Origin of the sequence: Aliidiomarina quisquiliarum, from assembly GCF_023922585.1 — a bacterium.
Lineage (GTDB): Bacteria > Pseudomonadota > Gammaproteobacteria > Enterobacterales > Alteromonadaceae > Aliidiomarina > Aliidiomarina quisquiliarum.
This window is the reverse complement of record NZ_JAMFTN010000024.1, coordinates 1-55,947: the sequence shown is the minus strand read 5'-3', so window position 1 is coordinate 55,947 and position 55,947 is coordinate 1. Positions and strand designations below refer to the sequence as shown.

The 55,947-nt window shown below is 45.8% G+C and carries 64 protein-coding genes and 1 tRNA gene (1 of these 65 only partly in view); 53 read left to right on the top strand and 12 right to left on the bottom strand.

Annotation, left to right across the window (positions count from 1 at the left end; all coding sequences use genetic code 11):
• On the bottom strand, positions 1-2,303 hold the 5' portion of the coding sequence (putA, locus tag M1L23_RS10525; protein WP_252627326.1) for a bifunctional proline dehydrogenase/L-glutamate gamma-semialdehyde dehydrogenase PutA. 862 nt of this gene lie to the left of the window's left edge; only the first 2,303 of its 3,165 coding nucleotides appear in the window; the start codon lies at positions 2,301-2,303; the stop codon falls past the left edge of the window.
• Between the two features lie 227 nt (positions 2,304-2,530).
• On the opposite strand from putA, the gene M1L23_RS10520 reads away from it, so the two are divergent.
• Positions 2,531-3,184, top strand: coding sequence for a CYTH domain-containing protein (locus tag M1L23_RS10520; protein WP_252627325.1), 654 nt, complete (start codon positions 2,531-2,533; stop codon positions 3,182-3,184).
• Positions 3,147-6,065, top strand: a complete 2,919-nt coding sequence (glnE, locus tag M1L23_RS10515; protein WP_252627324.1) for a bifunctional [glutamate--ammonia ligase]-adenylyl-L-tyrosine phosphorylase/[glutamate--ammonia-ligase] adenylyltransferase — start codon at positions 3,147-3,149, stop codon at positions 6,063-6,065. Before M1L23_RS10520 ends, glnE begins: the two co-directional genes overlap by 38 nt.
• Here glnE and M1L23_RS15005 read toward each other — a convergent pair.
• From M1L23_RS15005 to tolC, 3 genes are all read right to left on the bottom strand, one after another.
• Positions 6,058-6,732 carry a TcpQ domain-containing protein gene (locus M1L23_RS15005; RefSeq protein ID WP_252627323.1) on the bottom strand — a complete coding sequence of 225 codons (675 nt, stop codon included), beginning with the start codon at positions 6,730-6,732 and terminating at the stop codon, positions 6,058-6,060. The two genes, glnE and M1L23_RS15005, sit on opposite strands and share 8 nt — an antisense overlap.
• Positions 6,729-7,691, bottom strand: a complete 963-nt coding sequence (gene lpxL, locus M1L23_RS10505) for an LpxL/LpxP family Kdo(2)-lipid IV(A) lauroyl/palmitoleoyl acyltransferase (protein ID WP_252627322.1) — start codon at positions 7,689-7,691, stop codon at positions 6,729-6,731. The genes M1L23_RS15005 and lpxL overlap by 4 nt, the downstream gene beginning before the upstream one ends.
• Positions 7,692-7,837: 146 nt before the next feature.
• Positions 7,838-9,190 carry an outer membrane channel protein TolC gene (gene tolC / locus M1L23_RS10500; RefSeq protein ID WP_252627321.1) on the bottom strand — a complete coding sequence of 451 codons (1,353 nt, stop codon included), beginning with the start codon at positions 9,188-9,190 and terminating at the stop codon, positions 7,838-7,840.
• 237 nt (positions 9,191-9,427) lie between these two features.
• Between tolC and M1L23_RS10495 the strand changes: the two genes are divergently transcribed.
• The 4 genes from M1L23_RS10495 to parC all read left to right on the top strand — a co-directional run bounded on the left by M1L23_RS10495 (position 9,428) and on the right by parC (position 14,866).
• Entirely contained in the window at positions 9,428-10,045 is a 618-nt protein-coding gene (locus tag M1L23_RS10495; protein ID WP_338021843.1) for an NUDIX domain-containing protein, read from the top strand.
• Positions 10,042-10,566: a DUF1249 domain-containing protein gene (locus M1L23_RS10490; RefSeq protein ID WP_252627319.1), complete on the top strand. Its 525-nt coding sequence runs from the start codon at positions 10,042-10,044 to the stop codon at positions 10,564-10,566. Before M1L23_RS10495 ends, M1L23_RS10490 begins: the two co-directional genes overlap by 4 nt.
• A gap of 94 nt (positions 10,567-10,660) precedes the next feature.
• Positions 10,661-12,547: a DNA topoisomerase IV subunit B gene (parE, locus tag M1L23_RS10485; RefSeq protein WP_252627318.1), complete on the top strand. Its 1,887-nt coding sequence runs from the start codon at positions 10,661-10,663 to the stop codon at positions 12,545-12,547.
• Between the two features lie 45 nt (positions 12,548-12,592).
• The gene (gene parC, locus M1L23_RS10480; protein WP_252627317.1) at positions 12,593-14,866 is read left to right on the top strand and encodes a DNA topoisomerase IV subunit A; all 2,274 of its coding nucleotides are present in this window, start codon (positions 12,593-12,595) and stop codon (positions 14,864-14,866) included.
• 1 nt (position 14,867) lies between these two features.
• On the opposite strand, the gene M1L23_RS10475 is transcribed toward parC, so the two are convergent.
• Complete coding sequence (locus tag M1L23_RS10475) at positions 14,868-15,971, bottom strand: HD-GYP domain-containing protein (protein WP_252627316.1); 1,104 nt, start codon at positions 15,969-15,971, stop codon at positions 14,868-14,870.
• Positions 15,972-16,092: 121 nt separating this feature from the next.
• On the opposite strand from M1L23_RS10475, the gene M1L23_RS10470 reads away from it, so the two are divergent.
• On the top strand, positions 16,093-16,824 hold the full coding sequence (locus tag M1L23_RS10470) for a 1-acylglycerol-3-phosphate O-acyltransferase (protein WP_252627315.1): 732 nt from the start codon (positions 16,093-16,095) through the stop codon (positions 16,822-16,824).
• Positions 16,824-17,222, top strand: coding sequence for a ribonuclease E inhibitor RraB (rraB, locus tag M1L23_RS10465; protein WP_252627314.1), 399 nt, complete (start codon positions 16,824-16,826; stop codon positions 17,220-17,222). Before M1L23_RS10470 ends, rraB begins: the two co-directional genes overlap by 1 nt.
• Positions 17,223-17,255: 33 nt before the next feature.
• On the opposite strand, the gene M1L23_RS10460 is transcribed toward rraB, so the two are convergent.
• From M1L23_RS10460 to pepA, 3 genes are read right to left on the bottom strand one after another with little or no spacing between them, the layout of a single operon-like run.
• Positions 17,256-20,108 carry a valine--tRNA ligase gene (locus M1L23_RS10460; protein ID WP_252627313.1) on the bottom strand — a complete coding sequence of 951 codons (2,853 nt, stop codon included), beginning with the start codon at positions 20,106-20,108 and terminating at the stop codon, positions 17,256-17,258.
• On the bottom strand, positions 20,101-20,559 hold the full coding sequence (locus M1L23_RS10455; protein ID WP_252627312.1) for a DNA polymerase III subunit chi: 459 nt from the start codon (positions 20,557-20,559) through the stop codon (positions 20,101-20,103). The genes M1L23_RS10460 and M1L23_RS10455 overlap by 8 nt, the downstream gene beginning before the upstream one ends.
• 3 nt (positions 20,560-20,562) lie before the next feature.
• Complete coding sequence (gene pepA, locus M1L23_RS10450) at positions 20,563-22,065, bottom strand: leucyl aminopeptidase (protein WP_252627311.1); 1,503 nt, start codon at positions 22,063-22,065, stop codon at positions 20,563-20,565.
• Between the two features lie 224 nt (positions 22,066-22,289).
• Here pepA and lptF point away from each other — a divergent pair, with 224 nt between their 5' ends.
• Both lptF and lptG read left to right on the top strand, forming a co-directional pair.
• Positions 22,290-23,414 carry an LPS export ABC transporter permease LptF gene (lptF, locus tag M1L23_RS10445; protein ID WP_252627310.1) on the top strand — a complete coding sequence of 375 codons (1,125 nt, stop codon included), beginning with the start codon at positions 22,290-22,292 and terminating at the stop codon, positions 23,412-23,414.
• Positions 23,411-24,478 (top strand): LPS export ABC transporter permease LptG, encoded by a 1,068-nt coding sequence (gene lptG / locus M1L23_RS10440; protein ID WP_252627309.1) that lies wholly within the window; start codon positions 23,411-23,413, stop codon positions 24,476-24,478. Before lptF ends, lptG begins: the two co-directional genes overlap by 4 nt.
• Positions 24,479-24,481: 3 nt before the next feature.
• Here lptG and M1L23_RS10435 read toward each other — a convergent pair whose 3' ends face one another.
• Complete coding sequence (locus M1L23_RS10435) at positions 24,482-24,991, bottom strand: RDD family protein (RefSeq protein WP_252627308.1); 510 nt, start codon at positions 24,989-24,991, stop codon at positions 24,482-24,484.
• 117 nt (positions 24,992-25,108) lie between these two features.
• On the opposite strand from M1L23_RS10435, the gene M1L23_RS10430 reads away from it, so the two are divergent.
• Positions 25,109-25,195 (top strand) — tRNA-Leu (locus tag M1L23_RS10430).
• Between the two features lie 27 nt (positions 25,196-25,222).
• Here M1L23_RS10430 and M1L23_RS14940 read toward each other — a convergent pair.
• A complete protein-coding gene (locus tag M1L23_RS14940; RefSeq protein ID WP_274707212.1) occupies positions 25,223-27,280 on the bottom strand; it encodes a flagellin N-terminal helical domain-containing protein in 2,058 nt (685 codons plus the stop codon).
• Positions 27,281-27,513: 233 nt separating this feature from the next.
• Between M1L23_RS14940 and rnr the strand changes: the two genes are divergently transcribed.
• From rnr to alr, 8 genes are all read left to right on the top strand, one after another.
• Positions 27,514-29,856 (top strand): ribonuclease R, encoded by a 2,343-nt coding sequence (gene rnr, locus M1L23_RS10415; protein WP_252627307.1) that lies wholly within the window; start codon positions 27,514-27,516, stop codon positions 29,854-29,856.
• Positions 29,853-30,593, top strand: coding sequence for a 23S rRNA (guanosine(2251)-2'-O)-methyltransferase RlmB (rlmB, locus tag M1L23_RS10410; RefSeq protein ID WP_252627306.1), 741 nt, complete (start codon positions 29,853-29,855; stop codon positions 30,591-30,593). The genes rnr and rlmB overlap by 4 nt, the downstream gene beginning before the upstream one ends.
• Before the next feature lie 147 nt (positions 30,594-30,740).
• On the top strand, positions 30,741-31,175 hold the full coding sequence (gene rpsF, locus M1L23_RS10405) for a 30S ribosomal protein S6 (RefSeq protein WP_252627305.1): 435 nt from the start codon (positions 30,741-30,743) through the stop codon (positions 31,173-31,175).
• 5 nt (positions 31,176-31,180) lie between these two features.
• Positions 31,181-31,501 (top strand): primosomal replication protein N, encoded by a 321-nt coding sequence (priB, locus tag M1L23_RS10400; protein ID WP_252627304.1) that lies wholly within the window; start codon positions 31,181-31,183, stop codon positions 31,499-31,501.
• Between the two features lie 12 nt (positions 31,502-31,513).
• Positions 31,514-31,741 carry a 30S ribosomal protein S18 gene (gene rpsR / locus M1L23_RS10395; RefSeq protein ID WP_126757809.1) on the top strand — a complete coding sequence of 76 codons (228 nt, stop codon included), beginning with the start codon at positions 31,514-31,516 and terminating at the stop codon, positions 31,739-31,741.
• A 15-nt stretch (positions 31,742-31,756) separates the two neighbouring features.
• A complete protein-coding gene (gene rplI, locus M1L23_RS10390; protein ID WP_252627303.1) occupies positions 31,757-32,209 on the top strand; it encodes a 50S ribosomal protein L9 in 453 nt (150 codons plus the stop codon).
• 105 nt (positions 32,210-32,314) lie between these two features.
• A complete protein-coding gene (dnaB, locus tag M1L23_RS10385; protein WP_252627302.1) occupies positions 32,315-33,709 on the top strand; it encodes a replicative DNA helicase in 1,395 nt (464 codons plus the stop codon).
• A gap of 2 nt (positions 33,710-33,711) precedes the next feature.
• On the top strand, positions 33,712-34,800 hold the full coding sequence (gene alr, locus M1L23_RS10380; protein ID WP_252627301.1) for an alanine racemase: 1,089 nt from the start codon (positions 33,712-33,714) through the stop codon (positions 34,798-34,800).
• A gap of 54 nt (positions 34,801-34,854) precedes the next feature.
• Here the strand turns inward: alr and M1L23_RS10375 are convergent, their stop codons facing one another.
• Both M1L23_RS10375 and zur read right to left on the bottom strand, forming a co-directional pair.
• Complete coding sequence (locus tag M1L23_RS10375; protein ID WP_252627300.1) at positions 34,855-35,322, bottom strand: chemotaxis protein CheX; 468 nt, start codon at positions 35,320-35,322, stop codon at positions 34,855-34,857.
• 35 nt (positions 35,323-35,357) lie between these two features.
• Positions 35,358-35,807, bottom strand: coding sequence for a zinc uptake transcriptional repressor Zur (zur, locus tag M1L23_RS10370; RefSeq protein WP_252627299.1), 450 nt, complete (start codon positions 35,805-35,807; stop codon positions 35,358-35,360).
• 217 nt (positions 35,808-36,024) lie between these two features.
• Between zur and csx2 the strand changes: the two genes are divergently transcribed.
• The 34 genes from csx2 to M1L23_RS10200 all read left to right on the top strand — a co-directional run bounded on the left by csx2 (position 36,025) and on the right by M1L23_RS10200 (position 55,747).
• On the top strand, positions 36,025-37,089 hold the full coding sequence (gene csx2 / locus M1L23_RS10365; RefSeq protein WP_256473751.1) for a TIGR02221 family CRISPR-associated protein: 1,065 nt from the start codon (positions 36,025-36,027) through the stop codon (positions 37,087-37,089).
• Between the two features lie 161 nt (positions 37,090-37,250).
• Complete coding sequence (gene dusA, locus M1L23_RS10360) at positions 37,251-38,300, top strand: tRNA dihydrouridine(20/20a) synthase DusA (RefSeq protein WP_338021844.1); 1,050 nt, start codon at positions 37,251-37,253, stop codon at positions 38,298-38,300.
• Positions 38,301-38,347: 47 nt separating this feature from the next.
• Entirely contained in the window at positions 38,348-39,544 is a 1,197-nt protein-coding gene (locus tag M1L23_RS10355) for a dipeptidase (protein ID WP_252627297.1), read from the top strand.
• A gap of 86 nt (positions 39,545-39,630) precedes the next feature.
• Positions 39,631-40,245: a DUF6445 family protein gene (locus M1L23_RS10350; RefSeq protein WP_252627296.1), complete on the top strand. Its 615-nt coding sequence runs from the start codon at positions 39,631-39,633 to the stop codon at positions 40,243-40,245.
• A gap of 231 nt (positions 40,246-40,476) precedes the next feature.
• Complete coding sequence (gene rpsJ / locus M1L23_RS10345; protein ID WP_252627295.1) at positions 40,477-40,788, top strand: 30S ribosomal protein S10; 312 nt, start codon at positions 40,477-40,479, stop codon at positions 40,786-40,788.
• Positions 40,789-40,822: 34 nt separating this feature from the next.
• Positions 40,823-41,461: a 50S ribosomal protein L3 gene (gene rplC, locus M1L23_RS10340; protein WP_252627294.1), complete on the top strand. Its 639-nt coding sequence runs from the start codon at positions 40,823-40,825 to the stop codon at positions 41,459-41,461.
• A gap of 18 nt (positions 41,462-41,479) precedes the next feature.
• A complete protein-coding gene (rplD, locus tag M1L23_RS10335) occupies positions 41,480-42,085 on the top strand; it encodes a 50S ribosomal protein L4 (protein ID WP_252627293.1) in 606 nt (201 codons plus the stop codon).
• A complete protein-coding gene (gene rplW, locus M1L23_RS10330) occupies positions 42,082-42,384 on the top strand; it encodes a 50S ribosomal protein L23 (protein WP_252627292.1) in 303 nt (100 codons plus the stop codon). Before rplD ends, rplW begins: the two co-directional genes overlap by 4 nt.
• Before the next feature lie 17 nt (positions 42,385-42,401).
• Positions 42,402-43,226 carry a 50S ribosomal protein L2 gene (gene rplB, locus M1L23_RS10325; RefSeq protein WP_252627291.1) on the top strand — a complete coding sequence of 275 codons (825 nt, stop codon included), beginning with the start codon at positions 42,402-42,404 and terminating at the stop codon, positions 43,224-43,226.
• A gap of 15 nt (positions 43,227-43,241) precedes the next feature.
• A complete protein-coding gene (gene rpsS, locus M1L23_RS10320; RefSeq protein ID WP_252627290.1) occupies positions 43,242-43,520 on the top strand; it encodes a 30S ribosomal protein S19 in 279 nt (92 codons plus the stop codon).
• A gap of 11 nt (positions 43,521-43,531) precedes the next feature.
• Positions 43,532-43,864: a 50S ribosomal protein L22 gene (gene rplV, locus M1L23_RS10315; protein ID WP_252627289.1), complete on the top strand. Its 333-nt coding sequence runs from the start codon at positions 43,532-43,534 to the stop codon at positions 43,862-43,864.
• Positions 43,865-43,874: 10 nt separating this feature from the next.
• A complete protein-coding gene (rpsC, locus tag M1L23_RS10310; RefSeq protein WP_252627288.1) occupies positions 43,875-44,567 on the top strand; it encodes a 30S ribosomal protein S3 in 693 nt (230 codons plus the stop codon).
• An 11-nt stretch (positions 44,568-44,578) separates the two neighbouring features.
• Complete coding sequence (gene rplP, locus M1L23_RS10305; RefSeq protein WP_252627287.1) at positions 44,579-44,992, top strand: 50S ribosomal protein L16; 414 nt, start codon at positions 44,579-44,581, stop codon at positions 44,990-44,992.
• Complete coding sequence (rpmC, locus tag M1L23_RS10300; RefSeq protein ID WP_252627286.1) at positions 44,992-45,183, top strand: 50S ribosomal protein L29; 192 nt, start codon at positions 44,992-44,994, stop codon at positions 45,181-45,183. The genes rplP and rpmC overlap by 1 nt, the downstream gene beginning before the upstream one ends.
• Positions 45,183-45,446 (top strand): 30S ribosomal protein S17, encoded by a 264-nt coding sequence (gene rpsQ / locus M1L23_RS10295; RefSeq protein ID WP_252627285.1) that lies wholly within the window; start codon positions 45,183-45,185, stop codon positions 45,444-45,446. The genes rpmC and rpsQ overlap by 1 nt, the downstream gene beginning before the upstream one ends.
• A 141-nt stretch (positions 45,447-45,587) precedes the next feature.
• Positions 45,588-46,391, top strand: coding sequence for a hypothetical protein (locus tag M1L23_RS10290; protein WP_252627284.1), 804 nt, complete (start codon positions 45,588-45,590; stop codon positions 46,389-46,391).
• A gap of 224 nt (positions 46,392-46,615) precedes the next feature.
• Positions 46,616-46,984, top strand: coding sequence for a 50S ribosomal protein L14 (gene rplN / locus M1L23_RS10285; RefSeq protein WP_252627283.1), 369 nt, complete (start codon positions 46,616-46,618; stop codon positions 46,982-46,984).
• Positions 46,985-46,994: 10 nt separating this feature from the next.
• Positions 46,995-47,309 carry a 50S ribosomal protein L24 gene (gene rplX / locus M1L23_RS10280; protein WP_252627282.1) on the top strand — a complete coding sequence of 105 codons (315 nt, stop codon included), beginning with the start codon at positions 46,995-46,997 and terminating at the stop codon, positions 47,307-47,309.
• 21 nt (positions 47,310-47,330) lie between these two features.
• A complete protein-coding gene (gene rplE, locus M1L23_RS10275; protein WP_252627281.1) occupies positions 47,331-47,870 on the top strand; it encodes a 50S ribosomal protein L5 in 540 nt (179 codons plus the stop codon).
• Positions 47,871-47,880: 10 nt separating this feature from the next.
• The gene (rpsN, locus tag M1L23_RS10270; protein WP_252627280.1) at positions 47,881-48,186 is read left to right on the top strand and encodes a 30S ribosomal protein S14; all 306 of its coding nucleotides are present in this window, start codon (positions 47,881-47,883) and stop codon (positions 48,184-48,186) included.
• A 26-nt stretch (positions 48,187-48,212) separates the two neighbouring features.
• A complete protein-coding gene (gene rpsH / locus M1L23_RS10265) occupies positions 48,213-48,605 on the top strand; it encodes a 30S ribosomal protein S8 (protein WP_252627279.1) in 393 nt (130 codons plus the stop codon).
• A gap of 12 nt (positions 48,606-48,617) precedes the next feature.
• Positions 48,618-49,151, top strand: coding sequence for a 50S ribosomal protein L6 (gene rplF / locus M1L23_RS10260; protein ID WP_252627278.1), 534 nt, complete (start codon positions 48,618-48,620; stop codon positions 49,149-49,151).
• 9 nt (positions 49,152-49,160) lie between these two features.
• On the top strand, positions 49,161-49,514 hold the full coding sequence (rplR, locus tag M1L23_RS10255; RefSeq protein WP_252627277.1) for a 50S ribosomal protein L18: 354 nt from the start codon (positions 49,161-49,163) through the stop codon (positions 49,512-49,514).
• A gap of 9 nt (positions 49,515-49,523) precedes the next feature.
• A complete protein-coding gene (gene rpsE, locus M1L23_RS10250; protein WP_252627276.1) occupies positions 49,524-50,024 on the top strand; it encodes a 30S ribosomal protein S5 in 501 nt (166 codons plus the stop codon).
• Positions 50,025-50,030: 6 nt separating this feature from the next.
• The gene (gene rpmD / locus M1L23_RS10245; protein WP_252627275.1) at positions 50,031-50,213 is read left to right on the top strand and encodes a 50S ribosomal protein L30; all 183 of its coding nucleotides are present in this window, start codon (positions 50,031-50,033) and stop codon (positions 50,211-50,213) included.
• 3 nt (positions 50,214-50,216) lie between these two features.
• Positions 50,217-50,651: a 50S ribosomal protein L15 gene (rplO, locus tag M1L23_RS10240; RefSeq protein WP_252627274.1), complete on the top strand. Its 435-nt coding sequence runs from the start codon at positions 50,217-50,219 to the stop codon at positions 50,649-50,651.
• A 7-nt stretch (positions 50,652-50,658) separates the two neighbouring features.
• A complete protein-coding gene (gene secY / locus M1L23_RS10235) occupies positions 50,659-51,987 on the top strand; it encodes a preprotein translocase subunit SecY (protein WP_252627273.1) in 1,329 nt (442 codons plus the stop codon).
• A gap of 24 nt (positions 51,988-52,011) precedes the next feature.
• Positions 52,012-52,125, top strand: a complete 114-nt coding sequence (gene rpmJ / locus M1L23_RS10230; protein WP_252627272.1) for a 50S ribosomal protein L36 — start codon at positions 52,012-52,014, stop codon at positions 52,123-52,125.
• Positions 52,126-52,246: 121 nt separating this feature from the next.
• Entirely contained in the window at positions 52,247-52,603 is a 357-nt protein-coding gene (rpsM, locus tag M1L23_RS10225) for a 30S ribosomal protein S13 (protein WP_252627271.1), read from the top strand.
• 12 nt (positions 52,604-52,615) lie between these two features.
• A complete protein-coding gene (rpsK, locus tag M1L23_RS10220) occupies positions 52,616-53,005 on the top strand; it encodes a 30S ribosomal protein S11 (protein ID WP_252627270.1) in 390 nt (129 codons plus the stop codon).
• A gap of 30 nt (positions 53,006-53,035) precedes the next feature.
• Positions 53,036-53,656 carry a 30S ribosomal protein S4 gene (gene rpsD / locus M1L23_RS10215; protein WP_252627269.1) on the top strand — a complete coding sequence of 207 codons (621 nt, stop codon included), beginning with the start codon at positions 53,036-53,038 and terminating at the stop codon, positions 53,654-53,656.
• A 25-nt stretch (positions 53,657-53,681) separates the two neighbouring features.
• The gene (locus tag M1L23_RS10210) at positions 53,682-54,671 is read left to right on the top strand and encodes a DNA-directed RNA polymerase subunit alpha (RefSeq protein WP_252627268.1); all 990 of its coding nucleotides are present in this window, start codon (positions 53,682-53,684) and stop codon (positions 54,669-54,671) included.
• A gap of 50 nt (positions 54,672-54,721) precedes the next feature.
• Positions 54,722-55,120 carry a 50S ribosomal protein L17 gene (gene rplQ / locus M1L23_RS10205; protein ID WP_252627267.1) on the top strand — a complete coding sequence of 133 codons (399 nt, stop codon included), beginning with the start codon at positions 54,722-54,724 and terminating at the stop codon, positions 55,118-55,120.
• Between the two features lie 141 nt (positions 55,121-55,261).
• Entirely contained in the window at positions 55,262-55,747 is a 486-nt protein-coding gene (locus M1L23_RS10200; protein WP_252627266.1) for a YajQ family cyclic di-GMP-binding protein, read from the top strand.
• The last annotated feature ends 200 nt before the right edge of the window (positions 55,748-55,947 follow it).

Genomic DNA, 55,947 nt, shown 5'->3' with positions numbered 1-55,947 from the left:
CCAATTTCAGCACCTTTGCCAGGTAAAAACTGTAGTACGTCGCCAGGAATACCTGCTTCTAAAGCGAGCTGAACAGCGCGGTATGCTACCAGCCCTGTTTGTTCAGCTGGCTTTGCTAGTACACAGTTACCAGTGGCTAAGGCGGCGGTAACTTGGCCTAGGAAAATAGCCAGTGGGAAGTTCCACGGGCTAATGCAAACAAAGGTTCCGCGGCCTTGAACGATTAACTCGTTGGTTTCGCCGGTTGGGCCAGGCATGGTTGTTCCGTGCCCCATTAGTTTACGCGCTTGAATGGCGTAATAGCGACAGAAGTCTACTGCTTCACGCACTTCGTCGATACCGTCTTGCAGGGTTTTACCCGCTTCAAGCGAGCATAGCGCTACAAATTCGGCTAAATTCTCTTCTAGTTTGTCGGCTAACTTTTCTAATGCTTCCGCACGTACATTTACATCGGTTCGAGTCCAGCGTTGAAACGCTTTGTTTGCTATTGCTAAAGCTTCGTTAGCTAGTGCTTCATCAGCCCAGCCAATAGTGCCTATTTTACGGCTGGTTTGTTGTGGCGAAGTTACGGCCACACGCTGAACAGATTCTATTAGCTTGCCATTTACAATAGGGCCGCCTTGCCATTGATTGTTCTGGTAACTACGGACTTGCTCAATAAAGGCGTCGCCTTGCGATTGAATATTCATGTTTAACCCCAACGAATTCTTACGAGTGCCGAAAATGTCTACCGGCAAAGGAATTTGATCATTTGCCAGAGTGGCTCTCTGGCGAAGTATTGTAACTGGGTGCTGTGCTAAGTCCGACACCGGTACTTTCGGGTCGAGTAATTTATGCACAAAAGAGCTGTTAGCACCATTTTCAAGTAACCGACGTACCAAATACGGGAGTAAGTCTTTATGTGCTCCAACAGGTGCGTATATACGTACGCTTCGACCTTGGTCTTCTTTTATTACTTGGTCGTATAAGTCTTTACCCATGCCATGTAGGCGCTGAAATTCATACTTTCGGCCGTTACCCATTTGCTGAATAGCACAAATAGTGTGGGCATTATGTGTGGCAAACTGAGGGAAAATATGGCCCTTGGTATGGTCGCTTAATAAGTAACGAGCACAGGCAACAAACGACACGTCGGTACTTGCCTTGCGGGTGAACACTGGGTAACCGGTTAAGCCCATTTGTTGCGAGTGTTTAATTTCCGTGTCCCAATAAGCGCCTTTTACGAGACGTACGGGAATTTCATCGCCACATTCTTTCGCTAAGGCGTTAATCCAACAGAGCGCGGGTAATGCACGTTTTGAGTAAGCCTGAATAACCAAGCCAAAACGTGGCCAATCTTTGCACACGCCACTGCGGTAGACCTTTTCGAACAGCTCAAGCGACAACTCTAAGCGGTCCATTTCTTCAGCGTCAATGGTTACCCCTACGTCGGCATTTTTAGCTAAGGTAATTAGCTCCGTTAAGGTGCCTGCTAATTCGGTTAATACTCGGTCGCGATTAGCTACTTCATAACGCGGGTGCAATGCCGAAAGTTTAATTGAAATAGTAGGCCGAGCTACCTTGGGGTTATTGAAGTTTTCCGCTGCCACACGGTTAATTGAATCTACATAAGCAAGGCGGTACCGCTCTGCGTCTTCGGCGGTTAAAGCTGCTTCCCCTAGCATGTCGTATGAATGGGTATAGCCTTGGTCACGCTTGTCGCGACTGTTCTTCAAGGCTTCTTCAATAGTGCGGCCTAGCACAAACTGTGCGCCCATTAACCGCATAGCTTGGTAAGTTGCTTTACGCACTACAGGTAAACCGAGTCGGCGTAGTAAACGGCGGAAATATGTAATTGGCTCTTTGTCGATTCGACCGGCGGGGTTAATAATTCGGTTGGCAAAGTTAAGGCCAAAAGTACCAGTGTTAACCAAAAGTGATTCGCTTTTACCTTTAAAGTCTTGCCATTCTCCCAAACCAAGGCGATCGCGAATTAGTGCATCTGCTGTCGAGCTGTCAGGAATTCGGAGCAAGGCTTCGGCTAAGCACATTAATACAATGCCTTCTTGCGTGCCTAAACTATATTGTTGGAGAAAAGCATCGACACCGTCGCCGCCTTTGGTTTTGTCGCGCACTTTAGTAATAAGCGCTTCAGTTTTACTATTGAGTTCTTGCATGCGCTGCTCATCGTCTGTGTGCAACTGCAAAAGCTCTTCAAGGTAAGTGTTTTCATCGACACTGTAATTGTCGGTAATTGCTTGCCAAAGCTCACTCAATTTAGCGGAACTATACCGCTCGCCTAACACCTGACTTGCTTTAAACATTGCTTCTCCTATAACCAAATGCCGGTTATCTACTACTGAAGTCACTACTGAGCCATTCGTCATAACTTGTAGGCAAGTATAAGAGGAATTTTTCAGTGGTAAAGTAAAGTCGTACCGTTTTATATGAAAAAATATGGAATTGTCGTAGCGGTTGACCGACGGGGCTTTTGCACTCCACAATGGACACTCTAAAAGGTATTCACCAATTAAGTAAATAAGTGACATTTATGGCTGATTTAGAACACCAACCAGTGGAAATCGAGTTGAAGTATCAGGTCGCCCGAGACCTGCCCAATACTATCGAAAATCTTGTCGAGTGGCTAGAGAGCAATGCTACGAGTGGTGGAGAAGATGAGTTAAAAAACATCTATTTCGATACCCCTTCACGGTTATTGCACCAACACCGCATTGGATTACGAGTACGCCGTTGGCGTGGTGGTGGCGAACAAACGATAAAGTTTGCAGGGCAACAGCAGGGGGCCATGAGTGCACGACCGGAATATAATGTACCAACAGTTATGTTAGTGCCTAACTTGAGTCTTTTTCCAGCACACATTTGGCCAGCTAAGGTGCTTGGAAAACTAACGGTTAATGGGTTAAATAAGCAACTAGAAAAACAGTTTGAAGTAACTTTTACTCGCCGAACTTGGCTTTATGAGCAGGGCTGCTTAAAGGTAGAAATTGCCTTAGACCAAGGGTGTATTTTAGCCTTAAGAAAGCGTGAGGCTATACAAGAGCTAGAGCTAGAGCTAAAAGCAGGTAACGCAGAAAAGTTATTTGCACTTGGTGCCAGCATAGCTAAGCGTTTTAGCTTAACTCCAGGGCAAAAAAGCAAAGCCCAGCGTGGTTACGAACTACATGGGCATGGTGGTCGTGGCTAATTCGAGGTATACCCACAATGCCCTGGCGGATCCTATATTGCGCCCAGCAAAAATAAGCCTAGACTCTTTACCTGCGACGTTACAGGCAGTAGGCCAATTAAATTGGCAAGCCTTAAACGACACTCACCGTGTTGCATTAACTCAGCCGCAGCAAATGTCTTTGCAATGGCTACTGGCTATTAGCCCTTTTATCTTTCGCGTGGTACTAGCTTACGGTAATGAAGCCGTTAAGCACGTGTTCGGTAGAGCTGGCTTTAGTTACCCTTACATGCTTGAGCATGTGGCTACAGCAACAACAGAAGCCGAAGCGTTACAACGCATTCGTTATTTGCGGCAGTTAGAAATGGCACGTATTGCAGCAGCTGACTTGCTAGGCCAAATGTCTTTAGCAGAAAGTTTGGCGGCCAATACTAACTTAGCCGAATGGCTGATTGAAGCGGCTAATACTTGGGCGCAGCAACAAGTAACAAAACGCTTTGGCTACGCATATTGCCATGCAGGAAAACCACAGCAACTTTGGGTTATTGCTATGGGTAAACTTGGTGGTTGTGAACTTAACTTTTCCTCAGATATTGATTTAATTTTCTGTTTTGAAGCAAGTGGCGAAACCTCGGGTGGGCGCGAAGTAGTAGATCACCAAGTTTACTTCACCAAAATCGCGCAGCTTGTAGTAAAGCTATTAGGCCATGTTACTACCGACGGTAAAGCTTTCCGAGTGGACCTTCGCTTACGCCCATTTGGCAACGCGGGTCCTATTGTAACTAGCCTAGCCGCACTTGAAGACTACTACCAAGAGCAGGGACGCAATTGGGAGCGCTATGCCATGGTAAAAAGTAGAGTGCTAGGCAAGGCTGCGGCAAACAACAATGCCCAGCTTAAATTTGCCAAACTGTTACGGCCATTTGTATATCGGCGTTACCTTGATTACAGCGCCATTGATGCGTTACGAAAAATGAAACTGCTGATTAATCAAGAGTCGCGACGGTTAGGCACACAGCTTAATGTGAAGCTGGGGCAGGGTGGTATTCGTGAAATAGAGTTTGTGGCACAAGTATTCCAGTTAATTCGTGGGGGCCGCGAGCCCGAATTTCAAACTCGTTCGTTAATTGAGGCATTAAACGTAGCCCAGAATGTTGGTGTACTCGACAAAACCATTGTGCAGCAACTACTGCACTGTTATGCCTGGTTACGCAAACTAGAGCATGTATTGCAGCAAATTAACGATGAGCAAACACAACAACTTCCTAACGATGGCGACAACCAAGCTCGGGTTTTAGCGGCTTGCGGGTTCTGTGACTGGTCCGATCTTATTGCAAACTTTGACCAAATAACTCAATTGGTTCATCAAGCATTTTTAGACGTGATCGGTGGCGCAGAAGAAATGAAGAGCGCCGACGATAGTGAATTTGCGTTGTTGTGGCAAGACCTTCTTGACGACAGCACCGCCATTACAGTGTTAAGTGAAGCAGGGGCTGAGTTACCGGCCCAGTGTTGGCACCGAATACGCGACTTTCGCGACAGTATTCGCCGTCGCTCGAGTGGTCCACGTGGCCGTGAGTTGTTAGCTATATTAGTACCTTTGCTAATTGAAGAATTAGTCCTGCGAGATAAAACTAACGACGTGCTACAGCGTGTGTTTAATGTAATTGAGCAAGTGGTGTCGCGTACCACCTACCTAGAGCTACTTACTGGCAACAAGGGTGCGCGGCAACAATTGGTTTTATTATGCGAAGCCAGCCCTTGGGTGGCTAGTTTAATTGCTCAGTTGCCGATGTTACTCGACGAACTGATTGATCCCACCCAATTGTATGATTTACCGGAGCTTAGTAGCTATAAAGCAGAAGTTGCCGAACAGCTGAACCGACTTTCCCACGATGATCCAGAAGCACAAATGGAAGCATTACGGCAAGTAAAGCAGGTGTTTCAGTTGCGAGTAGCAGCGGCTGACTTAAGTGACGGTGTGGCGCTTATGCGGGTGAGTGATCATTTAACATTTTTAGCTGAAGCAATGACTGAACAAGTAGTACTTATGGCCTGGCGGCAGCTGGTAGAGCGCTATGGCAGCCCAGCAGGCACAGACGAAGCACACACCGGGTTTGCAGTGATAGCCTACGGCAAGCTTGGTGGGTATGAACTGGGCTATGGCTCAGATTTGGATTTGGTGTTTCTTTGTCAAGACACCGTGCAAGGGCAAACTAACGGCCCCAAACCAATCGAAACGCAGCAATTTTATTTACGCTTAGCCCAGCGAATTTTGCACCTGTTTACGACCCGAGCAAGGCACGGAGTACTGTACGATGTAGATATGCGCTTAAGGCCTTCGGGCCAGTCTGGGCTCATGGTTGTGCGCGAGTCTACTTATAGTAAGTACTTACAAGAAGACGCTTGGACCTGGGAATTGCAGGCGTTAGTAAGAGCTCGGCAAATTTATGGCTCGGTAGCTATGGCGAAACACTTTACTACCACTCGTGCAAAGGTTCTTGCTTTACCGCGCCACACAACTACTTTGCAAAATGAAATTGTTACCATGCGAGAAAAAATGCGGCAGCAGCAAGGTAATAATGAAAGGAAAGTGGTTGATGCGAAAAACATGATAGGGGGTATGACAGATATTGAATTTATTACTCAGTTTATAGTACTGAACTACGCCCACCAATATCCGCGTTTGCTAGAATTTACCGATAACATACGTATTCTAGAAGTGGCCGGGGCGGCAGGCGTTTTAAGTATGCCAGCAGTAAACTCTTTAATTAGTGCTTATAAAGCTTTGCGTACTGCATCACATCGTTTGTCATTAGCGGAAAAAGGCAGTTTAGGTGAACAGTCTTTTACCGCCGAAAGAAAACAGGTACAAAAAATATGGCAGCGCCTGCTTACCTAGTTGGTGAGCGTAAATTTGAAGCAGGAGTACAGTAGTGGCTTACGCTTTCTGCACTCTCGCTTGTTGCAATTAATATAGCTCGTTGGCGTGGGCATAAAAAAGCTTGTGGGCTACCAGGGTGGTGGCTATTTAGTGAGCGGGCTAAGCGGTCTAAACTCTGCAATAGGTCGGCATTCACTTGGAAGGGGGCGCGTACTACGTAGTCTTTGTCGAGCCACCAAATAAGCTCCATATTTTCTTCAGCTGCAAGCCGTTCAGAGTTAGACTTTAAAGTGTCGTCGGCCATAAACCAACGTACTTTCACAGGACCACGCCAGTTTAGAGTAATAGGGTCGTCTTGCAGGCGTGCTTTTTCGTCAAGAATTTCAATGAGCGGGCGCTGACCGAGGTTGTTAGCGAGAATGGACTTGCCTTTTCTTGCACCTGGCCATGAAGAGCGTTTAATGCCAGAAAAAAAGCGAGATATTTCACCCTGCAAGTTACCGTAATTGTGGGAATCAGTGCCTGCTATGGTTTCTTGATCATGGTCAGTGCTGCCTAAATACGAGTTGTCGGACATAAAAAGAGTGAGGAATATTGCCACAACAGCAAAAAGCACCAGCAGAATAACCGCCCTTAGCTGTGTTTTGTTACGTTGGCTTGGTTTTGTTTCCGACTGTTTACTCACGGCTTAGGCCTTTTATTTAAGTGTGCGTAGTAGCTTTCCATTTCAGCTGATGGCCTGGTTTTGAAACGGCGATGCATCCACATATACATTTCTCTGTCGGCTGTTATGGCCCGTTCCAACTCTTGGTTTATTCGTATAGCATCTTCTGTATCGTCACCGCTTGGAATTTGCTGAAGTGGCTTCTTAAATTCCAGCACATAACCTTGTGCACCGGGTAAGCGTTTAAAGGTGCAAATAAGCGTGACCGCATTGGGGTGGTTAGCAAATATACTGGTACCAGTAGTGGTGGCGGCGTCGGGTACGGCAAATAAGGGCACAAAAACAGAACGGTTGCGGCCGTAGTCTTGGTCGGGCAAATAGCCTGCTAGTTCGCCTTCAGCTAAAGCATTAAGCATACCGCGTATATCTTTTTTAGGTAGTAAATACTTATTACTGCGGCTTCTACCTTTCGTTTGCAAGTATTCCATTAAAGGGTTGTTATGGGGCCGATACAAGCCTACTGCTGGGTAGAACAAACCTGCGCAGCGAGCATGCATTTCTAAAGCGAGAAAGTGAAATAAAATAGCAAAAACGCCTTGTCCGTTGGCCATGGTTTCTTTAAGCAAATCATAGCCTTTAATACTTACTTTGCGTTTTACGCGCCAGTCGGGCCACCACCAGGCCATGCCGGTTTCAAATAAGGCAATACCCGAGTTTTTAAATACTTCCCGAGTAATACGAGTACGCTCTTGCAAAGACATATCGGGGTAGGCTAGTTCTAGGTTACGCATACAAATATTAGCGCGTTTTTTCATAATACGGAGTAGCAGCAGGCCTACACCACGGCCTAATACCAGCTGCAGCCGATAAGGTAGCCAAGAAATAACATAAAGAATACCGATCATCAGCCAGGTAGGCCAAAACCGTGGCAATAAAAAACGAGCTTCAAAAGAAGGTGGCTGAACGTTATTGGTAGTCAAATTTAACTTACCTTTCAAGAGCAAAACAAAAAACCAGTTTTCGAATTGTACCCAATTATATAACTAAAAAGAATAAAGCCGGGATTAGCCGGCTTTATTCAAAAGTACAAGCAGCGAAAAAGTAAATTTAATAAGCACTCTGTTGCTTAGTTGCTTTGCGCCGGTTGTAAACCTTCGTTAATGGCTAGCAAGTCACGTTCAGAAATAATACCTGCCGCTTGGAACAGCGCTAAGGTGCTATTAATGTAACCGTAACGCGCTTCAGAAAGATTACGACGGGCATTAAACAAGTTTCGGGTGCTGTTCAGTACGTCGACAATAGTACGGGTACCTACTTCAAACCCTGCTTGAGTCGCATTTAGGGCACTTTCAGCAGAAAGTACCGCTTGTTCAAGAGCGTTAATAGTAGAAATGTTAGCGACTACATCGAAATAGGCGGTACGCACGGTGCGTTCAACAGCACGACGACTTTCTTCCAGAGTTTGGCTGGCAATAACAAAGTTATCCCGGGCTTGTTGGGTGCTGGCAATGGTTTTACCACCAGTATAAAGTGGAATATTCGCTTGCAAGCCAATTGAACGGGAGTTCAAGCCACTAATAGATGGGCGGCCGCTAGTGTTTTGGTCGCGATCGGAGTAGCTGGCATTGAACCGTACCGTTGGGTAATGGCCTGCACGTGCTTGATCAATTCGCTGATCGGCTACTTCAACGCCGCTACGATTAATAAGCAGGCTAAGGTTGCGGTCGTGGGCGCTAGAAATCCAGTGCTGAACACCTTCAGGGTCTGGGCGGCTTGGAGAAAAAGTACTGGTGTTTAAAACGTCAATCGACTCAATATGACGGCCAGTGATTTCACGTAAGCCTTCAAGTGCAATTTCAACAGCGTTTTGGGCTTGAATTTCACGAGCAACAGCGTTGTCGAATTGTGCTTGGGCTTCATGCACGTCGGTAATGGCAGTTAAACCCACTGAAAAACGCTGACGCGTTTGTTCTAGCTGGCGCTCAATAGCACGTTTTTCGGCTTGGGCAAAATCGAGGTTGTCGGCTGCACTTAACACGCCGAAATAAGTTCTAGTAACACGCAACATTAATTGTTGGCGCGTTAGCAAGTAACCCACTTCAGCTTGGTAGGCTTGTTTTTCAACAATGCCAGTTGCTTGCCAAGTAGGTAAACTAAATACGGTTTGGCTTAGGCTGAGTTCTTTATTAAACGAGCGAGAACTAGACGTGTTCACTAAATAAGTACCAGCGTTGGTAAAGGTTGCGTTATCTGAGCGCGTGTCAGAGTAACCTAAACCTAAGCTTATTTGTGGCCACCAGTCGGCACGAGAAATATCAACCCCTGTTTTAGCCGCATCGCGCTCTGCTGCTGAGCGAAGTAGTTGTGGGTCGTTTTCCAAAGCTAGCATGTAAATATCAGCTAAGTTTGTTGCACTAGCAGGTGCGGAAATGGCTACGACTCCAAGAGCCAGCGCTGCTGACAGAAATTTCATCTTCATGAGTTACAATTTCCTTTGGATGTTTAAATTAGGTCCAATACCAAGCATATAAGTTTATTATAACGAATTGCAGTACAAACTATCAGTACAGAATCGCATCATCTATTGGCTTATTGTAACAAGTTATTTGTGCGCTGACTCTGCAAATCGTTACTATGCCATGATATTAAGTTAACTAACAGGTACAGTATGAGAAAAACAGCTAGTAAATGCCTCTTTGGACAACAAGATGTCGAGGTGAAAAGTCATACTATAGTCTACAAAGGTTTTTTCCGAGTTTATACAGCGCTTTTACGGCATAAACTGTTTCGTGGTGGTTGGAGCGACTGGATAGAACGGGAAGTAGTAGATCGTGGTCATGCGGTGGTGGTTTTACCCTACGACCCGAAACGTGACAGTATAATAATGCTTGAACAATTTCGGGTTGGTTCGGTGCATGTACTTGGCGCACCAGAACGCCATGCTAGTCAGCCCGAAGCCTCGCCCTGGTTATTGGAGCTGGTGGCGGGCATGGTCGATGCGGGCGAAACAGAGGAAGCGGTTGCTCACCGAGAATTGAATGAAGAAGCGGGCTTAAAAGCAGACCAATTAGACTACGTGATGAGCTATTCTTCGTCGCCCGGCGGCTTAACTGAACGTATAAGTATTTTTATTGCCAGCGTAGATGCTACTACTGCCAGTAAATATGGTGGGCTTGCTAGTGAGCATGAAGACATTCGGGTGACTGAAATGCCGCGTAGCGAAGCTATAGCATTATTAGCAGAAGGATATATAGACAACGCAGCTACCGTTATTGCCTTACAATGGCTGGAATTAAATAAAGAGAGATTATTGTTAAAATGGGAGTTGCAGTGAATAAAAAAGGCTACGTAACCGACTTAAAAGAATTACATAGTATGGCGGAGCGTAATTATGCTGGGCTTTTACGCTTGCTGCCAGAACAAGTATTGCCCAGTGCGGCGACTGTGCAACGGCAAGGCACAGAGCCAGAAGAGCCTTTATGGCGGATTCAAGTTGGTGAGCAGCTTGATTTTGAAATTAGCCTTGGCCTGCAAGCGCCGTACACCACGGAGGTTATAGTGCGGCAATTAAGTGAGGCGCTACAAACAGATAAAATAACCGCCAAAGCCTATCAATTTCATCAAGTTGAATTTGCTGTGCGCCTATACCACGACGTGCGCATGGCAGAAATAACTGATTATCAAGGGGCTACGCAATTAACGGCCTTAGGCCCAGGCAAGCAACCTAAGCGCGGCACCAAGCCTGATGAAAAACATCAGCTTGGCGGGCTTTTGGCTGACTGGGTAAAGCTTTGCATTCATCACGGCCGTAGTGCTTTAGTGTGGGAATATGGCAACGAATTACCGCAGGCATAACAACAATACTTGTTTTTTTTATCGCCAGCCCACAGGATAGAAGCAGCCTTTCGGCATAGTTACATAGCTAGATAACAACGGAACCACAGGTAAGATGGCAGATTATAAAGCGGACTCGATTGAAGTTCTCAGCGGCCTAGAGCCAGTACAACGCCGACCAGGCATGTATACAGATACCACCCGACCTAACCACCTCGGCCAAGAGGCAATTGACAACAGTGTAGACGAAGCCCTAGCAGGCCATGCAACCACTATTGAAGTTATTTTGCACGCCGACCAGTCATTAGAAGTGATTGACGATGGTCGTGGTATGCCCGTCGATATTCACCCGGAAGAAGGTATTCCGGGGGTTGAATTGATTATGACAAAGCTACACGCTGGCGGTAAGTTTTCGAATAAAAACTATCAGTTTTCGGGCGGCTTGCACGGGGTCGGTATTTCAGTAGTTAACGCCTTGTCAACCCGGCTTGAAGTGTCGGTTCGGCGCGAAGGTGAAGTACACGAAATAGCCTTTGAACATGGGGAAAAAGTTTCCGAATTACAAGTAACCGGCACGGTAGGTAAACGCAATACCGGTACGCGCATTCATTTTTGGCCTGACCCAAAGTACTTCGATTCGGAAAAATTCTCCGTGTCGCGGTTGCGTTATCAGTTACGGGCCAAAGCCGTACTGTGCCCAGGGCTGAAAATACGATTTAAAGACAATGTAAATGATACGGAAGACAGCTGGTGCTATGCCGGTGGTTTACGCGATTATTTAAAAGAAGCACTGCAGGGTTGGGAACAGTTACCGGATGAACCTTTTACTGGCGAATTTCATACCGCCGACGAAGGCGTTGACTGGGCCGTTACCTGGCTACCTGAAGGCGGTGAAGGGGTGACAGAAAGTTATGTTAACCTAATTCCTACCACACAGGGTGGTACGCATGTGAATGGCTTGCGGCAAGGTTTATTAGAAGCATTGCGCGAGTTCTGCGAGTTTCGTAGCTTGTTACCCCGTGGGGTGCGTTTGGCACCAGAAGATATTTGGGAACGTTGTGCTTTTATTTTATCGGTTAAAATGGCCGATCCACAGTTTTCAGGGCAAACCAAAGAACGGTTGTCGTCACGCCAGTCTGCGGGTTTTGTTGCTGGTGCTGTGAAAGACTCATTTAGCTTATGGTTGAACGTACATACGGACCAAGCAGAACAAATTGCGGAGCTTTGTATTGCAACAGCGCAGCGCCGGTTACGGGCTGCCAAAAAGGTAGTGCGCAAACGAGTTACGCAAGGGCCAGCATTGCCTGGTAAGTTAGCCGACTGTTCAAGTCAAGATCCTGCTCGCGGTGAGTTGTTTTTAGTGGAAGGTGATTCAGCAGGTGGCTCGGCAAAACAAGCCCGAGACCGTGAATTTCAAGCCATTATGCCGTTACGAGGCAAAATCTTGAATACTTGGGAAGTGGACTCTGATCAAATACTTGCCTCGCAAGAAATTCACGATATAACCGTGGCTTTAGGAATAGACCCTGGGGCAAAAGACCTGTCGACCTTAAGGTACGGGAAAATATGTATTCTTGCCGACGCCGACTCGGACGGGTTACACATTGCTACTTTACTGTGCGCTTTGTTTGTTAAACATTTTCGACCATTGGTTAAGGCAGGGCATGTGTTCGTAGCTATGCCTCCGCTATACCGTATTGATGTGGGCAAAGAAGTATTTTATGCCCTCGACGAAAGTGAAAAAGACAGCATTTTAGACCGTATTGAAACGGAAAAGCGCCGGGGTAAGGTTAGCGTGCAACGCTTTAAAGGGCTAGGTGAAATGAACCCGCCGCAGCTGCGTGAAACCACCATGGACCCAAATACTCGCCGCTTAGTGTGCTTAACCGTTGAAGACATGGAGCAAACCGACGCTTTGATGGACATGTTGCTGGCGAAAAAGCGTTCGCCCGACCGACGGGAATGGCTGGAAAGTAAAGGAAACTTAGTCGAACTTATTTAACCGACTGACTGAACATCATTTGAATAAATTAAAACGGAAAGGTGCATGAGCGTATCTCTAGAAGGGTTTGAATATCTCCCACTGCATAAGTTTACTGAAGACGCATATCTAAATTATTCGATGTACGTAATTATGGACCGGGCATTGCCGAACATTGGCGACGGCTTGAAGCCAGTACAGCGGCGCATTATTTATGCCATGTCGGAATTAAACCTGTCGGCGACCTCAAAACATAAAAAATCGGCTCGTACCGTGGGTGACGTATTGGGTAAGTATCACCCCCATGGTGACTCGGCCTGTTATGAAGCAATGGTGCTGATGGCCCAGCCTTTTTCTTATCGCTACCCGTTGGTCGACGGCCAAGGTAACTGGGGTGCGCCAGACGATCCTAAGTCGTTTGCGGCCATGCGCTATACGGAAGCCCGCTTGTCGCGCTTTAGTGAAGTGTTGCTTAGTGAACTAGGCCAAGGTACAGCCGACTGGATCCCGAACTTTGATGGCACTATGGACGAGCCGCAAATACTACCGGCGCGTTTGCCCCATATTTTACTTAATGGCGTGACAGGCATTGCGGTAGGTATGGCAACGGACATTCCACCGCATAATGTTAGGGAAGTTGCAAATGCCTGTGCATTATTACTTGAAAAGCCAAGTTCAGACTTAACTGCTGTTATGGAACATGTGAATGGGCCTGACTATCCGACTGACGCGGAAATAATTACCCCCCAAGCAGACATTCGTAAAATATATGAAACCGGTCGCGGTAGCATTAAAATGCGTGCACGGTACAGTATTGAAGATGGTGAAGTGATTGTTGATGCCTTACCACACCAAGCCTCCGGTGCCCGCATTCTTGAGCAAATAGCAGCCCAAATGCAAGCTAAAAAACTGCCTATGGTAGCCGACCTACGGGATGAATCAGACCATGAAAAACCAACTCGCTTGGTTATTATTCCACGCTCGAATCGGGTTGATTTAGACCAGTTAATGGCGCACTTGTTTGCCACCACAGACTTAGAAAAAAACTATCGCGTTAACATGAATATGTTAGGCCTCGATGGCCGGCCGAAAGTAAAGCCGCTACTTACTGTATTAAGTGAGTGGAATACTTTCAGAATACAAACGGTAACACGGCGCCTACAGCACCGCTTAGACCGTGTGGAGCGTCGCTTACATATTCTTGAGGGCTTGCTAGTTGCTTTCCTGAATATTGACGAAGTAATTGAAATTATTCGCCGTGAAGACGAGCCCAAACCAGTTCTAATGGAGCGTTTTGGGATAAGCGATACGCAAGCTGAGTCTATTTTAGAATTGAAGTTACGCCACTTAGCCAAGCTAGAAGAAGTTAAACTACGGGGTGAGCAAGACGAATTAAGTAAAGAGCGCGACCACCTGCAGCTTCTACTGGGTTCAGAGCGACGCTTGAAAACTTTAGTGCGCAAAGAGTTACTAGCCGACGCAGAAAAGTATGGTGACAGCAGGCGTTCGCCGTTAGTTGAGCGGGAAGAAGCGCGGGCAATTTCTGAGCGCGACTTAACACCTTCAGAACCCGTTACCGTGGTGCTGTCGAAAAAGGGCTGGGTACGCTGTGCCAAAGGGCACGACGTTGATGGAAGTAACCTTTCGTACCGTTCTGGTGACAGCTTTTTAAGCCAAGCTATTGGCCGTAGTAACAATATGGCCGTGTTTTTCGACAGTTCGGGTAAAACCTATAGTGCCGAAGCCCATACTTTGCCGTCGGCACGTTCACAAGGAGAGCCACTTACGGGTCGTTTTACTATTGTGGCGGGGGAAAACATTAAACATGTGCTGATGGGGAAAGACGACAGCCAGTGGCTGGTGGCTTCTGATGCAGGCTATGGCTTTATGACCAAATTTAGCGACATGATTAGCCGCGTAAAAGCAGGTAAAACAATGCTAACCTTGCCGTCTGCAGCAAAAGTTCTTGAACCGCAACCCATACACAATGCTGCAACGGACGTACTTGTTGTAGTGTCAAATGAGGGCCGCATGCTGGCGTTCCCCGTGTCTGAATTACCAACTCTAGCGCGCGGTAAAGGTAATAAGTTAATTAGTATTCCAGCTAGCCGCGCTAAGTTACGGGAAGAATTTGTAGCTGCTGTAGCGGTTATACCAGCAGATGCAACCTTAACGGTAATTGCGGGTAAACGTAAGCTTTCACTGAAAGCGGCAGACTTAGACCATTACCGTGGTGAGCGAGGCCGACGAGGCAATAAGCTGCCGCGAGGCTTGCAACGGGTAGATGCATTGTTAGTTGAGCAAATAGCAGCAAAACCAGATACGGAAGGTAATGCCTAAGTTATAATTTATCGCGGCTTTGGTTTAACAAGGCCTGCATTGCTTGGTTAAAGGCCGCAACCCAGTATGGACTGAGTTGCGTGCCAGCCAAGCGGTTTATTTCTGCCACTGCGCGTTGGTAGGGGCGGCGTAAATGCGACGCGCTTGAACGTTCATGGGTCATGGCGTCGAAGGTGTCTACAATGGCTAAAATTTTTGCCCCGTCGGTTATTTCATGATCTTTCAACCCCAGCGGGTAACCGCTACCGTCACATTTCTCGTGGTGTTGTAACACCATCATTTTTGCTTCATGCCAATAGGGCATGTTTTCTAATAGCTTTGCCGAACAATACACATGAGTTTGAATAAGCTGGCGCTCATTATCGGCCAACTGGCCTTGCTTGTGTAAAATATCAAGGGGCAGAAAGCCCATACCGAAGTCGTGCACATAGCAAGCAGCGGTAAGCTGGTTTTCATTTACAGCTGAGCCCGCATAACGATTAATAAGCAGGGCTATTTTGAGCTGCCGGTCGCAGCGACCATGCCAATACCGAGAGCGAGCTTCTACCGGCTGCATAAGAATTCTAAAAAAATCCAAATCGTCTTCTGGCCGGCTTAGGGTTGGCGGCGATAAACTGGGCTCGTTGCCGCTAAGAACTAAATTGGGCTCTAGGGTTAGTAGGGCTGAACGAATAATTTGTTCGTGTTGCTCAGGGTTGTCGGCTTGAATACGTGCAAGTAGGGCTTCAACTCGTTCAAGTTGTAATTGATCGAAGTAAAACCCACCTTGGGCGTGGCATTCACGAATAAAACCATTTACTTTTTCTAAGCTGAGTAAAAGTAAGTCGCTTAGCATGGCATTGAAATGAATTTGGCCATCGCACAGTAAGCTAAGAGTGCTTTCTAAGTGGTCTAAAAACTGAATAAGTGGGGTAATACTTAAAAGCCCCAAATCGCCTTTGATAGTGTGTACAGCTCGAAATAACGAGCGGAGTAGTTCTACATCGTCGGGAGTTTGTTCTAACTCAATAAGATTTATTTCACAGCGTTCATACAGCTCTTGTAGCTCATCGAGAAGGTCGGCAAATACGTCTGCTTCAATGTCGGTTACTTGGAATCGAGCCATAACACACCCCTGTCGTTATTAGCGAACATATTAGCTTTATTGGTTACTCGGCTTCGGAAAGCGCAGCAATTCTGTTCGACACCGAGTATAATCGCATTTTTAAGTCTTATTGAGAGTTATCATGTTAGCAGTAATTAGATTGATAATCCTCGGCATATTTGTTGTTTTGACAGGTGTGCTGGGCAGTTTGTTTTGCTTATTACGTCCATTTCACCGCAATAACACCAGCTTATTTGCTCATTTGTTTGGCTCTATGCATCGAGTTATCGGGGTCGACGTTGAAGTAAGAGTGCCTGATTCTGTGCAGGGAAAAGGCCCGTTTGTGTATGTGGCGAACCACCAGAACTCATGGGACTTGTTTACCTTAAGCAGCTCGTTACCACCTGGCACAGTAACTGTAGGTAAGAAAAGCTTAAAGTGGGTACCTTTTTTTGGTCAGCTTTATTGGTTAGCGGGGAATATTTTGATTGACCGCAAAAACAGTAGCAAAGCACACGGTACAATAGGTAAAACTATAGAAGCTATACAGCAGCAAAAGCTTTCTATTTGGCTTTTTCCAGAAGGTACGCGCAGCTATGGCAAAGGCTTGTTAAAGTTCAAAACAGGAGCGTTTCACTCAGCTATTGGAGCAAAAGTTCCTTTAGTGCCCGTGTGTATGTCGACGACTGAAGGTAAGATAAAACTAAACCGATGGAATAACGGTAAAGTAATTATAGAAATGTTAGAGCCAATAAGCACCGAAGGCTTTAATCGAGAGAATATTCGCACACTCATGGCGACGACGCACGGCGCTATGCTAACAACAATCAACCGCTTAGACGCTGAGGTCGAAGCGGCATGGGAGAAGAAATAATGAGCATTAATAATTTAGCCGAGCTACTGCAATTAAGCCAAGACACTATAACTGCCCTGCTTGAAGATGGTATTGATCCAGAGCTTGAGTTTGATATTGAACACCATGTAGTAAGTGATAATTTTGACAAGCTAGAAAAAGCGGCCGTTGAGCTAGTAAAAGCCGGTTACCATGTAGACGATGCAGAAGAGTTTGAAACGGAAGATGGAACACTTTGCTTCTATTTTGCAGCGGTAAGTGAGTCAACGCTAGATGAAGAAGTGCTCGCAGAGCAAACCCGCCAAGTATGCGAAATTGCTGAAGCAGCCGGCGTTGAATACGACGGTTGGGGTACCTATCTTGGTGAATACGAAGATGAAGATGAGGAAGACGAAGACGACCTAAGCCTTCCTCACTAAATCGCTAACTATTATCAGCGAGCAATAGCGACCTTAAAGGGTCGCTATTTTTTCTCGTTGTAGTTGTAACTGCTTTAAGGTTGCTTCACCTTCAACTAAACGCTCATTTTCTTGCGCTATAACGTTGGCTGGAGCTCGGCTAACAAAGTTTTCGTTGGCTAACTTACCTTTCACCTTGCCTAAGTCAGAAAGTACCTTTTCAATACTCTTATCTAAACGCGCTAGTTCGGCTTCCTTGTCAATTAAGCCCGCCATAGGAATATGAAATTCAACACGGCCAACGAGTGCTGTGGCGCTGGCTGGCGCTTCGTCGGCATGGTTAATAAAGCTAATACTATCAAGCCTTGCTAAAGCCTTTAAGAAGCTTCTGTTTTGCTCTACTCGGCGTTGTGTTGTTTCGTCGGCGCCGCTAATGAGCACGTCTAAGCTTTGGCTTGGGCTTAAATTCATTTCTGCCCGAATGGTGCGTACGGCCACAATCACCTTTTTAATCCACTCCATATCTGCCGACGCTTGTTGGTGCTGCGTGGGCTGAACTTGTGGGTAAGCTTGAAGCATAATAGTACTGTCGCTATTGGTTTCAACGCCAGCTAGCGGCGCCACTCGCTGCCATATTTCTTCAGTAATATAAGGCATAATTGGGTGTAGCAAACGTAGTAACTGTTCAAGCACCGTTAGCAAGGTATGGCGTGTGCCATGCAGCTGGGCTTCAGTACCGCTATTAAAAACCGGTTTGGTTAATTCTAAATACCAGTCGCAGAATTGGTGCCAAGTAAATTCGTAAGCAATATTTGCGGCTTGGTCAAAACGGTAATTATCTAAGGCTGCACGGAACTGTTTTACGGTGTCGTTAAAGCGCTCAATAATCCACTGATCGGCTAATGATAATTCTATTTCAGCGTTATCGTTAGCAGAATATTGCTCCGTATTCATGAGCACATAACGACTAGCATTCCATAGTTTATTACAGAAATTGCGGTAGCCATCTAAACGTTTCATGTCCCAATTAATGTCACGACCTGTTGAAGCTAACGCCGCTAAAGTAAAGCGTAGGGCGTCGGTGCCGTGGGCAGCGATACCTTCAGGAAACTCTTTCTTAGTGCGGTTTGCAATACGTTGCGCAAGCTTGTCTTGCATCATATTCGAGGTGCGGCTTTCTATTAACTGTTCGAGACTAATACCGTCGATCATATCGAGTGGGTCGATAACGTTGCCCTTCGACTTGGACATTTTTTCGCCCTGGTCGTCGCGAATAAGCCCCGTTACATAAACGGTTTTGAAAGGAACCTGTGGCTTACCTTGCTCGTCTTTTAGGAAGTGCATGGTCATCATGATCATGCGCGCTACCCAGAAGAAAATAATATCAAAACCAGTCACCAGCACGTCGGTGGGGTGGAAGGTTTTTAAGTCTTCAGTATTCTCTGGCCAACCTAAGGTAGAGAAGGTCCACAAGGCCGAGGAAAACCAGGTGTCGAGCACGTCGTTGTCTTGGTTAAGCACTACATCGTCGGCTAGCTTATGTTTGCTGCGAACTTCAGCTTCACTGCGGCCAACATACACATTGCCTTCGGCATCGTACCAGGCCGGAATACGGTGGCCCCACCAAAGTTGGCGTGAAATACACCAGTCTTGAATGTCGCGCATCCAACTGAAGTACATGTTTTCGTATTGCTTGGGCACAAACTGAATCTCGCCGTCTTCAACAGCTTTAGTGGCTGTTGCGGCTAGTGGCGCTACACGTACATACCACTGGTCGGTTAGTAGTGGCTCAATAACCACACCAGAACGGTCGCCATAAGGTACTTTATTGTCGTGCTCAGCAATTTCTTGTAGCAAACCAGCAGCTTCAAATGCCTCGACTATTGCTTTACGTGCAGCAAAACGTTCAAGGCCTTGGAATGCTTTAGGTATGGTAATTTCACCGCTGTCGACTTCTTCGCCATTGGTGTTAAACACTTCAGGTTGTTCAAGAATAAACGCTTCGTCGGTAAGCACGTTGATCATGGGCATGCTATGTTTTTTGCCCACTTCGTAGTCGTTGAAGTCGTGTGCCGGTGTAATTTTTACACAGCCCGAGCCAAATTCTTGATCAACATAATCGTCGGCCACGATAGGAATACGGCGGTTAACCAAAGGTAAGTCGATAAATTTGCCATGTAAGGCCAAGTAGCGTTCGTCTTCTGGGTGTACCGCAACACAGGCATCACCTAACATGGTTTCTGGGCGAGTGGTGGCTACTACTAAGTAGTTTTTGCCATCGCTGGTGGTTACCCCGTCGGCTAATGGGTAGCGTAAATGCCAAATTTTACCTTTGCTTTCTTTGTTTTCTACTTCCAGATCAGAAATAGCGGTTTTTAATTTCGGGTCCCAGTTTACTAAGCGCTTGCCACGATAAATTAAACCGTCTTCGTACAGGCGCACAAACACTTCTTCAACAGCAACTGAAAGCCCTGCGTCCATGGTAAAGCGTTCGCGGTCCCAGTCTACCGAATCACCTAAGCGGCGCATTTGCTGAGTAATGGTACCGCCCGACTCTTCTTTCCATTCCCAGACTTTTTCAATAAAGCCGTCGCGGCCTAGTTCATGCCGGGTAGGACCATTTTCTGCAGCTAACTTACGCTCAACCACCATTTGGGTGGCAATACCGGCGTGGTCCGAGCCTACTTGCCAAAGGGTGTTATAACCGTCCATACGTTTATAGCGGGTTAGGGTGTCCATTAGCGTGTGCTGAAAAGCATGACCCATGTGCAAGCTGCCCGTAACATTGGGTGGGGGAATCATAATGCAATAGGAAGAGCCCTGGCCGCTGGGCTTAAAATGGCCAGCTTTTTCCCAAGCTGCATAAATACGTTGTTCAATGGCGTCGGGGGTATAGGTCTTATCCATGGTGTCCTTCAACATTTAATCGGGCCACAAGGTTTTGCATTTGCAAGCCTTGTTGACGGTAAAGCTTATAATGCTCACGAGCCTTTTGGCGGGCCGCTGGTTCTACCGGCACAAGCTCAATGAGAGTTCGAAATTTTGTTGCCGTGGCTACTGGCTCTTGGCTAAGGTTAATAACTGCGGTGCGATGGCCAATATTTTGCGGTAATGGTAACCAAGCAATAAGCACTGGCGTACCCTGTGCAGGGCCTTCACCCACTAAATTATGTGGAATAAAGGCTTGCGTGGGTTGTTGCCACATGAGCTCGTCGAGTGCTTCAGCTTGCTCCTGAGTGGAGCATAATAGTAATACCCGCTGGCGTTGTTGCATTAAACCGTATGCTAACGAGCAAACGAATTCGTTTGCCCGCTCATCGGTAATTTCATCTAGCGTGTAAAACGTTGCTTGCGACACAAATTAGCTCACTTGTTCATTGGCGCGACCAAGCAAAAACTGGGTCAGCATTGGCACAGGACGCCCGGTTGCGCCTTTAGCTTTACCACTATTCCAAGCCGTTCCAGCAATGTCTAAATGCGCCCAGTTGTACTTCTTAGTAAAGCGCGATAAGAAGCAGCCTGCAGTAATGGTGCCAGCAGCACGACCGCCAATGTTTTGCATATCGGCAAAGGGGCTATCAAGCATTGGTTGGTACTCGTCCCATAAAGGTAAGCGCCACGCACGGTCGCCACTTTGTTCTGAAGCATTTAATAGCTCGTGTGCTAATGGATTATGGTTACTCATTAAACCAGTAGCATGGCTACCAAGTGCAACCACACAGGCGCCGGTAAGGGTAGCAATATCAACCACCACTTCTGGGTTAAAACGCTCCACATAGGTTAGGGCATCGCATAATACTAACCGACCTTCAGCGTCGGTATTAAGTATTTCAATAGTTTGCCCAGACATAGAATGAAGAATGTCACCAGGGCGGTAAGCATTACCGTCGGGCATGTTTTCACAGCCAGCTAATATGCCAATAACGTTAATGGGTAGTTCGAGTTGTGCAAGCGCTTCCATAGTGCCCAATACACTTGCGGCACCGCCCATGTCGTACTTCATTTCATCCATGTTTTCTGAAGGCTTAATGGAAATACCACCGGCGTCGAAAGTGAGCCCTTTTCCAAGTAATACAATCGGAGCACTGCCTTCTACGCCACCATTATAGTGCATAAGAGTCATAACAGCAGGGTTGTGTGAACCTCGGCTTACGGCTAAGTAGGCATTCATGCCTAATTCAGCCATTTGCGCTTCGTCGATACGCTCAACGGTTAGGTTGCCATATTTTTCAGCCATTGCTTCGGCTTGTTCAGCTAAATATGCTGGCGTGCAAATATTAGGTGGCATGTTAGCCGCATCACGGCAGGTATTAACACCGTGAGAAATAGCCACGCCATGAGCAACAGCCTTTTCTCCAGCGGTAAGTTCGCGGCGAGTAGGCACGTTAAAAGTTAGCTTACGCAAAGGCCGCCGGTGTTCTTCTTTGTGCGATTTTAATGAGTCGAAGGTGTAAAGCTGCTCTTGCGCTGCTTCAATAGCGGAGCGTACTTTCCAATAGGTATCGCGGCCTTTAACATGCAGTTCACTTAAAAAACATACGGCTTCCATAGCGCCAGTGTTATTTAAGGTGCTAATGGTTTTGGCAATTATTTTACGGTACTGGCGTTCGTCGAGTTCGCGCTCTTTACCGCAACCGATAAGTAAAACACGTTCACTTAAAATATTGGGAACATTGTGTAATAACAGCGTTTGGTCGGCTTTGCCTTCAAGGTCGCCACGGCGAAGAATGTTACTTAAATAGCCACCGCTTATTTTGTCCAGTTGTTCGGCCACAGGAGAGAGGCGACGAGGCTCAAAAACACCAACAACTATGCAGGCTGAACGCTGCTTTTCTGGGCTTCCACTTTTAACGCTGAATTCCATATTTACTCCACATTCTGGTTTAATGCCTATATTCACGCCCTGCTATTCATGGCATTATTAACCACATTGATATAGGCGTGTGCAGGGCAGTATATGATATACCAATGGGCAAGATTTCGCCGAGGTTTCTGAACTGCACAAAGCAATCAAACATATAAAAAAGCAGAGTTTACTTAAAAGTCACAGGTTTTACAGTAAAAACCTAACTTAAGGGTTGCGGTAAAGTGCTCATATTTCGTTATTTGATTCGAGAAACCTTCAAGGCTCAGCTGGCCGTTTTTCTGGTGCTGATCACTATTTTTTTGAGTCAACAATTTGTTCAAATTCTTGCCGAAGCGTCTGACGGACAGCTTCCCGCAGAGCTGATTTTATTGGTACTAGGGCTGCAATTACCAGGCTTAGCAGCGCTAATTTTACCTATAAGTTTGTTTTTAGGCATTTTACTGGCCCATGGGCGACTATACAGCGATAACGAAATGTCGGTATTGCATGCTTGTGGTGTAAGCGAATGGTACGTGGCCCGCACAACACTGGTATTTGCATTAATGATTTCAGTGCTAACCGCATTATTAACTCTTTGGTGGGGGCCAGCGGCCCTGTCGCAAGAGCACATGATTGCCGACAGAGCACGCTCCGACGCAGGGGTAAGCGTCATTCAAACCGGGCGCTTTCAACAAGTAGCGAACCAACGTGCAGTTGTTTTTATTGAAAGCCAGAATGATAATCAAGAGCTAGAGCACATTTTTTTAGCACAAATGCCAGCGCATGCAAAAGTTGAGGGTGAACGAACACAAGAAGATGAGCGAGTTAGTGTGGTTATGGCCAGCCGGGGGCAGGTGCTAAGTACGCCGTCGGGGGCGCAGCTTTTATCCTTAAGCGACGGCCGCCGATATTCACAAAGCCTAGAAAACTTAGACCATCATGTAATGAGCTTTGATAACTACCAAATGCAAATTCGTGAGCAAGAAGCAGAAGAGTCATTGCGCCGCCAGGAAGCTATACCTACTCTTGAATTAATGCGTAACTCAGGTGCCGAAGCACGTGCTGAACTGCAATGGCGCTTGGCTATACCCTTGGCCATGCCCTTGTTAACACTTATTGCAGTGCCTTTAAGTCGGGTGAACCCTCGGCAAGGTAAGTTTGGCCGCATGGCACCAGCTATTTTAATCTATTTAGGCTACTTTATGGTGCTTATGGCAGCTAAACGAGCTATGGCCGCCGAGCGTATTCCAGAAACCTTTGGTTTGTGGTGGATTCACTTAGGCTTACTGTTAATTGGGGTTTCATTATTACTGCGCGATCGGCCCATCGGGCAAAAGTTGCTGAGTATGGTAAGGATACGCCGATGATTAGTATTATTGACCGCTACATTGGCAAAATAGTGATCAGTACGTCGCTAATTAGTATGTCTATTCTGGCGGGATTGTCGGGGCTGATTCGTTTTGTAGAACAAATTCGCAGCATTGGACGGGGAACTTATAGTTTGCTCGACGTATTGGCTTTTGTTTTATTAAGTGTACCCCGCGATATTGAAACGTTTTTCCCTATGGCGGCCTTGTTAGGTGGCTTAATAGGCATGGGCATGTTGGCCAGCAATAGTGAATTGGTTGTGATGATGGCCGCTGGGCGTTCGAAACTAAACCTAATTGGCTCGGTAATGAAAGCCAGCGTGGTAATGATGGTGCTGGTGTTGGTATTAGGAGAGTGGGTAGCGCCTAAACTAGAAAGCCAAGCACGGCAGCTGCGCGCCCAAGCTATTTCTGGAGGCGCGTTATTAAGCGCCCCTAATGGTATTTGGGCCAAAGATGGCAGCAGTTTTATTCATATAGGTGAGCTAGAAGACACCGGCATACTTAATCGAGTGTCTATTTATCAGTTCGAAGAGCGCAAGCTAGAGCAAGTAATTCATGGCGAACGAGCCGCTTATGTTGATAGTGACTGGATGCTAAGCAACGTGCAGCACACTCAAATGGGTAGTGAAGAAATTATTAACCAACAATTACCAAGCTGGCGTTGGAAGTCTGGTTTAACGCCCGATAAGCTCGGTATTGTTATAGTAAGGCCAGAATCACTGTCTATTAGCGGTTTAAATAGTTATGTGAATTACTTACGCAGTAACCAACAAAGTGCCAGCCGTTACGAACTAGCGTTTTGGCGAAAAGTGCTAGTGCCACTTACCGTAGCTGTTATGTTGCTAGTGGCATTATCGTTTATTTTTGGCCCCTTACGCTCAGTAACCATGGGGGCTCGCGTGTTACTTGGGGTAATTACGGGGTTTGTATTTCACATGACCAATGAGGTATTTGGCCCAATTTCACAGGTGTACGCCATACCGCCCTTGTTAGGAGCGATTATTCCAAGTTTACTCTTTGCTGCTGGGGCGCTTTATATACTGCTGCGAAATAAAACCTAGGGATTATTGGCTTGGCTTAGCTTCTTGAGCGGGCTGGCGCCAATTTTTAAATTGATTCGCTTCAGGCGTTAAACGCACTACTTCACATTTGGCGGCAAGATCTTGCAATGCCAGTTTATCGCGATTAAACACCACCCAAATATTGCCTAAGCCGCCAAGCGCTGTGAAAAAACGAATAATTGCTTGGCGAAATGAAATTGCTTGATTGTTGGTGTTTTGCACCCGCAAACGCCAAGCCTTCATACCAAGGGTTTGCCCACCGCGGCTCCAAAATAATCCGTAAAAGCCAACTAAAACCACTACTAAATAAACTTGAAATAGCCAATGATCAATACGCTCGGAGTGGTCCATGCCCTCGGCTAATGGCCACCAACCTAAGGTTGCTAAAGCTACACTGAAGGCAAGCGCCATGGCAGCAGCAAACATAAGCACCGCAGCCACTACTAAAAGATCGTACACAATAGCGGCGAGTCGAATAAAAAAACCGGCACGGGGAAAGCCTGAACTGCTCATAAAATATTCTCTTTACTTTAATTTTGAAAAAAACCTGCTAAATTCTCGCTTGTTTACTTGCTAAAGACCAGCGCTTCCGTATAATTCGTCCGTCTTCGTTTGACATGCCCTCTCAATGCCTGGGTGGCGAAATTGGTAGACGCAGTGGATTCAAAATCCACCGTTGGCAACAACGTGCCGGTTCGAGTCCGGCCCTAGGCACCATTATTATGTACTTCTTAAATTACTTTTCTAATTTAGCAGTGACAATACCGATTGCGGGCGCAAATTTGCTTGCGTAAGTAAACTGACACTTGCCTGTTGAATAATTTGTTGTTTTACCAAAGCCGTTGTCGCACTAGCATAATCAGTATCTCGAATGCGGGCTCGTGCGGCTGACAAGCCTTCCGTAGTATTACTTAAGCTTCGAGTTGTCGCTTGCATGCGGTTAATCATGGCACCAATATTACCCCGTTGTTCGCCGACTTGGCTAATGCCAATATCTAGCATTTCAATACTTTGGGCTGCACTTTCATACGTTAAAATATCGGCGCGATCGACCAGAGCTTCAACTCTATCTGGAAGGTGAAAGCCGAGCACGGCAGCATTGTTCGATGCTAGTTCAAGGTTTGTAAACTCTGCGCCAAAACTCTTTAATTCAATTTGGGGTACATATTGACCTATCTTTAGATCAGGTAAACCAGCAGGGGTTGTTCCTTCTATTGCTATGTCACGAGAAGAAATAAGCTCAATGCTTAGCGAACTGCCACCAGAGTGGATTCGGGCAGTTACTCCAGTGCCGTGTAAATGGTTATTAAGTTCGTTCATTACTGCGTTTCGGTAGTAATTGCCGTATGCGTTATTATTAATATTTGCAGCAGGTAGCGGAATATTCGACAAATCAATATCCTGCCCATTAATAGTAAAAGGCACAGAACTACTTAATTCAGAAGGTAAAATGCTTGATCGGATCAGCACATTACCGCTTAACTCAGCCCGAACGGGAGAATTATTCGCGGGGTATGACGCATTGTTAATAGCGTTCATTAAGTCAGTTGAGGTGTTGTACGGACCTTCAAAGCTTACACCATTAATAACTAATGGGTCGGCAGGAGAAATTAGGCCAGCAAAGTTGTTTGCTCGCTCTATTCCAGTTGTTGTAGGTATACTGCCAGGGAAGCTTACACTGCCAGATGGCGACGAGGTTTTTATAATAACGTTTGGAATATAAGTGCCATTACTGATCGAAGGCATCAGAGAGCTTGTGCCGTTAACAGCAAGACTTTCTTTTTCGCTACCCTGAAAAGTAACCCCTTGGTTTCCAGCTGAGAAGGTTGCATTTACACCAGTAGGTAAGCCCGCCTCAATAGTCGAGCGAACCTCAGAGTAATAGTAGGTTTCAGCGGCTGAGCGATTTTGACCTGGGGCATAATCGTCGTGTAGTGGGTCGTCCCAGTCTGGATTGTTAACATAATCAGGAATATTGTCGAAACGAATTTCATGGCCATTAATGTGAATGGCGTTAGGTAAGCTTGTTGCTGTATTGGCAGCATTTAGTGGAATATTAATATTACTATTTAAATAAACACGGCCTTCTACAGTAATTTCAGCGTCAGGAATACCTGAAACCTCAGTAACTAGGGCGCTAAGGTTCGACGCTACAATTGGATGGCCATTAACTACGGCGCCTGATAGTAAACCCGAGTCTAATCGAGGATAGCCAGTTAGAGACCGCGTTGGGTGATCAAGCTGTACCGAGCTAGCGCTGGTTACTAATGGCCGAGAGTCCCAACCGTAATAGCCAAGCCTTTGAGTTCTTACATCGAAGTCGGTAACGGTAACGGTTTCATTTTCCCCACCATTTGCGCCAACTAAAAACGTGCCTTCGTAGTTTCCTTGTAACAGTGGAATGCCACCAAAGGTTGTAGTGTTGGCTACACGGTCAATTTCGACTTTTAACGCTTGAAACTCCTTATTTAGTGCAGCGCGGTCTAAATCGGTGTTTATTCCGTTTTGTGCTTGCACGGCTAGCACGCGCATACGTTGTAACATGCTCGTTACTTCGTCCATTGCACCATCGGCCACTTGGTTGACAGATATAGCGTCCATTGCATTCAAGTTGGCACGGTCAAGGCTTTTAATTTGCGATGTTAATCGCGTAGATACTTGCAATCCTGCTGCGTCGTCCTTGGCTCTGTTTATTCTGAACCCAGTAGATAGCTGCTTGAGTACACTATCAAGCTTATTACTAGAATTGCTCAGGTAGCGCGTTAGTGACAACGACGAAATATTCGTGTTGATGGCTAACATAGTTCCCTCTTTTTTCTGTCAGAACGTTAAATATTATTTTTTATTATTTATTAGTGTGATTACTGGTTACTATATCGCTTGTTGTTGAAAATACTTTAGCTATGGTTAGTATTCCTAAGTGTGGTTAAGTGATGAAATACATTATTCCTTCGCACCAGGGCTTCTGTGCTGTTATAGTGACTTCCTATGAAAATAAAAAAAGAGAAAACTGGCACATTTAGAGTGGCCTTATTATGAAAGACAACAATGAAAACCCTGCTCCACAATATGATGTGGAAATCCCTTCGAGAGACGAGCTTTTAAGTACCATACAAGCGGACATTAAACCTACTTCCTTCTCGACTATTATTGAAAAATATCAACTGCATGACGAACGTCAACAAATAGGCCTTAAACGCAGGCTAAGAGCAATGGAGCGCGACGGCCAGTTGGTGTATACCCGATCTGATTCTTATGGTTTACCTGAGCGTATGGACTTAAAGCGCGGCAAGGTTATTGGCCATCGCGACGGCTTTGGCTTCGTACAATTAGAAGAAGGCGGTAAAGACTTATATTTGCCATACCACCAAATGCAATTAACCATGCATGGCGACACTGTATTGGTGAAAGCTGGTACGGCTGATCATAAAGGCCGTACAGAAGCTCGGATTGTACGAGTTATTACCCAAGGTAAAACCGAAGTGGTAGGGCGCTACTTTGTTGATCAAGGCGTGGCCTTGGTAGTGCCTGACGATTCTCGCCTAAGCCAAGATTTAATTATTCCTGCTGAATTTAGTAATGGCGCACGCCATGGCCAAATGGTGGTAGCAGAAATACAAAACCGGCCTACGCGCCGAAGTAACCCGATTGGAAAAGTTATTGAAATACTGGGTGAACATATGGCCCCAGGAATGGAAATTGAAGTTGCTATTCGCGAGCATGGCTTGCCCCACGAATGGTCGGCAACGGTTATTAATGAGTTAAAAAAAGTATCTGATGAAGTAACAGCGGCAGATAAAAAAGACCGCGTCGACTTACGTGAATTACCGCTTATTACAATTGATGGTGAAGACGCTCGCGACTTTGATGACGCTGTGTATTGTGAACCCGACAAAAAAGGCTTTCGCTTGTGGGTTGCCATTGCCGACGTTAGTCACTACGTGCGCGTTGGTACGCAACTAGACAAGGAAGCAACGGAACGAGGCAATTCGGTATATTTTCCCAATAACGTAATTCCAATGTTGCCTGAAAAACTGTCGAATGGTTTATGTTCGCTTAACCCCAATGAAGATCGCCTTTGTATGGTGGCCGAAATGGTGGTGGGTGAACGCGGCAAGCTAGTCAGTTATAAATTCTATCCCGCCGTTATGAAATCACACGCGCGAATGACCTACACAAAGGTGGCGGCTATTCTAGAAGGTGATGTGGAATTGCGTCAGCAGTACCATGGCATAGTGCCCCACATTGAGAACTTACACGCATTGTATAAAGTGTTACGTAAAACCCGTGATATTCGCGGGGCGATAGACTTTGAAAGTGTTGAAACCCGATTTATTTTTAATGCACAACGAAAAATAGAGCGTATTGAACCAGTATACCGTAATGAAGCCCACATGCTGATTGAAGAATGCATGATTATGGCGAACGTAGCTGCTGCGCGCTTTATTGAGAAGTATGAAGCCCAAGCATTGTTTCGTATTCACGAACAACCCGATGAAGATAGGCTGGAAAGCTTTCGTTTATTACTTGGCGAGCTGGGCATAGTAATGACAGCAAGTGCCGAGCCAAGCCCAGCAGACTTCAGTGCTGTGCTAGCTCAGGTTGCAGACCGACCAGACAAAGAGCTGATTGAAATGATGCTACTGCGCTCGCTACAGCAAGCCGTATATAGCCACGAAAATTGTGGTCACTTTGGCTTAGCTTTAGAAGCTTACGCTCACTTTACTTCACCTATTCGTCGTTACCCCGACTTAATACTGCACCGGGTTATTAAGCAAGTATTGAAAAAACAAAAGAAAGTTCCTGGTGGCTTAGAAGGTGCAGCCTTTTACTCGGAAGAACAGTTGGCTAACCTTGGTCCACACTTTTCCGCTACGGAACGGCGTGCCGACGAAGCTACCCGTCAGGTAGACGACTGGCTGAAAACTGAGTTTATGCAAGACCACGTGGGTTCTGAATTCCCTGGAGTAATTGCTTCAGTTACCAACTTTGGCTTGTTTATTCGCCTTGATGAAATGATGATTGATGGCTTAGCCCACATTTCTAACTTACCCAGCGAGTATTATCATTTTGATTCTGATCGCCACATGTTAATTGGTGAGCAGTCGCGCCAAGTATATCGTATCGGTGATAAGGTGGTGATACGGGTTATGGGCGTGAACTTAGATGAAAGTAAAATAGATTTTCAACTCTTGTCGGTAGAGTCGAGCGGTTCGGAACTACCAACACCAGTAGTGATTAAAGCAAAAGCAAGCAAGGCTAAAGCAGGACGAAACACTAAACATGGAAAGTTTGCTAAGGGCAAAAAATCCAGTCAGAAGTCACCGCCTAAGGGGCGGAGGTCGCAGGCAAAACGTGGGAAGAAGAAAAAAAGATGAGTAAAAAAGAAGAAGTATTTGGTATTCACTCAGTGCAAGCCATTTTAACCCACGCCCCTGAGCGAGTGGTTGAGTTGTTTATTCAACAGGGTAAAGAAGATATCGATAATGGCAACTTTTTAAAGTTAGCAAAACAAGCAGGAGTACGGCCGCAATTTTGCCAGCGTAAAGTGCTTGATAGTCGGTGTGGTGCTGAAAATCACCAAGGCGTACTTGCTGTAGTAACGGTGAAGCCACAACTGACAGAAAATGATTTACCTGACTTAATAGAGAACAGTAAAACGGCACCATTGTTTTTAATTCTTGACCAAGTTACAGACCCTCATAACTTAGGTGCTTGTTTACGTACGGCAGATGCTGCGGGCGTAACGGCGGTTATAGTGCCTAAAGACAAATCGTCGAAACTCACCAGTGTAGTACGCAAGGTGGCAAGTGGTGCTGCTGAAGTGGTGCCTTTTATAGTGGTAACTAACCTAGCCCGTTGCCTACGAGAATTGCAAGAGCAAGGCATTTGGGTGATTGGTACTGCAGGTGAAGCAACAGAATCGTTATACAGTACCAAGTTAACCGGCCCTATAGCTTTAGTAATGGGTGCGGAAGACACCGGTATTCGTCGCCTAACGCGCGACATTTGTGATGAGCTAATTGCTATTCCATTACAAGGTACGGTTAGTAGTTTAAATGTGTCGGTGGCTTCGGGTGTGTGTTTATTCGAAGCGGTGCGACAAAGAAGCTAACTAACAGTATTTAATTGTCTTGTAATTGCCTGGTAAATTGCGTAAAATTCGCCCGCTTGAATCAGCCCAAAAAATATGTCAAGTTCCTTGCCTTTATGTCAGCCGGGCTGAGCTGAACTCAGGCTTTAATCCATAAGGAGCACTTAAATGCGTCATTATGAAATCGTATTCATGGTCCACCCAGACCAGAGCGAGCAGGTACCAGGAATGGTTGAGCGTTATAGCGAAACCATTACACAAGGCGGTGGCACTATTCACCGTTTGGAAGACTGGGGCCGTCGCCAACTAGCTTACCCAATTAACAAGCTACATAAAGCTCACTATGTTCTAATGAACATTGAAGCTTCAGCTGAAGTAGTTAACGAGCTAGAAACCAACTTCCGCTACAACGACGCGGTACTACGTAACCTGATTATGCGTAAGGATGAAGCTGTTTCTGAACCTTCACCTTTTGCGAAGTCAAGAGAAGGTCGTGAAGATCATCGTGAAGACCGTGACAATCGTGAAGATCGTCGCGACGCGAAAGCTGAAACTGAAAATGAGACCGAAACCACGGAAGCTGATTCAGACTCAGAAGAGTAAGAACGGTGAGTGGGAACGCATTGGGAACCAACCAGCTTATAATTGCAGGTACTTTAACGAAAACCCCAAGAGTAAGCAGAAGTCCGGCTGGCGTACCACACTTGCATATAACGGTTGAACATCGTTCATTGCAAACTGAAGCCGGTTTACCCCGGCAGTGCTATGCACGCATTCAGGTGATAGCAAGCGGAATATGGACCCAAGCGTGGTCAGAAATTTTAACTGTGGGAAGTGCAATTACTGTTACCGGCTTTATTCAGCGCCATGAAGACAAAAATGGCATGGGAAAATTGGTACTGCACGCACAGAAGATAGAACAGGTTTAACAGGAGAACATCATGGCTCGTTTTTTCCGTCGTCGTAAGTTCTGCCGCTTTAAGGTAGAAGGCGTTAAAGAAATTGATTATAAAGATATTGCTACGCTGAAGAACTATGTTACCGAAAGCGGTAAAATTGTTCCTAGCCGGATCACCGGTACCTCGGCTAAGTATCAGCGTCAACTAGCTCGCGCAATTAAGCGTGCTCGTTACCTGAGCTTGCTGCCGTACACCGATGGCCATAAGTAACAGGAGTAGCAATTAATGAATATTATTTTACTAGATAAAGTAACCAACCTTGGCGGCTTAGGCGACCAAGTAGTTGTAAAGTCTGGTTATGCACGTAACTTCCTTTTCCCACGTGGAAAAGCAGTGCCTGCAACCAAAGCTAACGTTGAAATGTTTGAACAGCGTCGTGCCGAGCTTGAAGCTCAGCTGGCAACTGAATTGAAAGCGGCAGAAGCCCGTGCTGAGAAAGTAAATGCACTTGAAACTGTTGTTATTAGTTCTAAAGCTGGTACAGAAGGTAAGTTGTTCGGTTCAATAGGTACTCGTGATATTGCTGCTGCAATTACAGCGGCTGGCGTTGAAGTTCAAAAGAGCGAAATTCTTATGCCACACGGTACACTTCGCGAAGTAGGTGAGTTCGATATCGAACTTCAAATGCACGCAGAAGTAACAGCAAATATTAAGCTGGTTATTGAAGCAAGCGAATAAGCTTTGTTACAGTAAGCCATCTTTAAAGGCAGCACTTCGGTGCTGCTTTTTTTTTGCGGCCGTGTATTATTGATCTCTTCGTTGCTATAGGAATGTAGTTTTAAAATGGCTGAATCTAATAAGCGTAAAGATTATAAAGTTGATGCATTAAAAACGGCACCGCATTCGATCGAAGCTGAGCAATCGGTACTCGGTGGCCTAATTTTAAATAACCAAGCTTGGGACAATGTGTCTGAGCATGTTATTAAAGAAGATTTCTATTTACGGTCTCACAGTATTATTTTTGTGGCTATGCAAAACCTACTTGAGCATGGCAAACCTATTGATATTATAACTCTTTCTGAGTATTTAGAGTTAAATGACGAGCTCGATGCGGTTGGTGGCTTTGCATACTTATTAGAGATCCAGAAAAACACGCCAAGTGCGGCTAATATTTTGGCCTATGCAGACATTGTTCGCGAGCGCGCGGTGGTGCGTGAAATGATTGCTGTGGCTAACAGTATTGTTGAGAGTGGCTTTGATCCTCAAGGGCGCAGTAGTATAGACCTTTTAGACGAAGCAGAAACAAAGGTATTTGCCATAGCGGAAGCGCGAGCAAAAAAAGATGAAGGGCCTGAAAATATTGCTGCAATTTTAAGTAAAACACTTGAGCGCATAGAGTTTTTAAGCCAGCAGAAAGACAATAGTGGCGTAACAGGAGTGGGTACCGGGTTCTATTTGCTCGACAAAATGACCACTGGCTTGCAAAAATCAGACTTGATTATTGTGGCCGGTCGACCATCAATGGGAAAGACCACCTTCGCTATGAACTTAGCAGAGCGAGCGGCCTTAAATGAAGATTATCCGGCCTTAGTGTTTAGTTTAGAAATGCCAGCAGAACAACTAATGATGCGGATGCTTGCTTCCCTAAGTCGCGTTGATCAAACAAAAATTCGTACCGGTAACTTAAACGATGACGATTGGGCGCGGTTAGGCTCGGCAATGAACGTACTTAAAGACAAAGGTAAGCTTTATATAGACGATGGTTCTAGTTTAACGCCTACTGAAGTTCGTTCTCGTGCGCGCCGAATTTATAAGGAGCACGAAGGGCTCAGTTTGATCATGGTGGACTACCTACAGCTAATGACAGTGCCGGGTATGCATGAAAACCGTACGCAGGAAATAGCAGAAATTTCTCGCTCGCTTAAAGCCCTTGCCAAAGAGTTAGATTGCCCTGTAGTGGCTTTGTCGCAGCTTAACCGTTCTCTTGAGCAGCGGGCTGACAAGCGTCCAATAAACTCGGACTTGCGGGAGTCTGGTTCAATAGAACAAGACGCCGACGTAATCATGTTTATCTATCGCGACGAGGTATACCATCCCGATACGACAGAAGACAAAGGGTTAGCTGAAATTATAATAGGCAAGCAACGAAATGGACCTATAGGGCGTATAAAGGTTAAGTTTCATGGCCAATTTTCACGCTTTGATAATTATGCTGACGGCGAAATTGGAGAGTTGTAAAAATGAGAGCAGCATGGGCCGCAATAGACTTGGCAGCGTTGTCAGATAATATTGACGTGATCCGGGAAGAAGCCGGAGCGCGCAAAATACTGGCAGTGCTTAAAGCAAATGCGTATGGGCATGGCTTAATTCGTATAGCACAAGAATTGCACGACGTAGACGCCATTGGTGTGGCTCGGCTCGAAGAGGCACTTGAGTTACGAGCTGCAGGTATTAGTCGGCCAATTGTCTTGTTAGAAGGCTTTTTTGCCGAAGACCAATTGCCAATGTTAGCCGCGAGCAATATTCAGCCGGTTATTCACCATCGCTGGCAGGTAAATGCGGTATTAAGTATTCAGGATTTACCTGAGCCATTAAAAGTATGGCTAAAAGTAGACACTGGTATGCATCGTCTTGGCGTTGAGCCAAATGAAGCTGAACGCTGGTTTAAAGCGTTAACTGAATCAAACAATGTAGCTTCGAGCCCTATTTTAATGAGCCATTTAGCCTGTGCAGACGAACCAGAGCATGAAAAAAACGAACAACAGTTGGCTTACTTTTCTAGCTTAGTTGCAAGCTTAAAGCCAGAAGCAACGTCTATAGCTAACTCTGGAGCGTTGTTTGCACGCTTAGGGCAAAGCCATGACTGGGTAAGGCCAGGCTTAGCCATGTATGGTATTAGCCCTTTTTTGCAAGACAATAAAGCTCTTAGCCCTCGCCTTAAACAATTGCGCCCAGTTATGAAACTGTGTGCTGACCTCATTTCTACGCGCGACATAAAAAAGGGCGATAGTGTAGGTTATGGCTCGGCATGGACAACCTCGCGCGACACTCGTATTGGTATAGTAGCCATAGGCTATGGTGACGGTTATCCACGTTTGGCGCCGCAAGGTACGCCCGTGTGGATTGACGGCAAGCGTTATCCGCTGGTGGCTCGTGTTGCTATGGATATGGTGACGGTAGACTTAGGACCAGGTTCAACGATGGAGCCAGGCAAAACAGCAGAGCTTTGGGGGCCAAACTTGCCAGTAGAAGAGATTGCTCAGCATGTGGGTACAGTGGCGTACGAGCTATTGTGTAACGTTGCGCGGCGGGTAACCTTAGTTTACTAACAAAGGTTTATACTTGGTGCGCTTAAGCCAACAGCTAAAGCGCACAGCAGGCGACTAAACTTTATCGAAACAAATTTCTAAAAATGCTTTTCCAGCGGCATGATTAAACGGCATGATAATGCGGGGGCCGTCTGAACGGTGCTTAATGGTATGGTTCATGCCCGACACCACCACCGGCGATGCCATATTAAACTCGAAGCCTTTGTCGCCTAATATACGTTTTGCCCCACCAGTGACCATGTTGGTTATTTCACCCACCATATCAATTACGTCGTCGTCGATTGAGGCAGGCTTTTCGCCTAGCATTTTATGCATAATTTCAATGGCTAAGCCTTCTTCAAAAGAAATTGAAAAAGAGCCTTTGGTTTGTGGGCCTATCATACCTATTAAGCCTGACACATCGCCTCGTGCGCGGTCGTCTTTTTTCAGCGCAGGCTTGCCAGGTTGTAAGTCTATTTGCGCCATCATAGACAACACGTTTTGTAATGACGAAAGAAACGGGTTTACAAAATCTACGTTCATCTCAATTATACATCCTAGTATGGAAACTTTAGTAACTAAGGCTGTTCGCGGCAATTACTACAAATGCCATGTGCCTCTACGGTTTGGTGGTGCAAATCGAACCCATGTTTGCTGGCCTGCTCAACCATAGCATTGTCTACACCCGACGAGTGTACTTCTTGTACGCTACGACAGTCCATGCAAATTAGCATTTGCGCCACATGTTGGTGGTCGAAATGTGTACACAGCACATAACTGTTTGTAGACGATATTTTATGCACGAAACCTTGTTCTTGCAGAAAGTCTAGTGCTCGATAAATAGTTGGTGGCTTGGCATTAGGCACCGCTTCTTTAAGTAAGTCGAGCAAGTCGTAGGCGCCAATAGCGTCGTCACGACCCGACAAAATACGAAAGACCTCGCTGCGAGTAGGAGTCATACGCACTCCTCTTTTCTCGCAGGCTGCTTTGGCCTGAGCTAATAGTTTTTCAGTGTTTATAGTCGTCATAGGCCAAGTATATCACGCAAAAGAAGTTGGGGTAATGTGCTTGTGCTTTGAGTTGCTGTGTGGTTATTTAAACCAATGAAATTAAAACTATTGTCTTATAGAGAGGGAATCATGTCGACAGTACTTATAAGTTTTTTAGGGCGTAGTAAAAAGGAAGAGGGGAATTACCGTACTACAGTTTATTCATTAGAAGGTAAACAGCAGCCGCCAACAGCCTATGTTGGCTACTTACTGCGCGAGTACTATAAGCCAAAAAAAAATGGTGGTATTAGGTACTGCCGGCAGTATGTGGGACAATTTGTTTGAAATTAATCTCGACTTGGGTGAACTAGAAGACCAACTTATACAATTGGTTGACTCAGTAGAGCTTCAAGCGGTGGCTCAAAGTCAATTAACAGAGTTGGCACCGTTATTAGGTAAGGCCTTAGGTTGCGAGGTCGAGTTAACGATAATACCTGCGGCTCGTAACCAACAAGAACAAATTCAAGTGTTGCAAAGTATTGCCGACGCAACTTTTGGTGCCGAGAAGCTAACGCTAGATGTTACCCACGGCTTTCGCCATTTACCCATGCTGGCTTACACCGCCATTTTATACTTACAAACAGTACAGCCGCAGCTGCGAGTAGAGCATATTTTATATGGCGAGTATGACCCAGAAACGGGGAAAGGCGAAATTCATGATTTGGTTGGCTTGGTTAAAATAAGCAACTGGCAAAACGCCATACAGCACAGTGAAACAACCGGCGATTACAGCCAAGTTAGTGAGCTAGTGGTAGATAAGGAAATAGGCGGTTGGCTTAAAGAAGCATCTTTTTATGAAAACACGCACAGAGCCGGACAAGCGCGCAGCCCATTAAAGAAAGTCCGTAATAAAATAAGTAATGAACCACTTACCGGGCCAGCTGCATTATTCCAACCATTATTATTAGAACGTACCAGTTGGGTGGAGGAAAACTTACTCTATCAACGGCAAAGAGCCCAAGCCTACAGGTCATTAGAGCGGAAAGACTTTTTACGTGCTGCGTTATACGGCTTTGAGGCTTTTATTACCCGAAAAGTGCAAGAAATTGCAGGGGCGGGTAGTAATGTTGCCCAATACGAGCAGCGAAGAAAAATACAGGAAGAAGAGTTAGATGGCCCTGCATACTGGCGCACTGACGAAGCCAAAGCATATAAAATGCTCCGTAATATTCGTAACACCCTAGCCCATGGTAATCAAAACAGCGCTAAAGAAGTACAGCAAGCGCAATTCACTCTGCGCAGCAGCGGGATAAAAAATTAAAAGAGTTGCTTGAAGAGTTATTGCCGTTAACGAACACTTGATCGTAAAGTCCGGACGTAACTTAAAAGACAAATGCACATTTTTACGGCATAATTCACTGGTATTTTTTGCCACTTGAGTTGAGTAAATCATTGTCTGAACATTCATTAATCCCTGTAGCTGTGCCCTCAAATTCACCATTTGGGGCGCACCGCCATTCTTATTCTGTCGCCCCTATGCTCGACTGGACGGATCGACATTGTCGGTTTTTCCATCGCCAACTTTCAAGTTCGGTGTTGCTGTATACAGAAATGGTAACCACGGGTGCCATTATTTATGGCAAATATGACTTACTTGAATACAACCCTGAAGAACACCCAGTGGCATTGCAGCTAGGTGGCAGTGATGTAAACGACTTAGCCCAATGCGCGCGTTTAGCAGCAGAGCGTGGCTACGATGAAATTAACTTAAATGTTGGCTGCCCCTCAGACCGAGTACAAAACGGTAGTTTTGGTGCTTGCTTAATGGCAGAACCCAAGTTGGTGGCCGATTGTATTAAAGCCATGCAAGACGCTGCACCAGATGTACCTGTAACGGTAAAAACTCGTTTAGGAATAGACGAACAAGACAGCTATGAATTTTTATGTGCGTTACTTGATCAGCTCAGTGAAGTGTCGTGCCCACGGGTTATACTTCACGCGCGTAAAGCTTGGCTAAAAGGTTTAAGCCCGAAAGAAAACCGCGACATTCCGCCCCTCGATTATGATCGAGTATACCAAGCGAAGCGTGATTATCCTCATTTTGACTTACATATAAATGGTGGTATTCAAACCCTAGCTGAAGGGCGAGCGCATTTACAGCATGTGGACGGTGTAATGATTGGCCGTGCGGCTTATCAAAATCCATGGTTGTTGCAAGGCATTGACGAACAACTTGGAGGCCAACCCCTGGTAGATGAACGCTTTGTGGTAGTTGAACGGATGTTTCCCTATATAGAGCGCTATATTGCTGAAGGGGGGCGCTTTTGGCACGTGGTGCGACACATGCTTGGGTTGTACCAAGGATTACCAGGAGCACGCCAATGGCGGCGCTTACTAAGCGAGCAAGGTCCACGCGCAACGTCGATACAGCCTTTAGTTGATGGACAAAAACTCTTGCTCGAGCAGGCTGAAAAAGCGGCAGAACACCAAGCCGCTGCGGCTGATGCCCTCGAAGGGGTTCTAAAAGTCTGATAGGTTGTTAAATATCTTTTAAAGTTTCTTATAAATTGGACAACATCATGAAATTAAAGTTATTAAGTAGTGTAATTGCGGCAACCTTATTTAGTGTACCTTTGTTAGCTCAGGATATTGTCGTTAGTGAGCAAGCACGTGCCATTGCTAAGAACTCGATTATTATAGATACGCATGTGGACGCCCCTTGGCGTTTAATAAATGACTGGGAAGACCTAACCCAAGCCGCTGAGCGGGGTGACTTTGATTATGAACGTGCTGTAGCGGGTGGCTTGAATGCCCCATTTATGGCTATTTATATCCCGTCGTCTTATGAAGAAAAGGGCGCGTATACGTTAGCAAATCATTTAATCGACTTTGTTGAGTCGATGGTTTATCGCGCACCTGAAAAGTATGCAATTCCATATTCAGCAGACGACATTGAAAAACATTTTACTGCAGGCTTAATTTCCTTACCTATGGGCATTGAAAATGGCGCTCCTATAGAAGGAAAACTGGAGAACTTACACCATTTCCATAAGCGTGGAGTGCGTTACATTACGCTAACCCATGGTGAAGACAACCATATTTCAGACTCGTCGTACGATACTAAAAATACTTGGCAAGGCCTTAGCCCTTTCGGCAAAACCCTTGTAGCGGAAATGAACCGTATTGGCATGATAGTAGATATTTCTCATGTTTCAGACTTGGCTTTTTATGATGTTATTGAAACCACGAAAACACCGGTATTAGCTACCCACTCGTCGGCGCGCCACTTTACTCCGGGTTGGCAACGCAATATGAGTGACGACATGATTAAAGCCTTGGCAAAAAACGGTGGTGTAATACAGGTAACCTTTGGCTCTACTTTTGTTACTCGTGAAGCAAACCAGCACCGTGCCCGCATACAGCGCTTGGCAGACAATATTAATGAAAGCTTAGGTAAAGATACCCCAGCGGCGGAAGCTGCTATTGCCGAGATGCGGGCAAACAACCCTTTTCCTTATGCGCACTTAAATCATGTACTCGATCATATTGATCATATTGTTAAGCTAGTGGGTATTGAGCATGTAGGCCTAGGTTCGGACTACGACGGTGTAGGCGATTCGTTACCAGTTGGCCTAAAAGATGCCAGCGCCTTTCCTAACCTTATTCAAGGCTTACTGGACAGAGGGTATTCGAAGCAGCAAATTGATTTAATTTTGCACGGTAATACATTGCGAGTATGGCGTGCGGTAGAAGCTTACGCTGACAGTAAACATTAAAAGTTTGGAAATATGTTAATAATTCATTAAGGTAAGCTCATTGTTAGATGGATTTGGGCTTTTTTTATTAATTATTAGGTGTTTCTATGCCAACAATGATTGTTGTAGACGATTTTTTTGGAAATGTTAAAGAATTAAGGGAAGCTGCTTTAAAGCTTACTTACCCAGCGCAAGAGGGTCCTTACCCTGGCAGAAACTCAGTGGAAAGAATAACCTTAGCTGGGTTAACAGAAGAAGTGTCGCGACTTGTAGGCGAGCCTTTAGTTGCTCTCGATAAAGATCAAGCACATGCAAAGTGCCGAATAGCCTTAGGAACCGATGTTGGCAAAGCGAAAGTGCATGTTGACCCTTCGCATTGGTCGGGCATTCTGTATTTAAGTGACCCTGAGCATTGCCAGGGCGGAACGGAATTTTTTCGTCATCGCGAAACCAACACCGATCGTGCTCCATTAAGTGATCATGAAGCAATGCAGTTATTTGGAGCTTCATCAGCAAAAGACTGGACAGCAAACTTGCTTGATCGCGATTCACTTGACGAAAGCAAATGGGAAATGACCATGCGTGTGCCTATGCGCTTTAATCGACTGGTGCTCTTGCGTCCTTGGTTGTGGCATACAGCTGGGGAGTCGTTTGGCGACACCATTGAGAATGGTAGGCTTATTTACTTAATGTTTTTTGCATCAGCAAAAACAATGAAATAATAGAACCTATATTAGGTTGACATCTGTGGGCAAATCTTTATAATTCGCCCACGTCAGAATTTAGACGTTGTATTTGCAGGCCAAGAGCATGTTTGTTCGTGGTTTGTCACAACAGCCCCGATATGGGGTTGAACGGTGGTTTAAAAAGCTCCCACTTTTCGCTAGCGTGCGATTAAGTGGCGTGTTTTTTTATGCTCTTTTTATAAATGCTCTTTTGGATGAGGCTTTGATATGTCAAGTCAAAGAATTCGAATTCGCCTGAAAGCCTTCGATCACCGCTTAATCGACTTGTCGACAGCGGAAATCGTAGACACAGCGAAACGCACGGGTGCGCAGGTACGTGGACCAATTCCATTACCTACTCGTAAAGAAAAATTCACTGTGTTGACTTCCCCGCACGTGAATAAAGACGCACGTGACCAGTACGAAATTCGTACCCACAAGCGCCTTATCGATATCATTGAGCCTACTGATAAGACAGTAGACGCTCTGATGCGTTTAGACCTGGCTGCTGGTGTTGATGTACAAATCAGCCTGGGCTAAGTGAGCAACAAGATTCTGGATAAGAGGTTTTAATATGGCTATTGGTCTAGTCGGTCGTAAAGTAGGAATGACACGTATCTTCCAAGAAGATGGCGTTTCAGTACCTGTGACTGTGATCGAAGTGCTATCAAACCGTGTCACCCAGATAAAGACTCTGGAGACAGACGGTTACCGTGCACTTCAGGTGACCACTGGCAGCAAAAAAGCGAATCGAGTCACAAAACCAGCAGCTGGACACTTTGCGAAAGCAGGTGTTGAAGCTGGCCGCGGTTTATGGGAATTCCGCCTAAACGGGGAAGAAGGTAGTGACATCGAAGTAGGCTCTGAGCTGACAGTCGAACTATTTAATGAAACAAAATTAGTAGACGTAACCGGTACCTCAAAGGGTAAAGGTTTTCAAGGTGGTATTAAGCGTTGGAACTTCGCTGGCCAAGATCAAACTCACGGTAACTCTGTATCACACCGTGCTCTTGGTTCAACGGGTCAAAACCAGTCCCCTGGTAAAGTTTTTAAAGGTAAGAAAATGCCAGGGCAAATGGGTAACGTGCGCGTAACTGTGCAATCCCTTGAAGTTGTCCGAGTTGACGCTGAGCGCAACTTACTTCTGGTTAAGGGTGCTGTCCCAGGTGCTTCTGGTGGCAACATTATCGTTAAACCAGCGGTTAAAGCGTAACGTCTGAGGAGATTAGTGATGGAATTAGCATTAAAAGACGCGAAAGGCGCTCTTGAAGTTTCCGAAGCTACCTTTGGACGTGAGTACAATGAAGCTTTGGTGCATCAGGTTGTTGTAGCCTATGCGTCAGGCGCACGTCAAGGTAGCCGAGCACAAAAAACGCGTTCTGAAGTATCTGGTGGTGGGGCTAAGCCTTGGCGCCAAAAAGGTACCGGTCGCGCTCGTGCAGGAACTACACGTAGTCCAATCTGGCGTTCTGGTGGCGTAACTTTCGCAGCCAAACCACAAGATCACAGCCAGAAAGTAAACAAGAAAATGTATCGTGGTGCTTTAAAAAGCATTTTGTCAGAACTGGTTCGTCAAGACCGTTTATTAGTTGTTGAAAACTTCAGTGTTGAAACACCGAAGACCAAAGAATTAGTAGCGAAGTTGAAAGGACTAGATCTTCAAAACGTTCTGATCGTAACGAAAGACGTTGACGAGAACTTATTCCTTGCTTCACGCAACCTACATAAAGTAGATGTTCGTGACGTACAGGGTATAGACCCAGTCAGTCTAATTGCGTTCGAGAAAGTACTGTTCACCGCTGATGCAGTGAAGCAGCTTGAGGAGGCATTAGCATGATTCGTGAAGAGCGTTTACTAAAGGTACTCTTAGCACCTCACGTGTCAGAGAAAGCAACTCTGACAGCGGAGCAAGACAACACAGTTGTCTTCAGGGTAGTTAAAGATGCAACGAAAGCAGAAATTAAAGCTGCTGTAGAGAAACTGTTCGAAGTCGAAGTGACCGGCGTACGTACTCTTAACGTAAAAGGTAAAACTAAGCGTTTTGGTGCACGTTCAGGCAAACGAAGCGATTGGAAAAAAGCTTACGTAACCCTGGGTGAAGGTGCGGACATCGATTTCGTTGGCGGCGCTGAGTAAACAGGAGGATATTGAAAATGGCTGTTGTTAAACAGAAGCCTACATCCCCGGGTCGTCGTCACGTCATTAAAGTCGTTGGCCAAGACCTATATAAGGGTAAGCCTTATGCTCCATTACTGGAGAAGAACAGTAAAAGTGGCGGTCGTAACCACCACGGTCGTACTACTGTTCGTCATATCGGTGGTGGGCACAAGCATCACTATCGTCTGATCGACTTCAAACGCAACAAAGACGGTATTCCGGCGAAAGTTGAACGTATTGAATACGATCCGAATCGTTCTGCGAACATTGCATTGGTTTTATATGCAGATGGCGAACGTCGTTATATTCTGGCTCCAAAAAGCCTGAAAGTAGGTGACCCGGTTATGTCTGGTTTAGACTCTCCGATCAAGCCTGGTAACGCCATGCCAATGCGTAATATTCCAGTTGGTAGTGTTATTCACGCTGTTGAAATGAAACCAGGTAAAGGTGCGCAAATTGCACGTTCTGCTGGTGCTTATGTTCAACTAATTGCGCGTGATGGCATTTACGTAACTGTTCGTTTACGTTCAGGCGAAGTTCGTAAAATATTAGCTGATTGTCGTGCAACTATCGGTGAAGTTGGTAATGCTGAACACATGCTCAAGCAATTGGGTAAAGCTGGTGCATCGCGCTGGCGTGGCATTCGTCCTACCGTTCGTGGTGCTGCCATGAACCCGGTTGACCACCCACACGGTGGTGGTGAAGGCCGGACATCAGGTGGACGTCATCCAGTTACACCATGGGGTGTTCCTACGAAGGGTTACAAAACTCGTAAGAACAAAAGTACTGACAAGTACATCGTGCGTCGTCGCACTAAATAGGCAAGGGGTTGAAGAATGCCACGTTCTCTTAAAAAAGGTCCATTTATTGACCTTCACCTACTTAAAAAGGTGGAGAAAGCGATGGAAAGCGGGGACAAGAAGCCAGTTAAAACTTGGTCTCGTCGTTCAATGATCATTCCAGATATGATTGGTTTGACCATCGCTGTTCATAACGGTCGCCAGCATGTGCCAGTATTCATTTCAGACGAAATGATTGGCCACAAGCTTGGTGAGTTTGCTCCGACTCGTACTTATCGCGGCCACGTCGCTGATAAGAAAGCGAAGAAACGGTAGAGGTGAATATAATGGAAGCTATTGCTAAACATAAGTTTGCCAACCTTTCTCCGCAGAAGGGGCGTCTGGTAGCGGATCAAATCCGTGGCCAAAACGTTGCGCAAGCGCTCGAAACTTTGGCTTATAGTCCAAAGAAAGCAGCTGTGTTGATTCGTAAAGTACTTGAATCAGCTATTGCGAATGCAGAGCACAACGAAGGTGCCGACATTGATGAGTTGAGAATTTCAGCTATCACTGTCGACGAGGGTCCCACGATGAAGCGAATTAAGCCAAGAGCTAAAGGTCGCGCGGATCGTATCTTGAAGCGTACCAGCCACATTACTGTGGTTGTGTCAGATAGCTAGGAGATAAGTTATGGGTCAGAAAGTACATCCTAATGGTATCCGCCTAGGTATCACTAAGCCATACAATGCAACATGGTATGCAGATTCAAAGGACTTCGCGGATAACCTACATAGTGATCATCAGGTTCGAGAGTTTTTGAACAAAGAGCTAAAAAGCGCTTCTGTTTCAAGAATAGTAATTGAGCGCCCAGCGAAAAGTGTGCGTGTGACCATTCACACAGCTCGCCCTGGTGTGGTGATTGGAAAGAAAGGTGAAGACGTTGAGAAATTGCGTCAAGCAATTTCAAAGCTCACCGGCGTACCTGCTCAGATAAACATTGCTGAAGTGCGTAAGCCAGAGCTCGACGCCAAATTGGTTGGTGAGAATATCGCTGGTCAATTAGAGCGCCGCGTTATGTTCCGTCGTGCTATGAAGCGCGCAGTTCAAAATGCTATGCGTTTAGGTGCTAAAGGTATCAAGGTTGAAGTAAGCGGCCGTTTAGGTGGAGCTGAAATTGCTCGTACTGAATGGTATCGTGAAGGTCGTGTTCCATTGCATACATTGCGTGCGGACATTGACTACGCGACAGCTGAAGCTGCAACCACTTACGGTATCATTGGCGTTAAAGTTTGGGTTTTCCGTGGTGAAATCTTGGGCGCAATGCCTGTTCAAGAAGAGCAACAGCAACCGAAACCAGCTAAGCGCGGCAAAGGTCGTAAGTAAGGAGAAGCGAAATGTTACAACCTAAGCGTATGAAATTCCGCAAGGTGCAAAAGAGCCGCAACCGTGGTCTGGCGCAAACTGGTAACAAAGTTAGCTTCGGTACTTATGCTCTTAAAGCAACTGAACGTGGTCGTATGACCGCGCGTCAGATCGAAGCTGGCCGACGTGCCATGACTCGTCACGTTAAGCGTCAAGGTAAAATCTGGATTCGCGTATTCCCAGACAAGCCAATTAGCCAGAAGCCTCTTGAGGTGCGTATGGGTAAAGGTAAGGGAAGCGTAGAATACTGGGTATGTCAGATTCAGCCAGGCCGTGTTCTATATGAAATGGATGGTGTTTCTGAAGAGGTGGCACGTGAAGCGTTCCGCCTAGCGGCACGTAAACTGCCATTCAAAACTACCTTTGTTACTCGGACGGTGATGTAATGAAAGCAAGCGAATTGAAAGCTAAAAGCGTTGATGAGCTGAATCAAGAGCTGCTTGGCCTATTGCGTGAGCAATTCAACCTGCGCATGCAAACAGCCACCGGCCAGCTAAACCAGACTCATTTGTTAAGACAAGTGCGTAGAAATATCGCACGTGTTAAGACAGTGCTTAACGAGAAGGCAGGTGCATAATGACTGAAGCCAAAAACATCCGTACTTTGCAGGGCCGTGTGGTCAGCGATAAAATGGATAAGTCTATCGTAGTAGCAATTGAGCGTCGGGTTAAGCACCCACTATATGGTAAGTACATGAACCGTACTACTAAAGTTCATGCTCATGACGAAGACAATACCTGCCGTGAAGGCGACTTAGTAACAATCCGGGAAACACGTCCGGTGTCTAAGACGAAATCATGGGCGTTGGTAGAAGTACTTGAGAAATCAACTCAGATTTAATCTCTGTTGATAACTCTTATAAAAAGGCGACCTTAGGGTCGCTTTTTTTATTCACAGCTAAAATAATGTTAGGGTTTAAACCTGAACATTAACAAGGAAACTTAGGGGCAAATAGGTGTTGTTATTCAGCCATTTGGTGTAATGCCGTATAACTCTCATAGTTATTTCTTCAGCTCTAACTTCTATCTCGGGCTAGAGGACAATAATGGTTCTGGTATTAAGTTTAGTAAACGTTCCGAACGCTGGGATTTTGATATTGCCTTTATGCTTAACGATGAACTTGGTGGCGTAACTGGTGCCGCCCGTAGTAGTGCCGACCGTTACGCCGATGATGTGGTGGGTATTCGTTTGCCTGGTGAAGGTAGTTACGACGAGCCATTGCAGCGTGCCGCTGAAAATAACACCTTAATGTTGCGGGCTGCACGAAAGTGGAATTTAGCACATGGGCAAAAGCTAGAGCTTGGCATTTCGGGCCACTATGGTGATTTCAATGACGGCCAGAATTCAATTGGCGAACGAGAAAACTTTGCCGTACATGCGGTTTATAATAATGGCCCATGGGAAATTCAGGGTCAGTTTGCTACTTACGACTATAATATGGACGTGGCTAATGAAGGAGTTATTATTGCTGCCTACGCCTATTATGACACCATACCGGAATCGGCTGATTCATTAACAGCAAACATTGCTTATAATTTGCCCGTTAGCTTGGGCCCTATTACTAATTTAACCTTTTATAATAATTACAGTTTAGTTACTAATAAAAAGGGTTTGCATGACGACACTGTAATGAATGTAACTGGGGTGGCTATTAGCGCAGGTGGTATGTTTACTTATGTAGACTTTGTCAATGCCAAGAACCAGCCATTTATAAATGGCTCGATTGGGCAAGATGGAGGTTCCACCGAACAGCGCTTTAATATAAACTTCGGCTTCTACTTTTAGTTGGCAACCTTAAATAGCTAGCAGTATGAGCCACCTAACTACTCGGGTACTTAAATGAAGTGCCCGAAATATGGTTTTATTCCTCATTAGACTATCTTCTGGTTAATTTTCTTGTTACAATTCTGCGCCCTTTAATAGGGGACTTCTCTCATTGGTTTTGAGAGGGGGTTGTAGCTTAGACTCGGGAGAGTCTGGTTTATTTTAAACTCAAGCGGAGCACTGAGATGATCCAAATGCAAACTATGCTGGATGTGGCCGATAACTCCGGCGCGCGCAGCGTAAAGTGTATTAAGGTTCTAGGTGGTTCGCACCGCCGTTATGCGAACATTGGCGATATCATCAAAGTTACTGTGCGGGAAGCAATTCCACGCGGTAAGGTGAAAAAAGGCGATGTTCTTAATGCGGTGGTCGTTCGCACCCGGAAAGGCGTCCGTCGTTCAGACGGCTCTGTTATCCGTTTTGACCGCAACGCGGCTGTGTTGTTAAACGCAAACACTCAGCCTATTGGCACTCGTATCTTCGGTCCGGTGACTCGTGAATTGCGCGGTGAGCAATTCATGAAAATTATTTCACTGGCACCAGAAGTACTATAAGGAGTCCACTATGGCGGCAAAAATAAGACGTGATGACGAAGTAATTGTGCTAGCAGGTAAGGACAAAGGGAAGCGCGGCAAAGTGCTTTCAGTTCTAACTGGCGAACAGCGCGTTATAGTTGAAGGCGTTAACGTAATTAAGAAGCATCAGAAATCAAACCCGGCAATGAATGAGCCAGGTGGCATTATTGAAAAAGAAGCCTCAATTGATGTATCTAACGTTGCAATCTTCAACCCGACGACTAGCAAAGCAGATCGAGTTGGTTTTAGAATGGAAGGCGACAAAAAAGTTCGCTTCTTCAAATCTACCAACGAAATCATTTAATTAAGTTTGGAGTATAATACGATGGCGAAACTGCATGGTGTTTACAAAGATACTGTAGTTCCTGAACTGATGAAACAGTTCGGCTACACCAGTATCATGCAAGTCCCTCGGATTGAGAAAATCACCCTGAATATGGGTGTTGGTGATGCCCTAACTGACAAAAAAGTGTTAGACAATGCTGTTGCAGACCTAGAAGCTATTTCAGGTCAGCGCGTAGTACGCACTGTTGCACGTAAGTCGGTTGCAGGCTTCAAAATCCGTGAAGGCTTCCCTATTGGTTGTAAAGTGACTTTGCGCGGTGAGCGTATGTGGGATTTCCTACAACGCCTCATTTCGATCGCAATTCCTCGTATTCGTGACTTTCGTGGTCTGAATGCGAAGTCTTTCGATGGTCGCGGAAACTACAGCATGGGTGTTCGTGAACAAATTATTTTCCCAGAAATCGATTACGACAAGGTTGACCGGGTACGTGGTTTGGACATTACGATCACTACGAATGCGCAGAGCGACGATGAAGCTCGTGCATTGCTGTCTGCCTTTAACTTCCCATTTAGAAAGTAGGTGTAGAGTTATGGCAAAAGTTTCAATGAAAATGCGTGAGCTCAAGCGTACACAGCTTGTAGCCAAGTTCGCTGAAAAGCGTCGCGCACTGAAGGCGATTATCGCAGACCCTGCGTCTAGCGACGAACAACGTTGGGAAGCTGTTCTTGATTTACAGAAACTCCCTCGTGATTCTAGTGCAATCCGTCAGCGTAATCGCTGTCGCGTCACTGGACGTCCTCATGGTTATCTTCGCAAGTTTGGTATGAGCCGTATTAAGGTTCGTGAAAAAGCTATGCGTGGTGAAATTCCTGGCTTGAAAAAAGCTAGCTGGTAAGCGACGAATCACGGGAGAAAGCAAATATGAGCATGCAAGATCCAATTGCGGATATGTTCACTCGAATTCGCAACGCTCAAGCGGCGAACAAAGTGACAGTGAAAATGCCAGCGTCTAAGCAAAAAGTAGCAATTGCTAAAGTATTGCAAGACGAAGGTTACATCACCGGTTACGAAGTCGAGTCAAGCATAAAGCCAGAGCTGGAAATTACTCTGAAATACTTCGAAAACAAACCTGTTATCGAATCAATTCAACGAGTAAGCCGTCCTGGTCTGCGTATATACAAGAAGCGTAACGAGTTACCAACCGTAATGGGTGGGCTTGGTATCGCAGTAATTTCAACTTCTAAAGGCCTGATGACCGACCGCGCTGCACGTAGTGCAGGGTTAGGTGGCGAGATTCTAGGTTACGTAGCTTAACGGAGGTAGGATATGTCACGTATTGCGAAAGCACCTGTTGCTATACCTGCTAACGTTGAAGTTACGTTAAACGGCCAGGAAGTAACAATCAAAAGTGGACAAAATGTACTTTCACGCTCATTTAATGAAGCAGTTGAAATTGTACAGGAAGAGCAAGAGCTGCGCACTTTACCTCGTGAAGGTATGGCTAATGCAGTAGCCCAAGCGGGTACCGCTCGTTCACTATTACACAATATGGTTCAAGGCGTTTCCCAGGGCTTCGAGCGCAAACTAACCCTCGTTGGTGTTGGTTACCGTGCACAAGCTCAAGGCAACAAACTGAACTTAAGTTTAGGCTTCTCACACCCTGTGGTGTTTGATGTGCCAGCAGGAATTACTGTTGAAACACCAACACAAACAGAAATAGTGGTGAAAGGCGCCGATAAACATATGGTTGGCCAAGTTGCAGCGAACATCAGAGCATACCGTAAGCCTGAGCCTTATAAAGGTAAAGGTATACGTTATAGCGATGAAGATGTGCGCCGTAAAGAAGCCAAGAAAAAGTAGGGTAATACGATGGACAAAAAAGCAGCTCGCTTACGTCGTGCTACTCGCGCACGTAAAAAAATACAAGAGTTGGGTGGAAACCGTTTGGTTATCTTCCGTAGCCCGCGTCATATTTATGCGCAGGTGATTGCTGAAGGTGGCTCAGAAGTTATAGCCACTGCATCAACTGTTGAAACTGTTATCCGTGAGCAAGTAAAAAGCTCAGGTAACATAGACGCCGCTAAAGTGGTCGGGAAAGTAGTTGCCGAGCGCGCGAAAGAGAAAGGTGTTGAAACTGTATCTTTCGATCGTAGCGGATACAAGTACCACGGTCGTGTTGCTGCACTGGCAGATGCTGCCCGTGAAGCAGGACTGCAGTTCTAGGAGACGAACATGGCAAATAACGAAGCTCAAACCGGAGAACTGGTGGAAAAGCTCATCACGGTCAACCGCGTCTCTAAAGTGGTTAAAGGTGGTCGCATCTTTAGCTTCACTGCACTGACTGTGGTAGGCGATGGCCAAGGCAAAGTCGGATTCGGCTATGGTAAGGCCCGTGAAGTTCCAGCAGCAATCCAGAAAGCGATGGAAAAAGCCCGTCGTAACATGGTAACTGTACAGCTAAACAATGGTACTCTGCAGCACCCTGTTAAAGGGCGCCACTCAGGGTCTAACGTGTTCATGCAGCCTGCATTCGAAGGTACCGGTATTATTGCCGGTGGTGCGATGCGTGCTGTATTGGAAGTGGCAGGCGTGCATAACGTTCTGTCTAAAGCGTATGGTTCAACAAACCCAATCAACGTTGTCCGCGCAACAATCAAGGCCCTGGAAGCTATGAGCTCACCAGAGCAGATTGCTGCAAAACGCGGGCTTTCTGTTGAAGCAATTACGGGGTAGTTAACGATGGCTAAGAAAACAATTAAAGTTACTCAGATCAAAAGTGGCATTGGTCGCTTACCTAAGCACCGTGCAACACTTGTAGGACTGGGTTTACGCCGCATTAATCATACGGTTGAACTGGTAGATACACCTTCAGTTCGCGGTATGATTAACCGGGTTAACTATATGGTTAAGGTGGAGGGTTAAATTATGTTTTTAAACACTCTAGCACCTGCACCAGGTTCTAAGACTACCAAAAAGCGCGTAGGTCGTGGTATTGGTTCAGGTCTTGGTAAAACTGGTGGTCGCGGTCACAAAGGTCTGAAGTCACGTTCAGGCGGAACTGTGGCGCCCGGATTTGAAGGTGGTCAGACGCCTATGCAGCGTCGTCTACCAAAGTTTGGTTTTACTTCACGTGTTTCAGGGGTTACTGCTGAAGTTACATTGAATGAAATCGGAAAAGTCAGCGGCGACACAGTAACTTTGAATACGTTGAAAGAAGCTGGGCTTGTTACTAAAAACATTCGTTTTGTAAAAGTAATTAAGTCTGGTGAAATCAGTCGTTCAGTTACCGTGCAAGGCATTAAAGTCACCAACGGCGCGCGCGAAGCTATCGAAGCGGCCGGCGGAAAAATCGAAGGATAATTGACCCATGGCTAAACCAGGATTGGAAAAGTCTAGTGCGAAAGGCGGATTGTCTGAGCTCAAATCACGCTTGTTATTTGTGCTTGGGGCAATCATAGTATTTCGTGCTGCTTCTTTCGTGCCGATTCCTGGAATAGATGCCGCGGTATTGGCAGATGTGATCGCACAGCAACAAGGTACCATAGTGGCCATGTTTAACATGTTCAGTGGTGGTGCTTTGGAGCGTGCGTCTATTCTTGCGTTAGGTATTATGCCTTATATAACCTCTTCAATTATTATGCAGCTGTTATCTGTGGTTCATCCAAAGTTAGCAGAGATAAAAAAAGAAGGGGAATCAGGGCAACGTAAGATCAGCCAGTATACGCGCTGGGGTACTTTAGTATTGGCAACCGCGCAGTCCATCGGGATTGCAACCGGCTTACCAAACCTAATACCAGGGTTGGTTCAAAACCCTGGCTTTGCCTTTTATTTCACTGCTGTTGTTAGTTTAGTTACCGGCACCATGTTTTTAATGTGGTTAGGTGAACAAATTACCGAGCGTGGTATAGGCAATGGTATCTCCATTATCATCTTCGCTGGAATCGTGGCTGGATTACCTTCTGCCGTCGGTCAAACTGCAGAACAGGCACGTCAGGGCGACCTGCACATGCTGTTACTGTTACTGATTGGCGTAGTCGTATTTGCGGTGACGTATTTAGTTGTATTTGTAGAGCGCGGACAGCGTAAAATCGTGGTAAACTATGCCAAACGCCAACAAGGGCGTAAGGTGTTCGCCGCGCAGACATCACATTTGCCATTAAAAGTTAATATGGCTGGTGTGATTCCGCCGATTTTCGCATCTAGCATCATTCTTTTTCCTGGTACCATTGCCACATGGTTTGGTTCAGGGGAAGGAGCGGTTGCTAACGTATTGCAGGAAGTTGCGTTGACTTTGTCACCGGGACAACCACTGTACGTTATGCTCTATGCTGCGGCGATTATATTCTTCTGTTTCTTCTATACTGCGTTGGTGTTTAACCCTCGCGATACAGCAGATAACTTGAAGAAATCTGGTGCATTTATTCCAGGTATTCGTCCAGGTGAACAAACGTCACGTCACATTGATAAGGTAATGACGCGTCTGACATTAGCCGGCGCTATATACATTACATTTATCTGTTTGGTACCTGAGTTTATGATGATCGCATGGAATGTGCAGTTCTACTTCGGTGGTACTTCACTTCTGATTATTGTAGTGGTCACCATGGATTTCATGGCACAAGTACAAACTCATATGATGTCACATCAATATGAGTCGGTGCTGAAAAAAGCAAACCTTAAAGGCTTTGGCCGATAAGAAAGCACATTACGGAGAATAGCAATGAAAGTTCGTGCTTCCGTTAAGACAATCTGCCGGAATTGCAAGATCGTCAAACGTCACGGCGTAGTTCGTGTACTTTGCACAGATCCAAAGCATAAACAACGGCAGGGTTAACAAAGAAACAGCACAGTCCGGTGGGAACGTCGGGCTGTGTTTTAATTGCAATTAGGTAACCGGTTGAGTATCCTAACGGGCTTTTCAACCTGGCGCCCATTTAACCATAGGAGATATGTTAGTGGCCCGTATAGCTGGCATTAACGTCCCTGACAATAAGCATGCAGTCATTGCACTGACATCGATCTACGGTGTAGGCCGTACCCGCTCAATGGAAATTCTTGCGAGTGTTGGTATTGCTGAAACGACTAAGATTGGTAGCTTGTCAGAGGCCGAATTAGACAAAATCCGCGAAGAAGTTGCTAAATATGCAGTAGAAGGTGACCTTCGTCGTGAAGTTTCAATGAACATAAAACGTTTGATGGACCTCGGTACTTACCGTGGTATGCGTCATCGCCGCAGCTTACCTCTGCGTGGTCAGCGTACTAAAACGAATGCGCGAACCCGTAAAGGTCCGCGTAAACCGATTAAGAAGTAAGGAGAATAGGCAATGGCTAAAACACCTACTCGCACTCGGAAGCGCGTTAAAAAGCAGGTAACCGACGGTATGGCGCACATTCATGCGTCTTTCAACAACACAATCATCACCATTACAGACCGTCAGGGTAATGCCCTGTCGTGGGCTACTTCTGGGGGCTCAGGCTTCCGTGGCTCACGTAAGTCTACGCCGTTTGCAGCTCAGGTAGCAGCAGAAAAGGCGGGTGAAGTGGCGAAAGAATACGGATTGAAGAATCTTGAAGTGTTTGTAAAAGGTCCAGGACCAGGTCGCGAATCTTCAGTTCGCGCACTGAATGCGATCGGTTACAAAATCACAAGCATTACTGATGTGACACCGATTCCTCATAACGGTTGCCGTCCGCCCAAGAAACGTCGCGTTTAATTGGCGTGATACGATAGTTGGAGAAAGAACATGGCTAGATATTTGGGTCCAAAACTCAAACTAAGTCGTCGCGAAGGAACCGACTTGTTCCTGAAAAGCGGCGTACGTGCAATAGACACCAAGTGTAAATTGGAAACTGCACCAGGACAGCACGGTGCCCGTCGTGGTCGTCTGTCTGATTACGGCGTTCAATTGCGTGAAAAACAAAAAGTTCGCCGTATGTTTGGCGTACTTGAAAAACAGTTTCGTAATTACTACAAAGAAGCAGCTCGTTTAAAAGGCAATACAGGTGAGAACTTGTTAGTTCTTTTAGAAAGTCGTCTCGATAACGTTGTATACCGTATGGGTTTTGCCTCAACACGTGCTGAAGCACGTCAGCTGGTAAGCCACAAAGGTATAGTTATTAATGGTCGCGTAGTAAATATTCCTTCCTACCAGGTTAAAGCTGATGACGTAGTGAGCATTCGTGAAAAAGCGAAAAAGCAAGCGCGTATCATGGCTGCTCTAGAATTAGCAGAGCAACGTGAAAAGCCGATCTGGGTCGAAGTGGATACGAAGGAAATGCAAGGCATTTTCAAACGTAATCCAGAACGCACTGACCTGTCTGCAGATATTAACGAACAGTTGATCGTAGAGCTTTACTCTAAGTAAGGCCTCAGCATAAAGAGAGGACATAATGCAGGGTTCTGTAACCGAATTTCTGAAACCACGGCTCGTAGAAATCGAGCAAATCAGCACCAACCGCGCTAAGGTAACGTTGGAGCCGCTGGAGCGTGGCTTTGGTCATACGCTGGGCAATGCGCTCCGTCGTATTTTTCTATCTTCAATGCCGGGTTGTGCCGTAACTGAAGTGGAAATTGAAGGCGTGCAGCATGAATACAGCACGAAAGAAGGTGTCCAGGAAGACATCATTGAAATCCTGCTCAACCTGAAAGGTCTCGCTGTAATTTTACACGGCAAAGACGAAGCTGTGTTAACTTTAAGTAAGTCTGGTGCGGGCGTAGTAACGGCAGGGGATATTACAACTGACGGTGATGTAGAAATTATAAATCCGCAACACGTTATTTGTACTTTAACCGGTGACACTGAACTTAAGATGCAACTTAAAGTTGAGCGCGGTCGCGGTTACGTCCCTGCAAGCGCACGTGAGCAGAACGACGAAGAAGGTCGTACTATTGGTCGCTTGCTGGTAGATGCTTCTTTCAGTCCAGTTGAGCGTATTGCTTACACCGTTGACTCTGCGCGAGTAGAGCAACGTACGGATTTAGACAAGTTGATTATCGATATGGAAACCAACGGAACTCTAGATCCTGAAGAAGCAATTCGTCGCGCTGCTACCATTTTAGCTGAACAGCTAGATGCGTTTGTAGAGTTGCGTGATAAGAGCGAGCCGGAAGAGAAAGAAGAAAAGCCAGAGTTCGATCCAATCTTGTTGCGTCCGGTGGATGATCTTGAGCTGACTGTACGTTCTGCAAACTGTTTAAAAGCAGAAGCGATTCAGTATATTGGTGATTTAGTACAGCGTACCGAGGTGGAGTTATTGAAAACACCGAACCTGGGTAAGAAGTCGTTAACAGAAATTAAAGACGTACTTGCATCACGTGGGCTTTCTTTAGGCATGCGCCTAGAAAACTGGCCACCAGCAAGCCTGTTAGATAACGACTAAGTTTCCCCTAGATCACTGGGTAGAAAGTATTACAAAAAAGGGTATTTGGTATGCGCCATCGTAAAAGTGGTCGTCAACTTAACCGCAACAGCAGCCATCGCAAAGCGATGTTTAGCAACATGGCAAGTTCATTGGTTCGTCACGAAGTGATCAAAACCACTGTGCCAAAAGCTAAAGAGCTGCGTCGCGTCATCGAGCCTTTGATTACATTGGCTAAAGAAGACAGTGTTGCAAACCGCCGTTTGGCATTTGCACGCACACGCGACAAAGAAGTCGTTGGTATTTTGTTTAACGAGTTAGGTCCACGTTATTCAGAGCGTCCGGGTGGTTACACTCGCATTCTTAAATGTGGTCTCCGTACTGGTGACAAAGCGCCTATGGCTTTTGTTGAGTTAGTTGGTCGTCCGATAAACGACGAAGTTGCTGAAGAAATTTTTACTGAAGAGTAACTAATTCTTGCTAAGCAATCTGAAGAGCGGAGTCTATTTAGGCTCCGTTTTTTTTTGTTCAAACGGTGTGCCTATATGAACATTGTGCAAGGGCCTGCTAGCAGCCATAATAAATAAGCTTAAAAATTATAGGAGAAATGTATGCCAAGTTTTGATGTTGTATCAGAAATCGACAAAGTCGAATTAAAACATACTGTGGATAATGCGAACCGTGAACTTTCTACTCGATTCGACTTTCGTGGTGTAGAAGCTTCTATTGAATTAAAAGACTTAACCGTTACATTGAAAACTGAATCAGACTTTCAGGTTCGGCAGTTACTCGACATTTTGCGTAGTAATGCTACAAAACGTGGTATTTCTTTAGCGGGTGTCGATATTGAAGATGAACCCGTACATAGCGGCAAAACGTTCAGTTTCAATGTCACCTTTAAACAAGGGATTGATCAACCCTTGGCTAAACAGATCGTTAAACTAATAAAAGACTCCAAGCTGAAAGTACAAGCCTCTATTCAAGGTGACAAGGTACGCATTAATGGAAAAAAGCGGGATGATCTTCAACAAACAATCGCATTACTTAAAAATTCAGACATTGAACTGCCTTTACAATACGAAAATTTTCGCGAGTAGAGTAGAAATAAACTTATTTTAAACTTTAAAATGCGGCTTTCTGTGGATTATTTCCACAAAGTGCGCACAAAAGCAGCAGTCAGAATAAATAATTGAAAAAGGGCTTGATCAAACCGCGGAGATCTCTATAATTCGCTTCCGTTGTCAGGCACAAACCTAACAACAGGCACGAAGCAAGCGGAAAGAAATAAAGATCGAAA

What these genes read in the sequence shown, in the direction of transcription:
- M1L23_RS10520 (WP_252627325.1), top strand. Translation starts at nt 2,531, where the DNA reads ATGGCTGATTTAGAACACCAACCAGTGGAAATCGAGTTGAAGTATCAG.
- tolC (WP_252627321.1), bottom strand. Translation starts at nt 9,190, where the DNA reads ATGAAGATGAAATTTCTGTCAGCAGCGCTGGCTCTTGGAGTCGTAGCC.
- parE (WP_252627318.1), top strand. Translation starts at nt 10,661, where the DNA reads ATGGCAGATTATAAAGCGGACTCGATTGAAGTTCTCAGCGGCCTAGAG.
- parC (WP_252627317.1), top strand. Translation starts at nt 12,593, where the DNA reads ATGAGCGTATCTCTAGAAGGGTTTGAATATCTCCCACTGCATAAGTTT.
- M1L23_RS10475 (WP_252627316.1), bottom strand. Translation starts at nt 15,971, where the DNA reads ATGGCTCGATTCCAAGTAACCGACATTGAAGCAGACGTATTTGCCGAC.
- M1L23_RS10470 (WP_252627315.1), top strand. Translation starts at nt 16,093, where the DNA reads ATGTTAGCAGTAATTAGATTGATAATCCTCGGCATATTTGTTGTTTTG.
- rraB (WP_252627314.1), top strand. Translation starts at nt 16,824, where the DNA reads ATGAGCATTAATAATTTAGCCGAGCTACTGCAATTAAGCCAAGACACT.
- M1L23_RS10460 (WP_252627313.1), bottom strand. Translation starts at nt 20,108, where the DNA reads ATGGATAAGACCTATACCCCCGACGCCATTGAACAACGTATTTATGCA.
- pepA (WP_252627311.1), bottom strand. Translation starts at nt 22,065, where the DNA reads ATGGAATTCAGCGTTAAAAGTGGAAGCCCAGAAAAGCAGCGTTCAGCC.
- lptG (WP_252627309.1), top strand. Translation starts at nt 23,411, where the DNA reads ATGATTAGTATTATTGACCGCTACATTGGCAAAATAGTGATCAGTACG.
- M1L23_RS10435 (WP_252627308.1), bottom strand. Translation starts at nt 24,991, where the DNA reads ATGAGCAGTTCAGGCTTTCCCCGTGCCGGTTTTTTTATTCGACTCGCC.
- M1L23_RS14940 (WP_274707212.1), bottom strand. Translation starts at nt 27,280, where the DNA reads ATGTTAGCCATCAACACGAATATTTCGTCGTTGTCACTAACGCGCTAC.
- rnr (WP_252627307.1), top strand. Translation starts at nt 27,514, where the DNA reads ATGAAAGACAACAATGAAAACCCTGCTCCACAATATGATGTGGAAATC.
- rlmB (WP_252627306.1), top strand. Translation starts at nt 29,853, where the DNA reads ATGAGTAAAAAAGAAGAAGTATTTGGTATTCACTCAGTGCAAGCCATT.
- rpsF (WP_252627305.1), top strand. Translation starts at nt 30,741, where the DNA reads ATGCGTCATTATGAAATCGTATTCATGGTCCACCCAGACCAGAGCGAG.
- rpsR (WP_126757809.1), top strand. Translation starts at nt 31,514, where the DNA reads ATGGCTCGTTTTTTCCGTCGTCGTAAGTTCTGCCGCTTTAAGGTAGAA.
- rplI (WP_252627303.1), top strand. Translation starts at nt 31,757, where the DNA reads ATGAATATTATTTTACTAGATAAAGTAACCAACCTTGGCGGCTTAGGC.
- dnaB (WP_252627302.1), top strand. Translation starts at nt 32,315, where the DNA reads ATGGCTGAATCTAATAAGCGTAAAGATTATAAAGTTGATGCATTAAAA.
- alr (WP_252627301.1), top strand. Translation starts at nt 33,712, where the DNA reads ATGAGAGCAGCATGGGCCGCAATAGACTTGGCAGCGTTGTCAGATAAT.
- M1L23_RS10375 (WP_252627300.1), bottom strand. Translation starts at nt 35,322, where the DNA reads ATGAACGTAGATTTTGTAAACCCGTTTCTTTCGTCATTACAAAACGTG.
- zur (WP_252627299.1), bottom strand. Translation starts at nt 35,807, where the DNA reads ATGACGACTATAAACACTGAAAAACTATTAGCTCAGGCCAAAGCAGCC.
- csx2 (WP_256473751.1), top strand. Translation starts at nt 36,025, where the DNA reads ATGTTGGCTACTTACTGCGCGAGTACTATAAGCCAAAAAAAAATGGTG.
- M1L23_RS10355 (WP_252627297.1), top strand. Translation starts at nt 38,348, where the DNA reads ATGAAATTAAAGTTATTAAGTAGTGTAATTGCGGCAACCTTATTTAGT.
- M1L23_RS10350 (WP_252627296.1), top strand. Translation starts at nt 39,631, where the DNA reads ATGCCAACAATGATTGTTGTAGACGATTTTTTTGGAAATGTTAAAGAA.
- rpsJ (WP_252627295.1), top strand. Translation starts at nt 40,477, where the DNA reads ATGTCAAGTCAAAGAATTCGAATTCGCCTGAAAGCCTTCGATCACCGC.
- rplC (WP_252627294.1), top strand. Translation starts at nt 40,823, where the DNA reads ATGGCTATTGGTCTAGTCGGTCGTAAAGTAGGAATGACACGTATCTTC.
- rplD (WP_252627293.1), top strand. Translation starts at nt 41,480, where the DNA reads ATGGAATTAGCATTAAAAGACGCGAAAGGCGCTCTTGAAGTTTCCGAA.
- rplW (WP_252627292.1), top strand. Translation starts at nt 42,082, where the DNA reads ATGATTCGTGAAGAGCGTTTACTAAAGGTACTCTTAGCACCTCACGTG.
- rplB (WP_252627291.1), top strand. Translation starts at nt 42,402, where the DNA reads ATGGCTGTTGTTAAACAGAAGCCTACATCCCCGGGTCGTCGTCACGTC.
- rpsS (WP_252627290.1), top strand. Translation starts at nt 43,242, where the DNA reads ATGCCACGTTCTCTTAAAAAAGGTCCATTTATTGACCTTCACCTACTT.
- rplV (WP_252627289.1), top strand. Translation starts at nt 43,532, where the DNA reads ATGGAAGCTATTGCTAAACATAAGTTTGCCAACCTTTCTCCGCAGAAG.
- rpsC (WP_252627288.1), top strand. Translation starts at nt 43,875, where the DNA reads ATGGGTCAGAAAGTACATCCTAATGGTATCCGCCTAGGTATCACTAAG.
- rplP (WP_252627287.1), top strand. Translation starts at nt 44,579, where the DNA reads ATGTTACAACCTAAGCGTATGAAATTCCGCAAGGTGCAAAAGAGCCGC.
- rpmC (WP_252627286.1), top strand. Translation starts at nt 44,992, where the DNA reads ATGAAAGCAAGCGAATTGAAAGCTAAAAGCGTTGATGAGCTGAATCAA.
- rpsQ (WP_252627285.1), top strand. Translation starts at nt 45,183, where the DNA reads ATGACTGAAGCCAAAAACATCCGTACTTTGCAGGGCCGTGTGGTCAGC.
- M1L23_RS10290 (WP_252627284.1), top strand. Translation starts at nt 45,588, where the DNA reads ATGCCGTATAACTCTCATAGTTATTTCTTCAGCTCTAACTTCTATCTC.
- rplN (WP_252627283.1), top strand. Translation starts at nt 46,616, where the DNA reads ATGATCCAAATGCAAACTATGCTGGATGTGGCCGATAACTCCGGCGCG.
- rplX (WP_252627282.1), top strand. Translation starts at nt 46,995, where the DNA reads ATGGCGGCAAAAATAAGACGTGATGACGAAGTAATTGTGCTAGCAGGT.
- rplE (WP_252627281.1), top strand. Translation starts at nt 47,331, where the DNA reads ATGGCGAAACTGCATGGTGTTTACAAAGATACTGTAGTTCCTGAACTG.
- rpsN (WP_252627280.1), top strand. Translation starts at nt 47,881, where the DNA reads ATGGCAAAAGTTTCAATGAAAATGCGTGAGCTCAAGCGTACACAGCTT.
- rpsH (WP_252627279.1), top strand. Translation starts at nt 48,213, where the DNA reads ATGAGCATGCAAGATCCAATTGCGGATATGTTCACTCGAATTCGCAAC.
- rplF (WP_252627278.1), top strand. Translation starts at nt 48,618, where the DNA reads ATGTCACGTATTGCGAAAGCACCTGTTGCTATACCTGCTAACGTTGAA.
- rplR (WP_252627277.1), top strand. Translation starts at nt 49,161, where the DNA reads ATGGACAAAAAAGCAGCTCGCTTACGTCGTGCTACTCGCGCACGTAAA.
- rpsE (WP_252627276.1), top strand. Translation starts at nt 49,524, where the DNA reads ATGGCAAATAACGAAGCTCAAACCGGAGAACTGGTGGAAAAGCTCATC.
- rpmD (WP_252627275.1), top strand. Translation starts at nt 50,031, where the DNA reads ATGGCTAAGAAAACAATTAAAGTTACTCAGATCAAAAGTGGCATTGGT.
- rplO (WP_252627274.1), top strand. Translation starts at nt 50,217, where the DNA reads ATGTTTTTAAACACTCTAGCACCTGCACCAGGTTCTAAGACTACCAAA.
- secY (WP_252627273.1), top strand. Translation starts at nt 50,659, where the DNA reads ATGGCTAAACCAGGATTGGAAAAGTCTAGTGCGAAAGGCGGATTGTCT.
- rpmJ (WP_252627272.1), top strand. Translation starts at nt 52,012, where the DNA reads ATGAAAGTTCGTGCTTCCGTTAAGACAATCTGCCGGAATTGCAAGATC.
- rpsK (WP_252627270.1), top strand. Translation starts at nt 52,616, where the DNA reads ATGGCTAAAACACCTACTCGCACTCGGAAGCGCGTTAAAAAGCAGGTA.
- rpsD (WP_252627269.1), top strand. Translation starts at nt 53,036, where the DNA reads ATGGCTAGATATTTGGGTCCAAAACTCAAACTAAGTCGTCGCGAAGGA.
- M1L23_RS10210 (WP_252627268.1), top strand. Translation starts at nt 53,682, where the DNA reads ATGCAGGGTTCTGTAACCGAATTTCTGAAACCACGGCTCGTAGAAATC.
- rplQ (WP_252627267.1), top strand. Translation starts at nt 54,722, where the DNA reads ATGCGCCATCGTAAAAGTGGTCGTCAACTTAACCGCAACAGCAGCCAT.
- M1L23_RS10200 (WP_252627266.1), top strand. Translation starts at nt 55,262, where the DNA reads ATGCCAAGTTTTGATGTTGTATCAGAAATCGACAAAGTCGAATTAAAA.